We start from the raw sequence: 54,372 nt of genomic DNA, 5'->3' as shown, positions 1-54,372 counted from the left end.
CGGCCCCAGGGAGGTTCGGCGGGCAGGGTCTTCCAGAGGCTTTGGAAAAGAAAAAGGCTTCGCCCGAGGGGAGAGCGAAGCCTTAGGAGGGTCGGGCCGAAGCCCGTAGGAGGGAACGCAGCGCGATGCAAGGGAGGAGGAGAAACATTCGCGCTGTGATGTGCTCGATATATGGGCGCGCTGCTTATTCGCCAACCAGGTATCTGACATGTCAGATATGCGGTTCGCGCATGTCATGTGAAAACATGTAATGATTTCAATGCCAAGCGAAGAAGGTGCGGCTGGCTGACGCAGCCCATTTTATGGGCTATGGGCCGAAGGCAGATGCCAAAGAACTGCGCATGGTCATTCCGGTGGCGAAGATGACATCGTCGATTTGCCAAAGATTCTGGTCCTCGACGCTGGGCATCAGCACCAGTTGATCGGTGTAATTGGCATCTGGGGATTCTGAGAAGCTGTAGTTGATGTCCACGAAGACCCGGTCGGCTGTCCGATAGGCCGTGCCGATGATGCAGCCATCAGCAAAATCGGGCCAACTGCGCCAGGGCAGTCCATCGCCGAGCGGCGGTTTTTCATCGGGAGCCTTGGCCTGGATCTGGGCATTCTTCGCTTCGGCCTCGGCAATGGCGAGGGTCAGGAAGGGTGTGAGGTTGCTTTCGACCAGTCCCATATCGTCCGACAGGCTGGCCTTGCAGAAGAGTTCCCCGAGCTGTTTGGGGCTCGGCTGGCCGGCGGCGAGGGCCGGTGTCGCTGCTAGGCAGAGAAAAAGGGTGAGCGGCAGTGTCCGCATGGCTGTCCTCCTGGCTATGGCAGGAAGCTACACCGTGGCTTCGAATCTCGCGATGGCCGATTCGAGTTCGCCGAGATGGGAGATTCGCGCATAGCGCGGGTGGTTTTCCGGCTCGTCGGCGCGCTCGTAGGACCAGGTGAGGTCATGCGGGACGTAAACGGCGTAGGCGCCAGCTTCGAGCGGCGGCAGAATGTCCGAGCGGAGGGAATTGCCGGCCATGAGCGTGTGTTCGGGGCCTTCGGTGTGGCGAGCGAAGATGCGGCGGTAGGTTTGCGCGTTCTTGTCGCCGACGATTTCAATTGCGGCGAAATAGTCGGCAAGGCCGGAGGCGGCGAGTTTGCGTTCCTGATCGAACATGTCGCCCTTGGTGACGAGAATCAGGCGGTAGCGGTCTTGCAGGGATTCGAGGGCCTGATCGACATAGGGCAGGGTTTCGATGGGGTAGGTGAGGAGTTCGCGGCCGGCGGCGAGCAGTTCGGCGATGACGGTGCCGGGGACGCGGTGATCGCTGACTTCTAACGCTGTTTCGACCATGGAGAGGGCGAAGCCCTTCATGCCGAAGCCGTAGAATTGCAGATTCTTGGTCACCGAGGCGATGAGGCGGTCGGTGAGGTCGGGCGCGTCGGTGTAGTCCTTGAGGAGTTCGGTGAAGCGCTGCTCGGTCAGGCGGAAGAACTGCTCGTTTTGCCAGAGCGTGTCATCGGCATCGAGGGCGATGGTGGTGATGCGCATTAATTTGCTCTACATAATCGTAGGTCGTCCGGGGACTTCAAAATGACAGCCCTATGGGAAGAAATACATGGTTTTCGAAGCCCGGGAGAATTCTTCCGCTTTGAGTCGTGGATTGAGTCGCAGGTCGAAGAGGGCGGCGCTGTCAAAATAGCGGCAAGCTCTCAATACCTTGGCGCCCCCGTTTCAGCAGAGAGCTGGTATCAACATCGCGAAAGCGGTGAAGTATGGCGGCTGGTTAGACCGGATTTCCCTTTTACAGGTCTATTCGAGCCTGTCCAAAGCCCATCCGGTATCGAGATGCCAGGAATGCTGTCGACTTAGAAGCTCCACTCTCTCGCCTTCGAGACTAGGAAATCGCGGAAGACGCCGACGCGCTTGGAGTTTTTGAGGGCGGGTGGATAGACGAAATAGGCTTCGTAGGCCGGGAGCTCGACTTCGGCGAGGACTTGGGTGAGGCCGTCTTCCTTTTCGGTCACATAGGCGGGGAGCATGGCGATGCCGATGCCGGCGCGGCAGGCCTGCATCATGCCGTAGATGGCATTGACTTTGAGGACGGCGCGGCGGGGGCTCGATTCCGAGCGGCCCATGCGTTCGAGGAAGTTGATGTCGCCGAGATAAGAGGGGACGGGTTCGCCGAAGCTGATGATGCGGTGATTGTCGAGATCCTCGAGCGTCCGCGGCATGCCGTGTTCGTCGATATAGCCGTTGCTGGCATAGAAGTGGTTGTGGACGGTGAAGAGCTTGCGCTGGATCATTTCCGACTGGTTCGGACGATGCAGGCGAATGGCCACGTCGGCTTCGCGCATGGCGAGGTCGAGTTCGGAATCGTTGAGGCGGATTTCGAGCTGGATCAGCGGATAGAGTTTCAGGAACTCGTCGAGCCGCGAGGAAAGCCAGGTCGAGCCGATGCCGACGGTGGTGGTGACGATGAGCGGGCCGGTTGGTTCGTCCTGGCTCTCGGACATCTGCGTTTCGACCTGCTGCAACTCCCAATGCATGCGGTGCGCAGTGCGGAAGAGCTGTTCGCCCACTTCGGTGAGGACGAGGCCGCGGGCGTGGCGGATGAAAAGTTTGAGGCCCAGATCGTCTTCAAGCGCCGAAATCTGTCGGCTGACGGCCGATTGGCTCATGCCCAGCTTTTCGGCTGCATGCGTGAAACTGCCCGACTCGGCGGCCGTGTGGAAAATCCGGAGCTTGTCCCAATCGAGCATTTTCGTGACGCTTTCTCGTTGATGGTCAGCCAGTCAGCCGAACGCTGCCCGACTTAGCGAAAAGTCGGGCAGGCATTATGACGATGTTCCACTTTTCACAGAACATAAAGTCGCAGCCTATTCTGCCGCTTCGGCAAGTTCGTGTTCGGCAAGGTAGCGCTCGGCATCGAGAGCGGCCATGCAGCCCATGCCTGCCGCGGTGACGGCCTGGCGATAGACATCGTCGGTGACGTCGCCGGCGGCGAAAACGCCGGAAATATTGGTTTCGGTGCTGCCCGGCTTCACCTGCAGATAGCCGCCAGCCTTCATGTCGAGCTTGCCGGCAAAGATCGAGGTGGCCGGAGCATGGCCGATGGCGACGAAAACGCCGTCGATCTTCTGCTCATAGACGCGACCGGTCGAATTGTCCTTGAGGGTCACCGTATTGACCGAGGGCGGCATGGCCGCGCCGCCTACTTCCACGACTTCGTGGTGCCAGCGCACTTCGATCTTGGGATTTTTGAACAGGCGCTGCTGCAGGATGCGCTCGGCGCGGAATTCGCCGCGACGGTGCACCATGATCACCTTGGAGGCGAAATTGGTGAGGAAGAGGGCTTCTTCGACGGCCGTATTGCCGCCCCCGACCACGAGCACTTCCTTGCCGCGATAGAAGAAGCCATCGCAGGTGGCGCAGGCGGAGACGCCAAAGCCCTGGAATTTCTGCTCGGACGGCAGACCAAGCCACTTCGCCTGGGCGCCGGTGGCGATGATCAGGGAATCCGCGGTGTAGGTGTCGCCGCTGTCGCCGGTGAGCACGAAGGGACGGCGGTCGAAATCGACATGGGTGATGATGTCGTTGACCATCTTGGTGCCGACATGTTCGGCCTGGGCCTTCATCTGGTCCATGAGCCAGGGGCCCTGGATGACATCGGCAAAGCCGGGGTAGTTCTCGACATCGGTGGTGATGGTGAGCTGGCCACCGGGCTGAAGGCCTTGAATCATCACGGGTTCGAGCATGGCGCGTGCGGCATAGATGGCAGCCGTGTAGCCAGCCGGACCGGAACCAATGATGATGACTTTCGCGTGCATCGCGACGCCTCTTCGACAATAAGGAAAATTCCCTCGGACCCTAATTAAGGGCCGAAGCGGATCGGTTTCAAGGCACTCATGAGAACGGGCCCCTGTCGGGGCCCGCGAATGTGCCGGAAAGACACAGGATATTGTGCCTGTGCCCAAATTTTAGGCGTCAGATATACTTGATCTTGATGATCTCGTAGCTGCGCGCGCCGCCGGGGGCGGCAACTTCGAACGAATCGCCCTCGGTCTTGCCGATCATGGCGCGGGCGATCGGCGAGGAAATGGAGATGCGGCCGGCCGAGGCATCGGCTTCCGGATCGCCCACGACCTGGTAGGTCTTTTCTTCCTCGGTGTCCTCGTCGAGATAGGTGACGGTGGCGCCAAACTTCACGGACGAGCCGGAGAGCTTGCTGACATCGATGATGTCGGCGAGGGCCAGAATGGTCTCAAGTTCCTTGATGCGGCCTTCGTTGAGGCTCTGCTGTTCCTTGGCGGCCGAATATTCAGCGTTTTCAGACAGATCACCATGGGCACGGGCTTCGGCAATGGCGTCGATGATGCGACGGCGTTCATTGGCGGTGCGGTGCTCGAATTCGGCAGTCAGGGTCTTGTGGCCCTGTACGGTCATCGGGATCTTGTCCATGTCGTCTTGCCTCCAATGGGCTTCAGGCAAATGAATCCGGCGCGCCTTGGTCTTTCCCCCCGGAAAGGCCGCCGCGCGCCATGATCAGGTTGTGTTCAGGGGCATCCAGGCGGATGCCATCCAGCAAAGTGTTTCCCCGCCAAACGCCGTTCGGCACACGCTTCACGATAAGTTTTGGGGGAGACGGGAGCCAACTTGCCCGCCCGGCGCGTTCCGGTCAAGCGGGTGTGTTGGGAATGAGATATTCGCTTCTCCCGCCTGTTCAAGTGTGTGGTCGGCAAAACCAGGGAAAGGTAGATTTTCGTGCGGCAATCTCTTCCAGTTCTTCCGCTTTTCGTTTCGGGTCTCGTTTTGGCGATGGCGGCGCCGGCTATTGCGCAGACTGTGGAAAGCAGTGTCGGGCCGCTGCGGGCGACGGTCCTCGCCGAAGGGCTCGATCATCCCTGGGCATTGGCTTTTCTGCCGGATGGGCGTTTTCTCGTTACCGAGCGCAGCGGGCGGCTGGTGCTCATCGAAAGTGGCGTCGTCAGTGGGGTGGTCGAGGGCGTGCCCAATGTCGTGGCGCGGGGGCAGGGCGGGTTGCTCGACCTGGCGCTGGCGCCGGATTTCGAGACGAGCGGGCAGATTTACCTGACCTATGCCGAGCCGGCGGAAGATGCCGGGTTGCAGCGGGGCACGGGCACTGCCGTGATGGCAGCGAAACTGGTGCTGACCAATGGCGGCGGTGGGCAGTTGGAGGATCAGAGGGTGATCTTCCGCATGAACAATTTCACCAATTCGACGCGGCATTTCGGCTCGCGGATCGCCATTGCGCCGGACGGAAACCTGTTCGTGACGCTGGGCGAGCGCGGGGACATGGACCGGGCGCAGGATCCGGAGGATCTGGCAGGCGGGATCGTGCGGATTGCGCCGGATGGTAGCGTGCCGGAGGACAATCCCAAGCCCGAAGGCTGGGCGCCGGAATTCTGGAGCATTGGGCACCGTAACCCGCAGGGGGCAACCATTCGGCCGGGGGATGGCGTGCTGTTCACCGTGGAGCATGGGGCCCGCGGTGGCGACGAGGTCAATATGCCGACGGCGGGCGACAATTTTGGCTGGCCGGTCATTACCTATGGCGTCGATTATTCCGGCGTTGCCATCGGAGAAGGGACAGAGAAGGAGGGGCTGGAGCAGCCTATCCATTATTGGGACCCGTCCATTTCGCCCTCGGGGCTCGATTTTTATGAGGGGAGCCTGATGCCGGACTGGGAGGGAGATCTGCTGCTCGGGGGATTGAGCGGGGCGGTGCTGGTGCGGCTCGATATGGAGGGCGACGCTGTGGTCGCCGAGGAGCGTTTGTTCGAGGGGCAATTGGGCCGCATTCGCGATGTGCGCGTCGGTGCCGATGGCGCCGTCTATCTGTTGACCGATGCGGACAATGGCCAGTTGATCCGGGTGGCGCCTGAGGGCAAGTAGGTCAGGCTTTTACGGACTGCCAGGCGGCATCGGCGAAGATGGCGGCGATGCGCCGGGCCGTATCCGGCGGCGTGGGCGCGGCGCCGCGCAGGTAGCTGTAGGCGGGGCCGAGCATGAGCGCGTGGGCGATGGGGAAGGGCAGCTTTTGCACGTCGCCGCTTAATTGCATGTTGGTATAGGCGGCGGCCGCAGCGTCGTGGCCTGTCGAGAGGAAGGTTCGGAGGCCTTCGAGCTCGTCATTCAGTGGCGCGAGATTCCGCAATTCATCGAGCAGGCGGGACTGGTCGGGATGGGCGAGGCCCCAGATGACGAGGCCGCCGACGGAGGCCTTGATTTGGGTTTCGGCGGAGGCGGAAGGATCGGGGGCGAAGGCGGCCCAGCCGGCGATGGCCTGGCGGAAAAGAGCCTCGGCGATGGCGCCCTTGCCGGAAAAGAAATGATAGATGCTGCCGGTGCTGGCGCCGCTCTTCTCGCGGATCTGGGCGATGGAGGTGGCGCGATAGCCATGCTCCAGGAAGCAGGCGAGAGCGGCGTCGAGAATGGCGCGGCGGCGGTCGGGAATCTCGTTCATGGGAAGAGACTAGACGAAGTTAGAATGACGTTCTAGGGTGAGACTAGAACGATGTTCTAAGTAAGGTCGCTGCTTCTCTGTCGTCGTCATTGCCGGGCTTGTCCCGGCAATCCATCTCGCCGAAGCATGGACCACCGGGACAGGCCCGGTGGTGACGACAGGGCGAGGGTTGTGTGGAAGTGGCTTGGCTGGAGGTGAATTGATGTCCGAGAATGCAGAGCTAGTGAAGCGCTACGTGGCGGCGGTTGAGCGGTTTGATCTCGAAGAGGTGGAGACGCTGATCGACGGGGGAATGACGTTTGAGGAATTGCCCAATCGTATCCGCCCGGCGGGAGGCACCGATGATCATGCGGCGATCCTGGCCGGATTGGCGCGGGCAGGGGAGCGCAAGGTGCTTGCCTCGCAGCGCTACGTCTTTGGCGGCATTGTCGAGGCCGGTGATCGCGTGATCGTGGAGGGGCGCTGGGAGGGTACGATGGCGGTGCCGGTCGGTCGGCTGCGGGTGGGCGACAAGATGATTGCGCATCTCTGCATGATCTTCGGCATCAAGGATGGGAAGATCGCCTGGCAGCGGAATTATGATTGCTACGAGGACTTTTCGGCAAAGTAAAAGGCGCGCCCGACTTGCGGACGCGCCCGACAAAAATGTCCTGGCTTGTGGCTCAGCTAGCCGTCAGGTTGTCAGCCGCCGACTTGCCAGTCCGCTTGTCCTTGACGATCTCGTAGGAGACCTTCTGACCTTCATCCAGGCCGTTCAGGCCCGAACGCTGGACGGCAGAAATGTGGACGAAAACGTCGGCCCCACCTTCATCCGGCTGAATAAAACCATAACCTTTTTGGCCATTGAACCACTTAACGGTGCCCGTTGCCATGATGCGCGTTCCCTCGTGCAGTCGCTGCAATAAGATCCCGATCGATGCACCCGATCCAGATCTCAACTATATCGAATTGTCGGAAAGTGACGTCTGCATAGGCGAATGGCAATTCGCGTTAAATGATCAGTCTGCCGCAATATTCGATCCGATCACCGTAGCGTGAAACGCTGTCCACATCAATATGCGCTTTTTCCAACACAAAGTGCCCGGCAGAATTCCATTTCTGCCAGGTGTCGAACAAGGTCACGACCGCAACGTTTCGGTGCCCGAGTAAGGCCGAAACAAGGACGCAAGGCGGGCCGGTGATTCCACCGGGGCGACTCCTGCGCCATGGAGCATATTGCTCCAGATTTATGTCCAAGAGTGTAACGCAGCATGACAGGGAGAAAAACCCTTCATGGTGATGTGACTGGGATGTTCAGCGTTTTTTCTTGCCAATGAGCCGCTTTTCCGGCAAATCCCGCCCGCCGCGCAATGGGCCGGTTCCTCGAAAGTCATGCCGTCTTGACCAAGACGTTTTACTCATCCGGCGATGTGATCGCCGACCGGCGCGCGGATTATGCCCGCATGCTGGCCGAAGGTGGTGACTACTCTGCCGCCGCCGAACTGATGGACCAGGCGCTCGAAATCGCGCCGGAATGGGCCGCCGGCTGGGATCTGCTCGGCAGTTTTCACGAAAAGGCTGAGAATGTCGCGGGGGCCATATCGGCCTGGCGGCGGCTTGAGGCGCTGGATGATGACGGCGTTTTTGGCGCGCGGCTGAAGCTGGCGGCGCACAATGCCGGGGCGGCTGGCGAGGGCACGGCCGTGAGCTATGTCGAAGCGTTGTTCGACCAATATGCGCCGCAATTTGAGCATTCGCTGGTCGACAAGCTTGGCTATCGCGTGCCGGAAATGCTCGATGCGCTGGTGGTTGAAGAGATGGCGGCGCTGGGAATCGAGCGCTTTTCCAAGGCGATCGATCTGGGTTGCGGCACGGGGCTGATGGGCGAGAAGCTGCGCGAGAAGGTGGATTTTCTCGAAGGCGTCGATATTTCGGCAGCGATGATTGCCGAGACGGCTCGCAAGGGAATCTACGACAATCTGCAGAAGGCGGAGTTGGTGGCAGCGCTCAATGCGCGCCGGGCCGAGGCTGATCTGATGACGGCGGCGGATGTCTTTATTTACTGCGGCGATCTGCAGCCGGTGCTGGCCGCGCTGGTGCCCGCGCTGAAGCCGGGTGGTCTCGTGGCCTTTTCGCTCGAGGCGCATGACGGGGAAGAGGCGCTCTTCCTGCGACCGAGCCTGCGCTATGCTCATGGCGTGGCGGCGACGCGGGATGCGCTGGTGGTGGCCGGGCTGGAAGTGCTGCGATTTGAGACGGCGACGCTGCGGCAAGATCGTGGGGCGCCGATCACTGGCATTCTCGTGCTGGCGCGCAAGCCGGCCGTGGAACTGACGGCAGCTAATGATGGGGCATCGGGCGGTAACGTCGCGGCCTAGTCAAAGTCCTCGCGGCAGGGCAAAAAGGGTCTCCTATTGGAGACCTCTTTCATGAATACGATCCGCCACGATTTTCGTTCCGATACGGTGACGCGGCCGAGCGCCGGCATGCGCGCGGCCATGGCTGCGGCCGAGGTGGGCGACGATGTGTTTGGCGATGATCCCACGGTCAATCTGCTGGAGCAGAGGATGGCCGGGCTTCTCAAGAAAGAAGCGGCGATCTTTGTGCCGTCGGGGACGCAGTCTAATCTTCTCGCATTGATGAGCCATTGCGGGCGCGGGGATGAGTTCATCGCCGGGCAGAATGCGCATTGCTACAAGTATGAGGGCGGTGGCGCCGCCGTGCTGGGCTCTATCCAGCCGCAACCGATTGCGCATCGGGCCGATGGGACGATGGATCCCAAGGAGATCGAAGGCGCGATCAAGAAGGGCGACAGCCACTTTGCGACGACGCGGGTGATCGCGCTCGAGAACACCTTTGGCGGACGGGTGCTGCCGGTTGAGTATATGCTTGAGGTGGCAGGGATTGCCCGGAAGCATGGGCTGGGCCTGCACCTCGATGGGGCGCGGGCGTTCAATGCCACGGTGCAACTGGGCATGGATATTGCCGAGTTCGTTGCGCCGTTCGATAGCGTTTCGATCTGTCTTTCCAAGGGGTTGGGGGCGCCCGTTGGATCGGTGCTGGTCGGGCGTGCGGACCTGATCGAGACGGCGCGGCGCAATCGCAAGATGCTGGGCGGCGGTATGCGGCAGGCGGGAATTCTTGCGGCTGCAGGGCTTTATGCGATCGAGAATAATGTAGCGCGGCTGGCAGAGGACCATCAGCGGGCCAAGCGGCTTGCCGAGGGGCTGGCGCAGCACAAGGCGCTGAAGGTGGTGATGCCCGATACCAATATTCTCTGGATCGAGGCGGAGGCAGAGCTTGGGGATCGGCTGAGCCTTTATCTCGGCGAGCATGGGGTCGGGATCACCGGGCGCTATGGGCAGCAGCGGTGGGTGACGCATCTCGATGTCACGGACGAGGATGTCGATGGCGCGCTGGGGCTGGTCGACAAGTTCTTCGCGAATTGAGGTGAAGCGCCCGGGGAGACCCGGGCGCTTCGTTTTTCAGCCTTTTTGCCAGAAGGCGTGGAGGCCTTTTATGTCGGCGGAGGTGAGGAGGGGCATGGCGGTTGAGAGCCGGTCCACGGGCCAATCCCACCACTGCATTTCTAGGAGTAGGGCGATGTCCTCATCGGCAAAGCGCTTGCGGATGGGCTTTGCCGGGTTGCCGCCGACGATGGTGTAGGGCTCGACATCCTTGGTCACCAAGGCGCGGGTACCAAGGACGGCGCCGTGGCCGACATTGATCCCGGGCATGATGATGGCTTCCGAGCCGATCCAGACGTCGTTGCCGATGACGGTGTCGCCGGCTGGCTGGAAGGCATTGCCGGCACCAGCAAATTCCGGCGCTTCGGGGACGAAGGCGAAGGGGAATGTGCTGACCCAGTCGTTCCGGTGACCCTGATTGCCGGCCATGATGAAGGCGGCGCCGGAGCCGATGGAGCAGAAAGCGCCGATGACGAGGCGATCGACGCCCGGTTCGGTCATCAGGTAGCGGGCGCAGTCATCAAAGCTGTGGCCATGATAGTAGCCGGAATAATAGCTGTAGCGGCCGACGACGATGTTGGGATTGGTGACCTGACGGTCGAGCGGAATGCCCAGGAACGGGCTTTCGAAATAGTTGGACATGATTGATCCATGAAGGTGCGGCCTCCTAGGAGGGCGCGGAGTGTTGCAGACTGATTGGGGAACCAGCGGGCGCGCAGCATCAGGCGCCGGCGTGGGGCCGGTTTGAAAGGCGTTCCCTCGGCGCGTGTCAGGCGCGCAGGAACGCTATGGAGCTGCTTCGGTCTGCCAACTTCATGGTGATGCTTCTATAGGCGGGTGTGGCTGCAGGCACAACTGGATTGACAAGCGCGGCGGCGCGGCGGAAGCTGCTGCTGTGACAAGGGTTTTTCTCTGAGCAAGAGCTGATCGCTGACCGACCTGTGGGCGGGGCGATGTTTTGCATCCAAAAATTCAGAGAAATCGAAATGACCAAAATTGCAGTTTCTGGTGCCAGCGGAAAGCTGGGCCAGCTTGTCGTCGCAACGCTGCTGGAGCGGGGCGTGCGCGATGTCGTGGCGCTGAGCCGGAGTCCGGAGCGGATTGTCGGGGATAGGCGCTTGGAGAAGCGCTTCGCGGATTTTGATGAGCCGCAATCGCTGGAGGTGGCACTGGCAGATGTATCGCGACTGGTGTTGATCAGTACCGATGCGCTGGGGGCGGACGGGCGGCGGGTGCGGCAGCATCGGGCAGCCATCGAGGCGGCGGAGCGGGCTGGGGTGGAGCATGTCGTCTATACGTCGATGCTCCATGCCGGTGTTTCGCCGCTCAAGATGATGGTGGCGGATCATTGGGCGACGGAGCTGGTGCTGGCCGAAAGTGGTCTGGGTCACACGGTGTTGCGGCATGCGTTTTATGATGATCTTGCCAAGGGCATTCTGGCGCGGGCTGCGTCCGGCGTGTTTCCGCATGCGGCGGGCGCGGGCAGGGTGGCCTATGTGTCGCGACGGCAGTGTGCCCTGGCGGCGGCGATTGCCGTGTCGGATGGATTTGTCGGGCGCAGGCGCTTCGACATTACCGGGCCGGAGGCGCTAGGCATGGATGAGCTGGCCGAACTGGCCGGCCGGCAGCGGGGAAGTGACTATCGTGCCGAGGCGATGTCGAGAGAGGAACTCGTCGCGCGGCTGGTTTCGGGCGGCATGCCGGAGATGCAGGCGCAGGTGATGGCGATGATCGATGTGGGGATCGCTGCGGGAGCCATGGAGCCGGCTTCGGGGGATCTCTCGACGTTGACCGGAATACAGGCCTTGCCTCTGGAGCTCTAGGGCAAAAGAAAAAGGCCGCGGGAAACCGCGGCCTTTTGTTTGTGCGGGCGTAGGGATTACGCCGCGAAATATTCCTGCAGGGCGCGGACCTGGAGGCCGCCCTGACGGAGAGCCACGATGCCTTCAACGGCGGCGAGGGCGCCGTCGATGGTCGTGTAGTAAGGGATCTTGGCGAGCAGCGCGGTGCGGCGGATGTCGCGGCTGTCGGAAATCGACTTGAGGCCGTCCGTGGTGTTGATCACGAGCTGCACGCCGCCGTTCTTCATCGAGTCAACGATATGCGGACGGCCTTCGAGCACCTTGTTGATCTTGGTCGCGGGGACGTTGTTATCAACGAGGTAGCGCTGGGTGCCGCCGGTGGCGAGGATTTCGAAGCCGGCTTCGACGAGATGGCGGGCCATGTCGACGATGTACTGCTTGTCGTCGTCGCGGACCGAGATGAAGGCCTTGCCCGAGGTTGGGACCTTCTGGCCGGCGCCCATCTGGGACTTGGCGAAGGCGATGGCGAAATCGAGGTCGAGGCCGATGACTTCGCCGGTCGACTTCATTTCAGGGCCGAGAACCGTGTCGACGCCGGGGAAGCGGTTGAACGGGAAGACGGCTTCCTTGACGGCGATGTGCTTGAGCTTCTTTTCGACGAGATTGAAGCTGGCAAGGCTTTCGCCGGCCATGACGCGCGAGGCGATCTTGGCGATGGGTTCGCCGATGACCTTGGCCACGAAGGGCACCGTGCGCGAGGCGCGCGGATTGACTTCGATGAGGTAGATCGTGTCGTCCTTATAGGCGAACTGTACATTCATCAGGCCGCCGACCTTGAGGGCGAAAGCGAGTTCGGTGGTCTGGCGCTTGAGTTCGGCGATGACCTCGGGCGAGAGGCTGCGCGGGGGCAGGGAGCAGGCGCTATCGCCGGAGTGAATGCCGGCTTCTTCGATGTGTTCCATGATGCCGGCGACGAAGACGGTTTCGCCATCGCAGAGGGCGTCGACGTCGATTTCGATGGCGCCGGAGAGATAGGCGTCGAAGAGTAGCGGGTTGTCGGAGAGGACCGAGTTGATCTGGCCGGTCTTGTCGTTGGGGTAGCGCTGGAGAATGTCGGGCGGGACGAGGCCCGTAAGAGTGTCCTGAACGTAGCGCTCGAATTCGGCCGCCGAATGGACGATGGCCATGGCGCGGCCGCCGAGCACGTAGGACGGGCGGATGACCAGCGGATAGCCCAGGCGCTCGGCAACAAGACGAGCCTGTTCAAGGCTGTAGGCGATTCCGTTCTTGGGTTGAGTCAGCTCCAGCTTGTTGAGGAGCTTCATGAACAGGTCGCGGTCTTCAGCCAGGTCAATGGCGTCGGGCTGGGTGCCGAGGATCGGCACGCCGGCCTTCTGCACGGCTTCGGCGAGGTTGAGCGGGGTCTGGCCGCCGAACTGCACGATGACGCCGTGAAGGGTGCCGTTCTGCTTTTCGCGGAGCAGGATTTCGATAACGTCTTCCTCGGTCAGCGGCTCGAAATAGAGACGATCGGAGGTGTCGTAGTCGGTCGACACGGTTTCGGGGTTGCAATTGACCATGATGGTTTCGTAGCCGGCATCGGCCAGCGCGAAGGCTGCATGGCAGCAGCAATAGTCGAACTCGATGCCCTGGCCGATACGGTTGGGGCCGCCGCCGAGGATCACGACCTTCTTGCGGTCGGACGGGCGGGATTCGTCAGCGACCGCGCCGGCGAACGGCGTTTCGTAGGTCGAGTACATGTAGGCGGTCGGCGACGCGAATTCGGCAGCCGAGGTGTCGATGCGCTTATAGGCAGGGCGCACTTCGAGGCTGTGGCGGAGCTTGCGGACGTCCGAGGTCTTAACGCCAGCGAGCTGGGCGAGACGGGCGTCGGAGAAGCCCATGCCCTTGAGCTGGCGCAGCGAGGCAGCTTCCTGTGGGAGGCCGAACTGCTTGACCTTGGCTTCCATGTCGACGATGCCGCGCATCTGCTCGAGGAACCACGGGTCGATCTTGCAGGCTTCAAAAATGTCTTCGTTGGAGAGGCCGAGGCGCATGGCTTCGGCGACGTGCAGAAGACGGTTGGGCGTCGGCGTGCCGAGAGCTGCCTTGATGGCGTTCTTGTCTTCGCCTTCGCCGAGGCCGGGAATGCCGATCTCGTTGAGGCCGGTCAGGCCGGTTTCGAGCGAGCGCAGGGCTTTTTGCAGCGATTCCTGGAAGGTGCGGCCGATGGCCATGGCTTCGCCGACCGACTTCATGGAAGTGGTCAGGCGGTTGTCGGCGCCCGGGAACTTTTCGAAGGCAAAGCGCGGAATCTTGGTGACCACGTAGTCGATGGTCGGCTCGAACGAAGCCGGGGTGGCGCCGCCGGTGATGTCGTTTTCGAGTTCATCGAGCGTGTAGCCGACGGCGAGGCGGGCAGCGACCTTGGCGATCGGGAAGCCGGTGGCCTTGGAGGCCAGAGCTGAGGAGCGCGACACGCGCGGGTTCATTTCGATGACGACCATGCGGCCGTCCTTGGGATTGATGCCGAACTGGACGTTGGAGCCGCCGGTTTCGACGCCGATCTCGCGCAGGACCGCCAGCGAGGCATCGCGCATGATCTGGTATTCCTTGTCGGTCAGGGTCAGGGCCGGGGCAACGGTGATGGAGTCGCCGGTGTGCACGCCCATGGGATCGATGTTTTCGATCGAGCAGATGATGATGCAGTTGTCCTTCTTATCGCGGACAACCTCCATCTCGTATTCCTTCCAGCCGAGGACGGATTCTTCGACGAGGACTTCGTTAGTGGGGGAGGCGTCCACACCGCTCTCGACGATAGCGAGGTATTCTTCGCGGTTGTAGGCAATGCCGCCGCCGGTGCCGCCGAGGGTGAAGCTGGGGCGGATGATGCAGGGGAGGCCGATGACCTCGAGCGCCTGCAGGGCTTCGATTGTGTTGTGCGCGAGCATGGAGCGTGGGGTGTCGAGCCCGATCTTCTTCATGGCGTCGCGGAAGAGTTCGCGGTCTTCGGCCTTGTCGATGGCTTCCGCGGTCGCGCCGATCATTTCGACGTTGTACTTGTCGAGGATACCCATCTTGCGCAGGGACAGGGCGCAGTTGAGCGCGGTCTGGCCGCCCATGGTGGGGAGGAGCGCGTCCGGGCGTTCCTTCTCGATGATCTTTGCGACGACTTCTGGAGTGATCGGCTCCATGTAGGTGGCGTCAGCCAGGTCCGGGTCGGTCATGATCGTCGCCGGATTGGAGTTCACCAGAATGATCCGGTAGCCCTCTTCCTTCAGCGCCTTGCAGGCCTGGGTGCCGGAATAGTCGAACTCGCAAGCCTGCCCGATGATGATGGGGCCCGCGCCGATGATCAGGATCGATTTGATGTCGGTACGTTTTGGCATTCGGGGCTCGCTCTAGCTGACTAACCGTAGGAAGCGGGCGAGGAGAATCGCCCGGACGCACCTGTCCGCGCGAAACCCGCGCTGCAACTGAGCGCTGCGGCACGGGGGAAAAGACCGAACATGGTGGTTAGGTGGGCTGTCTAACCGAAGAGTCGCGCGAAGGGAAGGGGGGCGAGGCGCATAACAGTGGCCATCCCCGTGCCTACTCAGCCGGGCAGCGAAATGGAAGGAAGGTGCTGGCAGCGCCTTCGTTCATCATCACCAGGGTAATCAGGTCGGCGATGTCCCGCTCCTGATTGGATCGCGGGCAGATGGCAATCTGTTCGGTGCAACCCGATGCGATGAAATTTTCGTTTGTCGCGAGGAAGTTGTAGTTGATGTCGTCCGAGCCAATGCTGTCGAGCGCGCGGGCCCAGGCATCGATGTAGAGCGCACATTTTTGCTGTTGCCACGCGGATGGTTCTTCCGCTGCGACTGGAGAGACCAGGAATAGCGTCGCGGTGAGGGCAAGGCCACGCATCACCATTCTCCGGCGGGTGCGGCGCATTCTGCGGAGCTGGTTGCGTCCGATCGCTCGAGGCAAGCGCATTGGCTTTCGAAACGCGCAGCTTCCTCCTTGGTCAATTTTCTCCCTGAGACCAGAAGCTCCAGTTGGGATCGGCAGAGTTTTGCCTCGACTGACGAGGCGGGTGCTGGCTGTGCCTGAACAGTCGTGGACGCGACAAGCAAAGCGGAAAGGATGAGGAAGGCGACGCGCATGGGAGTTCCGTGAAGAGGTGAACCCGGTTCTGCGCAAGGAATGCGAAATTTGAATGGCAGGCACTGGGGTGCCGATATGCCGAAGCCGTTGACAGGATTGGCCGACAGGCGCATGGAGCGAGGCGTGACGTGTGTTTTCACCGTTCAAAGAGAAAGATCATGAACCCCGACAGTCGAAGTCGAATTCGACCCTGTTTGACGGCCTGACGATCTGACTGAGGTCAGCTCCGGTGGGCCGATAGCCTACATATAGGAGCTGCCATGCTGCGCATTTACACGCGTACTGAAGACAAGCTTGTGCCGTTCGATGCTGAAAAGAGCACCGGACTGCCAATTTGGCTCGACCTTATTTCGCCCAATGATGAGGACGTTTCGCGGGTCGAAGGCCTGCTTGGCGTCGATGTGCCAAGCCGAGCCGAAATGGAAGAGATCGAGCTGTCTGCCCGGCTTTACGCCGAGGCGGGCGCCACTTTCATGACGCTGACCGGGCTTGCCAATCTCGATACTGAAGCACCGATCAAGACGCCCATCACCTTCATCCTCAAGGGCAATACGCTCGTTACCGTGCGGTATTCCGAGCCCAAGCCATTCCTTGCCTATACGAACCGCGCGCAGAAGCCGAATGGCTCGCCGCACTGCTCGGGCGAGGAAATCATGTTGGGGTTGATCGAGGCGATGATCGACCGGACGGCCGATGCGCTGGAACGGCTCGGCAATGAGACGGACGTGCTTTCGCGCAGCGTCTTCATGACGGCGCAGGCCAAGACCAAGGCCAGCACCAAGACGCACGATCTTGAAAACGTCATTTCCCTCATCGGGTTAAAGGCCGAATTGCTGACGATGATTCAGGAAAGCCTGGTCAGCGTCTCGCGGCTGGTTGCCTATTATGCGGCGACGGAAGACACGAGCGACGACAAGGAAAGCAAGCATCTGGTGCGGCTGATCCAGCGCGATGCGAACTCGCTGGGCGAGCATGCGCGGGCGCTGTCGGCGCGTCTTGGATTCTTGCTCGATGCGACGCTGGGGGCGATCAATCTGGAGCAGAACCAGATCATCAAGATCTTTTCGGTGGCTGCAGTAGTGTTCCTGCCGCCGACGCTGGTCGCCTCGATCTATGGGATGAACTACGACTTCATGCCGGAATTGCAGTGGAGCTTTGGCTATCCCTTTGCGCTGGGGCTGATGGTGCTCTCGGCGGCCGTGCCTTTCCTCTATTTCAAGCGCAAGGGCTGGCTCTAGGCCACAGAGCTAGACGCCGAGGCGATTGCCTCGGCGTGCGAGGCCAATGAGTTTGTCGAGCGCCAGGCCTATGACGATGGCGAAGACGACCGCCAGGATCATGCCGAGCAGGGGATTGCCGGCGAACCAGCGACCGGCGAGATAGCCCATGGCCACATTGTAGGTGGCCCAGAGTGCGCTCGCGAGCATGCAGAGCGGGGCGAAGCGGCGATAGGGATAGGAGACTGTCCCTGCCGTGAGATTAACCGCAAGGCGGGCCCAGGGAATGAAGCGGGCGACAAGCACCAGCATGGCGGGGCGAGTTTGCAGGCTCTTTTCCGCCCAGCCAAGCAGGTGCGTCAGCGGGGCCACGCGCAGGTTTTCGACGCGCTGACGACCGAGAAGGCTGCCGATCAGGTAGGTGGCGTTGTCGGCGATGATGGCGCCGAGGGTGGCAATCAGCAGCAATGGCAGCAGATGCGGAGCTTCACTTGAAGCGGCGAGGGCCGCCAGGGCGACGATGACGGCTTCGCTGGGAAAGAGCGGGAAGAAGCCGTCGAGGATCACCAATGCCAGGGCGATCAGGTAAATCCAGGGCGACGCGGCAAGCGGCAGGATGATGTCGTGCAGGAAGTCCATGCGGGCTTCTAGCGTGGCTGGGGCACGGCTGTGTGACGGCGGGAAATCGCCATCGCCGCCAAATGGCCTCAGAACAGCCCACAGGAGGCCTTGTTGCTCGCCTCACATCGGCGTGATCGCTCAAGCGATCGGCTTAAAGCAAAGAGGTTGAAATGAAGAATTTGCGCCTTGCCGCCCTTGCGGCCTTTACGGCCCTGGCCCTTGCAGCCTGTGGCGGCGATGCTCCTCCACCGGCTGATGCTCCGGCGGATACCAACACCACGACGCCGGCCGCTCCACCGCCGTCTTCCTAAGCGGATCGGCCCAAATTTGCCCCGGCTTCGGCCGGGGCTTTTGTTTGCCGGTCAGGCTGCCTGGGCATGGGAGGGACGATGCAGAACGCTGACTAGCGTTTCGACGCGATAGGGCTTTGGAAAGAAGAGGGCGCCGGCCGGAAGGTCGGCTGCGGTGGGGCGGACACCGCCGGAGACGACGATAATAGGCAGGTGCGGCAGGGTGCTGGCTGCAAGGCGTGCCAAGGCCAGGCCGTCGGGACCGGCGCCGAGTTCGATATCGGTGATGAGAGCATCGATGCTCGCGTCGAGGAGATGCGCTCCGGCGCCGGCATTGGTGGCTGGCAGGGGCGAATAGCCAAGGTCAGTCAGTAGATCACAGAGATCGAGCAGCAGGAGCGGGTTGTCTTCGACGACCAGTATCTTGGAAATGTGTGACATCGGCTTCCCCATTGGCGCAGGCACAAGGGGAAGAGATTTTCGGGCCGAATGTTGCATGCTCCCAGCGCATGGCTGGTTGCATGGTTAGCATTTTCCTAAAATTGCAGGCATTCAACGCTGGTCGGGCACTCAGAGTTGCGCGCGATAAAGCGCGACTCGAATGCCGCCGTGGAGAACGGGTAGCAAGGCGGGTTGGAATTTGAGGCCGGTCGCACCAGCCAGGTTCTTGTCGGCGGTGATGATGCCGACGCGCCAGCCCTTGAAGCGGGTCTTCAGCACCGTGCCGAGAGTGCGGTGCAGGGTGACGAGCGGGGCCTTGTCGCCGATACGGGTGCCGTAGGGCGGATTGAGGATGACGAGGCCTGGGGGGCCCGGGGGCGGTTCGAGATCTTCTATGGACTTCTGGTCGAACTGGGTGAGGGCGGAGACGCCAGAGCGGGCGGCGTTTTCGCCGGCCATGCGGATGGCGCCGGGGTCCTTGTCCGAGCCGCAGAATTTGAGGTCGGTGGTCTTGGGCGTGATAGCGCTGCGTAGGGATTGCCAGGCCCTGGCGTCGAAGGAGGGGAGGCTTTCGAAGCTAAAACTGCGTTCGCGGCCCGGGGGCAGGCCGAGGGCGATTTCGGCGGCTTCAATGACAAAAGTGCCGGAGCCGCACATGGGGTCGAGGACGGGTTCGGTGCCGGTATAGCCGCACTGGCGGAGGAACATGGCGGCCATGGTTTCGCGCATGGGCGCCTTGTTGACCGCTTCCTTGAAGCCGCGCTTGTGGAGCGACTCGCCCGTGGTGTCGATGCTGAGGGTGACGAGATCGTCCTCGATGCGGACCATGATGCGGAGAGCGGCGTCTTCGGCGATGGGGGCGCCGAATTCTTCGGCGATGGCCTTGGCAACACGCTGAGCGGCGGCACCATCGTGGTAGATGCGCGAGCGCTTGCAACTGGCTTCGACGCGGACCGGGACGGACTTGTCGAGGTAATCGCCCCAGGGGATTTTGCGCGAACGTTTATCGAGCTGCGCCAAATGCATGGCACGGAATTCGCCGATGCGGGCGAGGATGCGGGTGGCGCCGCGGAGGACGAGATTGGCGCGCCAGATGTCGGCCCAGGTGCCGGTGAAGGCGACGCCGCCATCGACGACGGTGGCGCCTGCAAAACCCTGTTCCAGGGCTTCGGCGCAAAGTGGGGCTTCGAGGCCCGGGGTCGAGACGAGAAAGATAGGAAAGCTGGCGGTCATGGGCCAGCACTAGCTGGGTCGGGAGGCGGGGGCAATGGTGTCGAGAGAAACCGCCTCCGGTGGTCGTCACCACCGGGCCGGTCCCGGTCGTCCCGGGCGCAGGCTAGATGGATTGCCGGGACGAGCCCGGCAATGACGACGGAGAGGAGAGATCGGGCAGCTAACCCTCAGTTATTGATCGACAGAATGCCCCATTTGGTTTCGCTGCAGCCGTCGTCGAGGCAGATATTGGTGATCCACATGGCGCCGTTGGCGAGGCCGACGCCTTCGCTCGTGACGATCAGGTCGTCGACGTCCTGCGAGCCGATGGCTTCGAGGGTTTCGGGCAGGATCAGGCTGTCGAAATTGTCGATGAAATCCTGTTCTTCGAGGATGTCGTAGGTCTCGCCATTGGCGTTGATGGTGAGGGGGTAGAAGGCGTAGCCGGTGATATCGGTCGGATTGAACATCGTGGCGTCCTGAACGCCCGAAAAGACTTCGAAGAATCCTTCGGCATCGCCGTGAATGGCTTCGATATTGGCGTAGACCTCTTCTTCGCTGGCCATTGCGGGGGTGATAACGGCCAGTGCGAGCAGGGCGGGCGCGGCGTAGCGCAACATGGGGGGTGGTTCTCCGGAGGGGCCGTCCGGGCGGCCTGCGTCGATTTTGAGCCAAATCGACGCAAGTACAAGACATCAGGCAAAATATACCCGCCGTTAAGTCTGGACCCGGCATTATGAGACCGCTGGAGAAGACAGGTTGGGTCTGCTCCCCCGCTTTTGTTTTCAGTATTGCGTCAGGTCGGGTTCGATGCGTCTCATTATCGGTATTGTCTTCGTGTTTGCCTGTGTGCTCGGCGGCTATGCAGCCATGGGCGGGCACGTCGAAGTTCTCTGGCAGCCGTTCGAATTCGTCATCATTCTGGGCGCGGCGATCGGCGCCTACATCATCGGCAATAGTGGCCGGGTGCTGAAATCGACCGTCGGCATCTTCGGCACGCTGTTCAAGGGCCCGCGCTACAACAAGGCGGCCTATGTGGAATTGCTGGGCCTGCAGTTCAGTCTCTACAAGCTGATCCAGGCCAAGGGCGTGCTGGCCATCGAAGCTCATATCGAAAACCCGCACGAATCCGAACTCTTCAACCGCTTCCCGACCTTCGCCAAGAACCACCATGCGGTGGAATTCCTCTGTGACTATCTGCGTATGGTCACCATGGGCACCAACAATGCCCATGAGATGGAAGCGTTGATGGACGAGGAGCTGGAAACCCATCACCAGGAGCAGGAACAGCTCGTGGGTGCCGTGCAAGCTCTCGCCGATGGTACGCCGGCTCTGGGCATCGTGGCCGCCGTGCTTGGGGTTATCAAGACCATGGGCGCTATCACCGAGCCGCCGGAAGTTCTCGGCCACCTCATCGGTGGTGCACTCGTGGGTACCTTCTTCGGCGTGTTCGTCGCCTACGGCTTCTTTGGCCCGATGGCTCAGTCGCTGCGCGGCATTTTTGAAGCCGAATCCAAGTATTTCCTCTCGATGAAGGTTGGCCTTCTCGCCCATATCAGCGGCCAGCCGCCGGTGATGGCCGTCGAGTTCGCCCGCAAGGCGCTGATGAGCGATGTGCGTCCGACCTTCAACGAAGTCGAAGAAGCCACCGCAGCTCTGCCGTCTGCCACCTAAGTTTCTACTTCTAGCGGGCCGCGCGATCTCCCCACGGATCGGGCGGCCCAAACGCTGCCAGGGGGCACGTCATGGCGAATTTCGAACAGCCGATCATCATCAAGAAGGTCAAGAAGGGTGGGCATGCCCATCATGGCGGCGCGTGGAAGATCGCTTATGCCGACTTCGTGACGGCCATGATGGCGTTCTTCCTGCTGATGTGGCTGATCAACATGACGACGGCCGAACAGAAGCAGGGGCTTGCCGACTATTTCTCGCCACCCTCGGTCAGTCTTTCGGACAGTGGCGCCGGTGGCGTCATGGGCGGGCAGGCCATGGACAATGCCGGCTCGAGCATGTCGGGTTCCGCTGCCGATATCACGGCGCAGGAGCCGGCGGCGGCGGCCGAGGCGGTAACAGGCGAAGCCGATCTTTCCGTTGGTGGCGATGCCCGCGACAATGGCAGCGAACAGGAAGCTTCGAGCGATTCCGAATTCAATCTCAAGGCGGTCGATGCGCAGGAGTTCCACTCCGCCGCGGCGAGCATCCGTCAGGCTTGGCAGTCGATGCCGGAGCTGACGCCCTTCATGGACAATCTGATTGTCGAGGAAACCGAAGAGGGCCTCGATATCCAGATCGTCGACCAGCAGGGCAAGCGCATGTTCCCCGAGGGTTCGAAATATCCGCTGGAGCCGACGCGCGCGGCGATTGCCGCCATGGCGCCCTATCTGCAGCAGCTCAATTCGCAGATGACGATTTCGGGCCATACGGCTGCCGGCGGCCGTTACGAGAATCCGCGCTATGGCGCTTGGGAGCTGTCGGCCGACCGCGCCAACGTGGTGCGCTCGACGCTGGGCGAATTCGGGGTTACCGACGACCGTATCAAGTCGGTGGCCGGGCGCGCCTCGGATGAACCCTTCTTCCCGAACGATCCCTATATGGCGGCCAATGAGCGCGTGAAGATCACCGTGCTGCGGACGGCGCCGCCGGTGCCGGTGGGCCTCAAGCCCTAAATACTGGCCGGAACCCCTCGCAAAGCCTGACGTTCTTCTCGCATCGTAACTTTGCGAGAAGCGTCATGTTCCAGCTATTGCTCATTCTCATCGTCATTGCCCTCGTGGCCGGCGCCATGGGCTTTACCGGTATCGCCGCCGGCGCGGCGGGCCTCGCCAAGATCATCTTCGTGCTGATGCTGATCGGGATCGGCATCATGGTGCTGCTGGCGCTGATGGGACTGGTAATCCTGTTCTAGAGAAGCAGCTTGAAGCCCTCATGGGACTGTTCGAAGCCGAGCTTGCGGTAGAAGCGGTGGGCATCGAGGCGGATCTTGTTGGAGGTTAGCTGAACGATGCCGCAGCCGGCCTCGCGGCACCGCTTTATTGCCCATTGTACCATTTGCGACCCGAGGCCATTGCCGCGCTGATCGGCACGGATGTGGACGTTTTCGAGGATGGCTCTGCGCATGCCGAAGCGGGGAAGGCCCGGCAGGAAGCTGATCTGGAGCGTGCCGACGACCTCGTTGTCTCGCTCGACGACGATAAGCCGATGGTTCGGATCGGCCGAAATCTCGTCGAAGGCGGCACGATAGCGAGGGTCCGTCAGCGTCTCCGGATCGAGCGGCGGCGTATCGGCACCGCGGGCGTCGCCGGCGTGGCAGAGGATCAGGATGGTGGGAATGTCGTCGGGGCGGGCGTCGCGGTAGATGAGGTCGGACATGTCAGCTTCGGTGCGGCGAGAGGGAACGGGCGATCCCTAACACGACCAGAGCGGTGATGGCAGTGATGCCGGCGACCCAGGAGCCGACGGAGAGCAGGGCGCCCGTGCCGGCCCAGGTGATCGAGGCGAAGGCTTCGGAAATGGTGGCGGCGCGAGAGGCGACCTGGCGGCGGCGGAACATGGCGCGGCGCATGGGAATGCGGAACCAGACCTGGATTGCTGTGGCGGAGGCCGCGGAGAGAACGGCGCAGAGCCCGGTGGCCAGCGCCATGGTCCAGCTATTGAGCGCGAGAAGGGCCAGGAGCGGGGCGAGGATTGCGGCAACGACGACAAGCACGGCTTCGACCTTGGCGCGGAGAATGCTTCGGGCCGGGATGGGAGCTGTCGCTACGAGATCGTAGGCGTCTTCGCCAGAGAGGGCCAGCCAGGCAAGGCCCCCGGCCAATTGGCCGGATGCCATCACCAGAACGGGCACGATGACAATGAAGGCGCCGGCGCCTTCGCCGTAATTGACCCACAGCAGCAGGGCGGGTGGCAGCAGATAGAGCATCTGCATCAGGGTTTGCGAGAGGAGCCAGGGATCGCGCTGGAGCAGGCGCCATTCCTTGTGGCGCAAGACCTGGGTCTGGCTGCGGCCGGTGAAGTGGGTTCCCGTTCTGGTGCGATGGCGGGTCGACTGACCGATGCTGGCGGCCGCAACGGCGAGACGGCCATAGCTGGGCGAAAAGAGCAGCATGGCGAGGGCCAGGGCGGCGAGGAAACTCGCGATGACGGGCACGGCCGAAACGGCATCGCCCATGACGGCGCGGGCGGGTAACCAGAGCCAGTGGTCGGGACTCGGAAGGGCTGCCAGAAGATCGGGCGAGCTGAAGAGCGCGAAGCGGGAATAGGTGTTGAACGAGAGGATGGCTATCGCCTGAATGCCGATGACGAAACCGGCACCGACAATGGCGGCGAGGATCTGGGCAATGAGACGAGTGCGCTTGGGGCCGACGAGGCGGAAAAGGCCCATGGTGAGGGCCATGGCGATGGCGACGGCCAGTGCGGAGCAGGCGGGCAGGACGAGATAGGCCCAGAGCCAGTGCGTGCCGGCAAAGAGGGCCAGCATGTTGATGATGGGACTGGCGAGGAGGGCGCTCAGAATGGCCGTGGACAGGGCCACAGCGCCGGTGCGGACGGCGAAGAGTGTGCGCGTCGACGCGGGCGAGGAAAGGATCAGGTCGAGATCGGAGCGGGAATAATAGACGCGGGTGATGGATTCGAGCGCCTGGGACAGCATGACCGAAAAGAACAGCAGGCCAATGCCGGTGACCATGGCGAGCGTGGACTTGTCTGGAGCGATGCCGTCGGCCGCTGCCGGGGCGATGATGGCGGCGGCGATGAAATGCAGCAGCGCGTAGACGGCAAGACCCCCGAAGAGGAAGCCGAAAAGCCGGACGCGATGGCCGCCGGTCATCATGGCGAGCCAATCGCGCCAGGCGAGGCGCAATTCGTGGCGCGCGAACCAGAGGAGGGAGCCGGACTGGGCCATCATGCAGTGGCGGAGCTGGTTTCGACGAGTTCGAGGAAGATTTCCTCGAGGGTCGATTCGCGGCCGGTGCGGGCGCGCAGTTCCGTGAGCGTTCCTTCGGCGACGAGACGGCCGCCGGCAATGACGCCGATGCGCTGGGCCATGCGTTCGGCGACTTCCAGGATGTGGGTGGTCATGATGATGGTGACGCCCTGGCGCACCTTTTCGAGGAGGACGTCCTTAACCTGACGGGCCGAGCCGGCATCGAGGCCGGTGAGGGGTTCGTCGAGGATGATGAGGCGCGGATCGTGGATCATGGCGCCGGCCAGGGCGACCTTTTGCAGCATGCCCTTGGAGAAGCCGCCGCAGAGTTCGTTGGCGTGGGGTTTGAGGCCCAGGATGTCGAGGAGGTCGTTGGCAGCGTTGCGGGCTCGGGCGGGGTCGACCTGCCAGAGGCCGGCGACGAAATCGAGATATTCGAGCGGGGTCAGGCGATCGTAGACCATGGGTTCGTCGGATACCCAGGCGAGGAGGCGCTTGGCGGCGACGGGATCTTTTCGGACGTCGGTGCCAAAAATTTCGATGGTGCCGGCGTCGGGGGCGAGGAGGCCGGCAACCATGCGCAGGATAGTGGTCTTGCCCGCGCCATTGGGGCCGAGGAGGGCGTAGAACTCGCCGGCGGGAACGGTGAGATCGAGCCCCTGGACGACTGGGCGATCGAAACTCTTGGCGATGTTGGTGATGGCAAGGGCGGGGACGGGCATGGAGGCTCCGGGCGGATTGAGCACACTCTAGGTTGCCCGCCTTGCTGGCGAGTGAATCGAAATCCTCAAGATTTCGCGTGGGGCAGGGTTGCAAGAAATGCAGGTTGTCGCGAACCGGAGGGTACGGCTAGCTTGTCCATAGGCGGGCCTCCCTCCCAGCCATTGAAAAATAAGTGTTTTTGACTGGCCTGCTGCATTTGCATCAGGCCCATATAGTGTTGGAGCTTTGCCATGACGACGGGCGTTGCCCCCATTCAGGGCCTGACCGGCCTTGCAACGAAACTGGCGATTTTCGCCATGGCGATCGGCTCCTTCGGTATCGGGACGGGCGAATTTGCCATTATGGGGCTCTTGCCCAATCTGGCGGGTGATCTTGGCGTGACCGAGCCCGAGGCTGGGCATGTAATTTCGGCCTATGCCTTTGGCGTGGTGGTTGGCGCGCCGCTGATTGCCGTGCTGTTCGCGCGTGTGCCGCGCAAGCCGCTGCTGCTGGCTTTGATGGCGCTGTTTGCATTGGGTAATTTTGGCAGTGCCGTGGCGCCGGACTATTGGTCGCTGGTGTTGCTGCGCTTCGTTTCGGGGCTGCCGCATGGCGCTTATTTCGGCATTGCGGCGCTGATCGCGGCCTCGATGGTGGACGTTGGGTTCCGCGCTCGGGCCGTGGGTCGGGTGATGCTGGGGCTGACGCTGGCAACGCTGATCGGCATGCCGCTGGCGACATGGCTGGGGCAGGGGCTTGGCTGGCGGCCGACCTTTTTCGCCGTGGGCGGCATCGGGGCGCTGGCCGTGTTGATGGTCATGCGCTTTGTGCCGGCCATTCAGGTGGCGGAGGGCGCGAGCCCGCTGCGAGAGCTGGGGGCGCTGAAGCGGCCGCAGGTGTGGCTGACACTGGGCATTGCGGCGACGGGCTGCGGCGGCATGTTTTCCGTTTTCACTTATATTGTACCGCTTCTCACCGAGGTGACGGGTATTCCGACGATCTGGGTGCCGGTGGTTCTGGCGCTGTTTGGTGTCGGCATGACGCTGGGCAACGTGCTTGGCGCCTATATGGCTGACCGGGCGCTGATGAAGACCATTGGCGGCATGCTGGCGTTCAACATTGTCAGCCTTGCGGCGGTGCCCTGGCTGGCGCTGAGCTGGCCGACGGCGTCGCTGAGTGTGCTAGGTGTTGGATTTACCGTGGCCATCGGTACGGCGCTGCAGACGCGGTTGATGGACGTGGCTGCAGATGGGCAGACGCTGGCGGCGACGCTTAATCATGCGGCGTTCAATATCGCCAATGCGCTGGGTGCATTGTTTGGCGGGATGGCGATTGCGGCGGGTTTGGGCTGGGCCTCGACGGGGCCGGTCGGCGCGGTGATGGCCGTGGTCGGTCTGGCGCTGCTTGGGGTGTCCGTCTGGCTTGAGCGGCGAGACAACCGCTGGACGCCGGACGCCGTGCCGGCAGAATGAGAAAAGGGCGCCTTAAGAGGCGCCCTTCTTGTTTCAGGCGTCGGCCAGGTCTTGGGCGACGGTCAGGGTAACGTCGACATTGCCGCGGGTCGCGTTGGAATAGGGGCAGATCTGGTGGGCCTTGTGGACCAGGTCTTCCGCCTGGGCATGGTCGAGGCCGGGGATCGATACCTTCAGCTCAACGGCGATGGCGAAGCCGGGGCCATTGGCGTTTTCGCCGAAGGAGACGGCAGCGTCGATGCTGGTTTCGTCTGGAATCTTCACCTTTTCGCCGCGGGCGACGGCCTTCAGCGCGCCGAGGAAGCAGGCAGAATAGCCGACGGCGAAGAGCTGTTCGGGGTTGGTGCCCGGGCCGTCATTGCCGCCCATGGCCTTTGGCGTATCGAGGGTTACGGCAAGACGACCATCGTCGGTCTTGCTGGTGCCGGTGCGGCCGCCAGTGGTGTGGGCATTGGCGGTGTAAACTGCAGCTTTGATGGACATTGCGACGATTTCCTTTGGAGGGATGAAATTTCGTGACGGCTATTCACTAGTGCAAAATTCAATTGTGCGCAATAGAAATTTGTGTGATAGATTTTTGACATTGAAAGGAGCGGTGATGAGCGAAAAGCGGATGCCGACAATCGACCAGATGCTGTGCTTTGCCGTCTATTCGGCCGGGCACGCCTTTACACGCTTCTACAAACCGCGGCTGGACGCGCTGGATCTGACCTATCCGCAATATCTCGCTTTCCTCGTGCTCTGGGAAAAGGACGACATCACGGTAAAGGCGCTGGGCGAGCGATTGTTCCTCGACTCGGGGACAATTACGCCGCTCATCAAGCGCTTAGAGGCGCGGGGGCTCGTCGGTCGGCATCGCGATGAAGAGGACGAGCGGCAGGTGCGCATTCGCCTGACTGCCGAAGGACGGGCGCTGAAGGACAAGGCGTTGTCCATTCCGCTGGCCGTTATCGATGGTGTCGGGCAGTCCTTTGAGACCACGGAGGCGATGCGGCGCGAACTTGTGGCGCTGCGGGAGCGGCTGGATAAGGCGGCGGGTTAAGCCGGCGCCTCGGTCGGCTTCGAAATATCCGAAAACTCGATAATCACCCCGGGCCTATCCTGAAATCTCAAGATGGGTTCCGGCCTTCGCCGGGATGACAGCCGGTGGGGGATCGTTTCAGCGTAGCCCTACGGCGTCGACTTGACCGGAGCGGCAGCCGCCGTCCGTGGGGGAGGCGGCGGCGATGAGGCGGGGCAGGGAGTCGGGGCCGTTGACCCCACCGGTCAGGCCAATGGTCAGTTCGGTGATGATGGTGCGATTGCCGTCTTGTTCGCAGGTCATACGGACGCGCTCACCGGCACCGGGACCGAAAGCGTTGTCGAAGGCGGCGCGGACTTGCGTGAGGGTGATGCGCTTGCCAATGTTCGATGCAAAGAGTTCGGCGACTTCGGACGTGTTGAGGGCCATCATGAGGTCGAGGGCGTCGGCATAGTATTGGCGCGCGTCGGTGCCGTAGCAGGTACCGTGCTTGGTCCATTCGTGGCGGTCTAGGCCGGATTGGCTGCCGGGCATGACTTCGTCGAGGTCGCGGCGGATGGCGAGGGGCAGGTCGAGGATGGGGAGATCGCGCCAGCGGCCGTCTTCGCTGGCGTAGCGGTCTCCGGTCGAGACGTTGCAATATTCATTGCTGCGTGGCTGCGGCCAGAGGCCGTGCAGGGTGAAATTGGTGGCTTCAAAACTCGTGGCGCGCTGGTTGCGGCACTCGGTCTTGCGGGGGCTGAGTTCGCAGAAGGCGGGCTGCCAGTTTACGGCGAGGATGTATTGGGTGCCGCGATAGGTCAGTGGCGGGGCGGGAGGCGTGGGTTCGTCGACGCGGCCTTCGGCATCGGTCGAGCGGGTGCCGCAGGTGACGGAAACCCAGCGGCGGTCGGGTTCGGCGCCGGGGACGACGATCCAGAGATGGGTGGGCTGGGCTTTGTTGCCGGCGACGAGATCGTAGGCCGTGCCGGGACGGGTGGTGATATCGCCGGGATTGGTTTCGCGGCTGATGGATTGGAAAGCCGGGCAGGTTTGGGTGGCGGTGAAATAGCCGGTGAGGGGGACTTCAGCGCGGGCGGGGATGGCGAGGAGGACGAGAAGCAGGGTGATAAGAATCCGCAGCATTTCGCTCTCCCATAATGGCCAAGGGAGCCTTAGCGGCTCCCTTGGTATTTTGCCAGCCGGTACCCCCACCCTCATTCCCTCCCCACAAGGGGGAGGGAGGCGAAGGAGCCGTGGTTTCGCTGCTTACAGCGTGATGCGATAGAGGCCAAAGCCGTCGGCATTGGTTTCGCCTGTGGCTTCGATCTTGACCGCGGTGACGTCGGCCACGTGCTCAGCGGCTTTGGGGCCGGTGGCGAAGAGCACAGTGGTGTCGGCGATGGGGGCCAGCGACCAGTTGCTGTCGGCCTTGGGGTTGATCGTGCCGTTTTCGATGATGAAACGCACGATGAGGTCGCGGTTGGTATCGGGACCCTTGAAGACGATCACGTCCGAATTGATGTTCGGGAAGGTGCCGCCGCCGCCGGCGCGGTAGTTGTTGGTGGCGACCACAAATTTTTGGGCCGGATCGATCGGCTTGCCGTCATAGGACAGGTCGACAATGCGGTTGGCGTCGGGGTTCGGCTCTTCCTTGCCGTCCGAGGAATATTTGGAGGGCTGGGTGAGGTCGATCTTGTAGGTAACGCCATCGATGACGTCGAAATTGTAGGACGGGAAATCGAGGTTGATGAGGTCGGCGTCTTTGGCGCCGGCTTCGATCTGGTTGAAGATGCCGGCCGAGCGTTCGAGCCAGTTCTTCACGTCGGCGCCAGTGATGACCACAGCCTGGATGGTGTTGGGATAGAGGTAGAGGTCGGCGACGTTCTTGATGGCGACGGGGCCAACGGGAACGTCGGTATAATAATCCGGGCCGCCGCGGCCGCCGGACTTGAAGGGGGCGGCAGCCGAGAGGATCGGCAGGCTTTCCCATTCGGTACCCTTCATCATCTGCGCGATGTACCAGGTTTGGGCCTGGCTCACGATCTGCACGGACGGATCATCGGCGACGAGAGCGAAATAGGAGTGGAGCGGGGCCGCGGTCTCGCCGACGGCGCGGCGGATATAGTCGAGGGTTTCCTCGTGTTCGTCGGTGACTTCCGTGATGATGTCGGCTTCGTCTTCGACGAGGGCATTCACCTTGCCTTCGACGCGCTCGAAGATCGGGCGGGCTTCGGAGGTGTGCGAGGCAATGGTCCACTTGCCGTCGGCGTCCTGCTCGAGCAGCAGGTCGATGAGGCCCATATGGCTGCCCCAGAAGCCAGGCATGACGGCCGGCTTGCCGGCAAGCGTGCCGGTAGTGATGTCGGCGCCTTCGATGCCTTCATAATCCGGGCCAGGGAAGACGAGGTGCTGGTGGCCGGTGAGGACGACGTCGATGCCTTCAACGGCAGCGAGCTGCAGCGAGGCGTTTTCTGCGCCAGTCGTCTGGTCGGCGGCGATGCCGGAATGGGAGAGGGCGATGATGATATCGGCGCCTTCTTCCTTCATCTTCGGCACATAGGCCTGGGCGGTTTCGACGATGTCGCGCGTGTTGACCTTGCCGGTGAGGTGCGTTGCGTCCCAGGTCATGATCTGGGGCGGCAGGAAGCCGATGAGACCAACCCTAATGGTCTTGGTGGCGCCAGCGCCGTCGGTCAGTTCCTTTTCGACGATGCGATAGGGCTGGAGATAGGTTTCGTCGCTGAGCGCGTCAGCGGCGAGGTCGCCGCGCACGAGATTGGCGGAGACGAAGGGGAAGGTGGCGCCTGCGAGGGCCTTGTCGAGGAATTCGAGGCCGTAGTTGAATTCGTGATTGCCGAGGGTCGCGGCTTCGTAGCCTAGGGTGTTCATGGCGGCGATGATCGGGTGGATATTGCCGTCGAGCCCCTTTTCATAGGCGATGTAGTCGCCCATCGGGTTGCCCTGGATGATGTCGCCATTGTCGAGCAGCATGGAATTGCCGGCTTCGGCGCGGATGCCTTCGATGAGGCTCGCGGTACGTGCCAGGCCCATCGTGTCGTTGGGGGCGTCGGCATAATAGTCATAGGCAAAGACCGCGACATGCAGGTCGGTGGTCTCGATGATGCGCAGATGCGCCTGGTTCGCTTGCGCCTGAACGGCGAAGGGGTGCATTGCTGCCATTGCTCCTAGACTAGCAGAGCCGGCGAGAAAGCTACGGCGTGAAATCTTTGGAAGAAAATTCATCTGATGATCTCCAAGTGAAATGCCATGTGAGCCTGGGGCCGAAATTTCCGCTTGGCCGGTCTGGTCCGGCTTCTCAGGCGCTTCCTCTCCCGGGAAGCGGCTTCGACATGCCCGCGTTCGGTGACGCTGGCATGACGGAGCAGGGGAGACGCTATGTAGTTTTTACCGAGTGGTCAATTTATGACAGTTTGATGACGGCGGCCTTTTTGTCGGCGCGTGCAACCCGTTCCAATTGTTGCGGCTTGTTGCTACCAAAGACGTGAATATGGAGGGCCGTCATGAAGTGGCGTGGTCGGGAACGCAGCAGCAATATCGAGGATCGTCGCGGACAGGCGGGCGGTTTCGGCGGGCCTTCGCTTGGGCGTAGTGGCGGCATTCGCATCCCCATGGGCGGTGGATCGCGCGGCGGGATCGGTGGGGTCATCGGCATCATCGTTGTGCTGGGCATTATCTGGATGGTGACGGGACAGAATCCGTTGGATTCGCTGTCCGGCGGTTCGGACACCGCGACATCGAGCGCTTCGTCCCAGCAGTTGCCGACGGAGGGCCAGGATGAACTGGTCGATTTCGTCGGCGTGGTGGTCAAGGAAACCGAAGATCTTTGGACCGAGGTTTTTGCGGCGAGCGGCGAGGATTATCCGGAGCCGCCCGTGGTGCTGTTCAGCGGGCAGACCAATTCGGGCTGTGGCGTGGCCGATGCGCGGACGGGGCCGTTTTACTGCCCGGTGGATTCCAAGGTCTATATCGACTTGAGTTTTTATGACGAGCTGCATCGTAAGTTCGGTGCGCCGGGCGACTTTGCGCAGGCCTATGTGCTGGCGCATGAGGTGGGGCACCATGTGCAGAACCTCACCGGCGTGTTGCCGGAGTTCAATCGACGCCGGCAGAGCATGAGCCAGGAACAGGCCAATGCCTATTCGGTGCGAGTGGAACTGCAGGCGGATTGCTATGCGGGCGTCTGGGCCAATTATGCGGGGCAGCAGAATCTGCTCGATTCCGGGGATATCGAGGAAGCGCTGAATGCGGCTGAGCAGATCGGCGACGATACGCTGCAGAAGCGCATGCAGGGCCATGCCGTGCCCAAGACGTTCAATCACGGTACGTCGGCGCAGCGGCAGAACTGGTTTGAGCGCGGCTATGAATCCGGCAATCCCAATGATTGCGATACGTTCTCGGGGAATATCTGAGGCGAGATGGGGTAGCTTCGGGGCATAGGGTTGGCTAAACCGGGCCGGTCTTTTTGAGTTGGCCGGCCCATGATCCCGAAAATCCTTCATTTCACCTGGAAATCCGAACAGCTTCCGCGCCAGATGCAGGCCTATTACGACGCCTGGCGCCGACTGCATCCGGACTGGGATATTCGTCTCTGGACTGACGAGACGATGCGGGCCTTCGTGGCTGAAACCTATCCGGCCGTTGTCGCGACATATGACGCCTATCCCAAGATGATCCAGAGGGCGGATTCGTTCCGCTATCTGGTGCTGGGCGCCATGGGTGGCGTCTATGCCGATCTCGATGTCGAGCCTTTTCAGTCCATCGATGGGTTGCTGAATTATGAGTGCTTCCTGGGCATCGAGCCGCTGGAGCACATATTTCCGGATCGCCATCACCAGGGCGTGCCGTTTCTCCTGACCAATGCCTTCATGGGGTCGGTGCCGGGGCATCGCCTATGGCAGGACATCGTCGCCAGGATGCCTGATCTTGTGGATCAGGAAACCTTCTATTCCACCGGGCCGTCCATGGTTACGGCGTCGGTGCTCAGGCTGCAGAAGGAAGATCGCCCGACATTGTTGTCGCCGATGGTCTGGTCGCCGCTGCTGGCGGATGGCCGCAAGACGCGCTCTGACGCCGAAGCCATCGCATTGCTGGAGCCGATCGGTACTGTTGTGCCCGCGACGAGTGGTTCGCTTGTGTCCCATGTCTGGATGACCACCTGGGTGCCCTGGCACAAGCGTGGCAACAGATTTGCTCCCATTCTGCAGGTGCCCACGGCCATCAAGTGGGCGTGGCGGCAGATAGCCAATCCGGCAGTGGCCAAGGTGGTTATCTCCGATCCGCTGCAGCTTTATACCAATCAAGTCATCGTACCGGCAGAGGAGCGGCCACAGGTTCAGGTTGCGGTGCGGCTCGGGAAGCGAGATTTGTCGCCGGCTCTCTCGGAGGCGCTGGCCGCCCTCGACTATCCTCGGGATCGGCTGACCTTTGCAGTCCATATTTCTGCCGAGGCCAACCGAGGGGACGTGGCCGCAATGCTTGAGCGGAGCGGATTGCAGGCGGAGATCGTGAGCGGCGATTTCGCGTCTTCGGCGGCGCGGGACAATGCCATTCTGGATGGGTTCGCGGCTGATAAGGACTATTTGCTGCTGGTCGATGGCGATGTGACTGCCATTCCGGCTGACGCGATCCAACGCATGCTTGGCGCTGGTCTTCCTGTGACGGCGGCCAACGTGGTCGATGAAACGGGCGCGCCGGGGGATGACCAGCTTTTCCGCTACGAGAAAGCTGCGCCTTTCAAAGTGCTCTACAAGGATGGCGGGCGGGATGGCGTGGTGCGCCGGAACAAAGGGTTCCGGACCTATTTGGGCCATCAGAAGGTTTTCTCGCTGTTGCCGCTCGATGGGGTGGGGGAGAGTTTCGTGCTCATTGCACGGGCCGTTATCGACGCCAGTGTGCGCTTTGCCGAGACGCCTTACAAACTACACTTGGGCGCCGAAGCCTTCGGCATCATGGCGCGGGACAAGGGATTTGAAGCTGGTGGCCTGACCAATCTCAAAGTGGTTCGGCAGAGGTCGAGCTAGGGATCAGAGCCCAAAAGCGTGGCGGCAGAGCATGGCGGTGGCCCAGCCGGCTGCCAGCATGATCAGGCCGGGATATTTGAGGCTGACGACCAGCGCCACAAACATGGCGAGCTTGATGTCGAGGCCGCCGTTGAAGAAGGCGGGGGCGCAGAGGGTCGTCAGGACGGCGGCAGGGACGGCGTTGAGCGCGGCTTCGAGGCGTGGGGGAATGCTGCTCATGCGGGTGATGAGCACATAGCCGCCGATGCGCGTCAGATAGGTGGCTGCGGCTGCGGCGATGATCAGCCAAGCGGTCGTCGGATCGAGCGCGAAATTCATGAATGGCCGGCCTTTGCGGTCTTGGCGCCGGGTGGGGGCGACAAGGGCATGAGCGCGGCGACGAGCACGCCGAAGGCGGCGCCGATGCTGACATGCCAGGGTGAGCCCACGAACTGATAGCCCAGGACCGAGCCGATGAAGCTGGCGGCGACTACCGGATAAAAGTTGGGCTTGCGGCGGAAGCCGACGACGATGCCGAGGAAGTAGAGCGGCAGCAGCACGTCGATAGCCCAGACGCGCGGATCGCCGATCATGGCGCCAAAGGCGGCGCCGACAATGCTGAAGGTCAGCCAGGGTACGTAAATGGTCGCGGCGAAGGCGAGATACCATTCGAGCATGATGGTCTTGCCGCTTTCGGCGCGGCGGACGGTTTCTGCGAACTGGGGGTCGATGAGCACGAAGAAGGCAAGGAGCTTCTGGGCCAGCGTGAAATGGGTGAGATAGCGGGTCAACGCTGCCGAATAGAGAACGTGGCGGAAATTGACCGCGAAGATCGAGAGCACGATCAGCCAGGCGGCGACATGCTGGCCGAAAAGCTCGATGCCGACGAGCTGGCTGGCGCCGGCATAGACAGTGGCCGACATCAGCGCCACTTCGGGAAGGCTGAGGCCGTTGTCCACGGCGACTGCGCCGAACAGCACCGCGAAAGGGGAAGAGGACAGCGCCACGACGGCGCCGCCCTTCAGGCCCTCAACGATCTCCTGGCGGTTCATTTAGGCCGCGGGTGCCTTGTGCTCGGGCCATTCGGCAATGCCCTTCTCCTTGCGCACCAGATTGAGGAAGCGCGTGAAGAGATAGTGGCTGTCCTGCGGGCCGGGGCTGGCTTCAGGGTGGTACTGCACCGAGAAGATCGGCTTGCCATCGACAGCGAGGCCGGCATTGGAGCCGTCAAAGAGCGAGATGTGGGTTTGGGTAACGCCGGCGGGCAGGTTTTCGGCGTCCACGGCAAAGCCGTGATTCATCGAGGTGATTTCCACCTTGCCGGTGGTTAGGTCCTTGACCGGGTGGTTAGCCCCGTGGTGGCCCTGGTGCATCTTGCTGGTCGTGCCGCCGAGGGCAAGGCCCAGGAGCTGGTGGCCGAGGCAGATGCCGAACATCGGCTTGCCTGACTCCATCAGCTTCTGGATGGTCGGGACGGCATATTTGCCGGTCGCGGCCGGATCGCCAGGGCCGTTAGAGAGGAAGATGGCGTCTGGATTGTGCGCCAGGACGTCGGAAGCAGAGGCGGTGGCGGGCACGACGGTGACCTTGGCGCCCTGATCGGCAAGGCAGCGCAGGATATTGCGCTTCGCGCCGTAGTCGATGGCAACGACGTGGAAGTCGGGGTTTTCGACCTTGCCGTAGCCCCTGTTCCACTGCCAGCTCGTCTGGTCCCAGTGATAGGTCTGGGCGGTGGTGACTTCCTTGGCGAGATCGAGACCTTCAAGGCCCGGGAAGGCCGTCAGTTCGGCCTTGATGGAGCCTTCGTCGAACTGGCCAGTCGGCTCGTGGGCGATGACGCCGTTGGGCATGCCGTTTTCGCGGATGAGGGCGGTCAGGGCGCGCGTGTCGATGCCGGCGATGCCGATGATATTGCGCTTCTTGAGCCAGGCATCGAGCTTTTCGGCGGCGCGATAGTTCGAGGGGTTGGTGATGTCGGCCTTGAGCACGACGCCACGCACGCCCGAAAGAGCGGCCATGTTCACCGTTTCAATATCTTCGTCGTTGGTGCCGACATTGCCGATATGGGGAAAGGTGAAGGTGATGATCTGGCCGGCATAGGAGGGGTCTGTGAGGACTTCCTGGTAGCCGGTCATGGCGGTGTTGAAGCAGACTTCGCCGGCGGCGTGGCCGATTGCACCAATGCCATGGCCCTCAAGGCGCGTGCCGTCAGCCAGAATAAGAACTGCGGTCGCGGGGGATTGCTGCCAGCCGGTCACGGTCGGTCTCCATGCTTGGTTCGTCGGGTCGCGCGCCAAGGGAGCGGCGAGAAGCCGCTACAAGGGGTGCGAGGTATGTCGGTTGAGGCCTCCTCTTAGAAGGCCAAGCGGCAGAGCGCAAGTGGCGCGTCCCGCGTTTCATGCCTATATGGGGACAACAAATTGCATGCCAAGGAGCACATCAAGATGCGCGAAACGATCAGCGAAGGCCTGAAAACCGCCCTCAAGGCCCGCGACCAGCGGAGAACCGCGACCTTGCGCGCCATCAATGCGGCGATCACCGACCGCGATATTTCCAACCGCGGCGACGGGAAGGCTCCGGCAACCAATGACGAAGTGCTGGCCATCATCCAGAAGATGGTGAAGCAGCGCGAAGAGAGCTTCGCGATCTATGCGCAGGCCGGCCGCGCTGATCTCGCGACGGTGGAAAAGGAAGAGATCGATATTCTCAACGAGTTCCTTCCCAAGCCGCTGAGTGAGGACGAAGTGGCGGCCGCTATCGAGGCCGCGATCGTATCGAGCGGCGCAGAAGGCCCGAAGGACATGGGCAAGGTGATCGCGGCGCTGAAGGTCAACTATCCCGGTCGAATCGATTTTGGGAAGGTGAGCGGGCAGGTGCGGAACGCATTGGCTGCGAAGGGCTGACGATCTAGCGGGAGGCGTGAGGCCTCCCGCCGATTTGCTCAGGCGATGCCTTCGAACGGATCGCTCCAGGCGTCGATCTGATTGAGACGGTCGTGCCAAGCGCGAATATTCGCATAGGCTCCGAGAGGGATTTTCCCGCGCTCGGCATAGGGCAGGGACGAAGCGACACGGAAATCGGCATAGCTGAGTTTGTTGCCGACCAGCCAGTCGCGTCCCGCCAGAGTTAAATCAAGAATCGCTGCGAAACGATTGAAATCGTTTGCGGCGTCTTCAACTACCCCGGGTTCCGGATCGCCCATGAATGATCGCGCGGTAACATTGTGCCAGACCAGCGCCGCGCCGGCATTGGTGAAATGATGGGCGCTCCAACTGACCCACATCATCATCTCCACCGCGTGTTCATCTGGCCAGAAGTCGCCGCCGTCCAGGCGGGCGAGGCGCAGGGCGATGGCGTCGGCCTCCCAGAGCGGCTTGCCGTCTTCGACCAGCAAGGGCGCAAGCGAATTGGGATTGAGCGGCAGAAACGCCTCGCGATCGGCGCCCATAGGCTCATAGCGGACAAGTTCGACAGGCGATTTGAGATGGCGGGCGACGGCCACTGCGACACGCGGATTGATGTTGTGGGTGTAATAGAGCGTTCTGTCGGTCATGGCTTTCCTCCTGATGCGAACCAGAATTGGTCGCGCTTTGCGTGCCGGACAACGTGGCGACGCGCGCAACAAGAGCGGTTCGACTATCTTTGCCAGTTTTTTGGAAGGTAGAGGGCCGAGGATATCGGTCATACTATCGGCGGTGCTGGGAGAATAACTGCCCAAGGCGGGCTGATGCGGCTCCGCTACTGAAGGAGGGCGATTCTGGATGCCTGATCTGTGCGAAGAAGTTATCCGCGCTTCGGTGCGCTGCGAACCTCACCGCAAGCGGGTGCGCGCTTACAAGTCCTCATGACTTATCCCCGAGACCAGAAGTTGGCCGATTCTAGATAGCGTTGAGCCGGCGTTGTGCCGGCTCAACGCTATCAGGAAGGAATTTCATGTCTGATATTTGTTGTGGCGTGCCTGTGCCGCCGGTTCCCGAGCGTCCGATTGATCTTGCCCAGCCTGCCTACGTGCTGGTGGATGGGCGCTGGGTGCTTCTGTCCGAGATCATCTCCGAGTATTTGCCGCCGACCCCACCGCCGGGCGATGGTGTCGTTCTTCAGGTGAAGCATGTTTCATTTCCGCAATCTGTACTTGCGAGCTACAGCGGTTCGGCAACGAAGGTTGGTCCGACCGTAAGCCTTGTGCCGGCCTCCCCAACCTCGCGTCTCAAAGTGACCGTCAGCACATCGCTGCAAATCGTGGGTCAAGCCTCGCAATCGTTGCCGAATCTAACTTACCTCGGACTTCGTCGGGAGACATCCTCCGGTGTTCTAGAGAGCGGCACAGGTTGGATAAATCGGGCGAATTGTGAAATAGAGCTGATTACTGGGCAGCGCTGTCGAAACCATTTCATCGAGAGTGACTTCGGTTCGGAGCAGCGGAGATCAGACACGGCCGATTGGGGTGTTGTTCTCTACTACACCCAGAATCAGGCACAGCTGTCGGCCCTCGTCACGGATTTGCAGTACACGTTTGTTGAATATGAGCCGACTGCTTGACCTAGCTTGCTAGTCGAGGCGGACGTACGTCCGGTCTGCATGCAAGACGTTCTAGGTGCAGCCTTCTAAAAGCCGGCCGTACTAGGCCACCAGCCTGAGTGCGGCGAGCCTCACCTGATTTCTTCCGCCATTCTTGGCCTGGTAGAGGGCAGCGTCGGCGCGATTGAGGAGGGCGGAAAAGTCCTCCTCGGTCGTCGAGATGGCGAGGCCGATGCTTACGGTGGCGATGAGGCCGTTATCGTCGATTGCGAGTTCGAGATCGGCAAAGGCCTGGCGGATACGCTCGGCGATGACTTTTGCGGTTTCCTGGTCGGCATCCCTGAGAACGACACAGAATTCTTCGCCGCCAATGCGGGAGGCTATGTCCGCCTGCCGCAGTTCCTGGTCCAGAACGCCGGCAAAGCGCTGCAAAACGCGGTCGCCTTCGGCATGGCCAAGGCGGTCATTGACCTGCTTGAAATGGTCGAGATCGAACATCAGAACGGCCGCGTTGAGCGGTGGTTTTGAAGCGCCGAAGCGCTCGAAGAGGGCGCGACGGTTGAGGACGCCGGTCAGGGGGTCGGTATTGGCTTCGGTGTGATGATGCGCGGCGACGCGCGCATGGTGCAGGGTGAGCGTGAAGGCGCCGATGCCGGTCAGCCCTACCAGCGATATGATGGAATTGAAATCTTCGGCCCAATTGTCCGGCGGCGCGGTCAGGTCCCAACTGCCTTCGATGGCAATGAGGGCGGCACAGCAGACGAAGGAGACGGCTGTCGCGGTGTAAAGCGTGGCGATGGCTGTCAGTGCCAGGCGAAGCCGATCGTCGCTGCGCCAGTGCTCATAGGCGCAAAGGAGCATGAGCAGGGCCGACGAGAGATTGAGAACAAGGGTGCCCAAACCCGAAAGGCCCAGAACCAGTGGAGTAGCCGTTGCGGCAATCGTGACAATGGCTGCGAGAGCCGCGGGCCACAGGGCTGCATGCTTGTTGCGGAACCGTCGGGCGCCGGCATAGACGAGGCTGAAGCCGGCCAGGAGGAGGCTGAAGGGGATAAGCTGGTTGAAGAGCCCATAGGCACCATTGCGCAGCCCCATGCTCATCAGAGCCAGGACCACCAGCGCCATGCCGCCTGCGCCGAAGACCAGATAGGTTTCGTTGCGCGAATTGAGCCATCCGACCAGCAGGGCGAGCAGTAGCGAGGCGCTCGAAAACGCGATGCCAATCAGCAATGTGGCATTGTCGATGACCATCCGAGCACCCGACCGCTATGGCTCCTCTTAGCGGCCAAAGATACAACGCCCACTTACGCAGATGCTGCAATTGTATCTATCGGCGATCACTTTTTAGGGTGAGCTATTCTGCCGCGACGGCCACGGGGGATGGAGGCAGGGCGCCGGTGCTGTGGTCCCAGAGGCCGGAGCCGATGGCGATTGCCGCGGCGAGGGCCGAGGAAATGCCGCCGATAAGCGGCAGGAAGCCGTAGCCGAGTCCCGAATCAATGATGCTGGCGCCAAGGACGGCGCCGATGGCGATGCCGATATTGAAACCGGTCGGGATCAGGGCGGAGGCCAGGTTCGGCGCATCGGCGGCCCAGGCGAGGACGCGCGACTGCACCGGCGAGCCGAAGGCGAAGTTGACGCCGCCCCAGAGGATGGTCGCGATGGCCATGACGATCGGGTAGGGGCTGACGAAGTAGATGGTGACGAACATCACGGCCTGCAGCGCCAGGATAGCCACCAGGGAGGGCATGAGCTTCCAATCGGCGAGGCGGCCGCCGATGAAGACGCCGATCGTGGAGCCGACGCCATAGAGCAGCAGGACCCAAGGCACGACGCCGGTTTCGATGCCGGTGACGTGGGTGAGGAGCGGGGTGATGTAGGTGAAAAGGCTGTATTGGCCGATCATCACCAGAATGACGATGAAGAGCGAGGCCACGATCTGCTGGCGGCCGAGCACCTTGAACTCGCGCATGAAGCTGCCGGAGGTGGTTTCCGATGCGGCATTGCGCGGCAGGAAGAAGGCTACGGCGAGGGTGGCCACGAGGCCGATGATACCCACGGCCCAGAAAGTCGCGCGCCAGCCCAGCGCATTGCCAATGGCGGTGCCGCCGGGCACGCCGAGGATATTGGAAACCGTGAGGCCCGACAGAATCAGCGCTACGGCAAAGCCGCGCTTGTCGGGCGAGACGATGCTGACGGCGACGATGGCGGCGATGCCGAAATAGGTGCCGTGCACGACGGAGACCAGCACGCGGGCCAGCATCAGCATTTCGAAATTGGGGGCGAGGGCGCAGAAGGCCTGGCCGAGAATGAAGATGCCACCCAGAAGCAGAATCAGTGCCTTGCGAGTCATTTTCTTCGTCGCGACGGCGAGAAGCGGGCCGCCGATGGCGATGCCGATGGCGTAGCCAGAAATCAGATAGCCGGCGACGGGAATGGAAACGTCGAGCCCCGCGGCAACATCGGGCAGAATGCCGGCAATGACGAATTCAGCCGTGCCGAATGCGAAAGCGGCGAGGAAGAGGGCGATGAGGGGCAGGGACATGTCAGTAACCGCGCAAGCGGCCTCGATTGGAGCTCGCTCATTTCACAGTGAGCAAATCCGCACAATCCATATTTTGCCCGAGGCAGTATAGAAAAACTATAGCGGTACATGACTGGCGCCAATGGATTGCTGGCGCTAGACTTCTTGTGCTGGAAGGGCCTCTTCGGCCCGATGGAGGGCACTAGAATGACGGTTTCATCTCAGACGAAGCGGCGCTTTGCGGCGGCGACGGCCTTGCGCGGACTGTTGATGCTGCTGGCGGGACTTTATGCAATCATTTTCCCGGGCGACGCGCTCACGGTGCTGGTGTTGTTCGGCGGCATCTTGTTGATCGTCGACGGCGCGCTGGGGCTTTGGAGCCTGACCTTTGGCGGCGGCAAGAGCGGCAATTACTGGTTCGATATCATCGCCAATGCAGCGTCGCTGATCCTCGGTATCCTGTTTTTCGTCCAGCCGTTCGTGGCGACGATTTTCACGGCGACCTTCTTTGGGACCATCGTGGGTCTGGCGGCCCTGTTCGTGGGCGTGATGCAGATCGTTGTGGTGGTGCGGGAGCGGGAGAGCTATGCGCGCATCTGGCCGGTGGTGCTTTCCGGCGTGTCCTACGTGCTGCTCGGGCTGGTCTTTTTGTTCTTCCCGGTGCTGACGGCGGCAGTCGGCATGGTCATCGGCGGCATTCTGCTGGTGTTCTTTGCCATCGGCCTCTTTGGCTGGGCCTGGCGGCTCTATCAGGCCAGCAAGGCCTGATATCTATTTGTAGGTGACGGTGACGCCGGCGACGCTGGCGTCATCGCGAAACACAGTGGCGCCGATGGGGCGGGTGATCGCTATTGAGTCCGCAGCCAGCCATTGTGCAGCCAGGTCGGCGTCCGCGCCGGCCGAAAAGAAACTTGCGGCATCGAACGGGATTTCTTCGCCGGGCGGAACCAGGGCGGCCTGGGTGTTGGGTTCGGTATCGCCGCAGTCACGAGAGAAGACCACCAGGTCGAATTGTTGATCAGGCGAAGTCAGGCGCGAGTGCTCCTCGATGGTGCAGGCCGGCACCAGATCGCCAACGATCCAGAGCGTGGCGCCGATGGCGATTGCGGGCAGCAGGGTGAAAGCGAGAAGCACCGGGATTGGCATTTTGGTGCGCGGCATGGCTGTGGAAAAGCTCCTGGCTGATGACTTCGGCCCAAGGAGTGCTTAGGTAGCACCCATGCGCTTTTCCGATCAGTTCCTGGAAGAAATCCGTCAGCGCCTGCCTATCACGCAGGTTGTGGGCGAACATGTGCTTTGGGACAAGCGGAAATCGCAGCCGGGCAAGGGCGACATGTGGGCCTGCTGCCCTTTCCATGCCGAGAAAAGCCCGAGCTTTCACGCTGATGATCGGCGCGGCATCTATCATTGCTTCGGCTGCGGAGCGAGCGGCGACCACTTTCGGTTCTTGACCGAAAAGGCCGGGATGAGTTTTCCCGAGGCCGTGGAAAAACTGGCCGGCATGGCCGGCGTGCCCATGCCGGCGCGGGATGAACGGACCGAGCAGCGCGAGGCGGCGCAAAAGGGCCTGGTCGAGGTCATGGAACTGGCCGCGAAGTATTACGAGGCGGCGCTGTCTCATAATATCGGGGCGCGGGCGCGGGGATATCTCTTTGATCGTGGTGTGTCGCCAGCGAGCCAGACGCGGTTCCGGATCGGGTTTTCGCCCGATAGCCGCAATGGTCTGAAGGAGCACCTGGCGGCGAATGGAGTTTCGGCGCAGGCCATGCTCGATGCTGGCCTCGTAACAAGCCGCGATGACGATCCGCTGACTTATGACCGGTTCCGTAATCGCGTGATGTTCCCGATCACGGATTTTCGCGGGCGGATCATTGCCTTTGGTGGTCGGGCGCTGAGCGCCGATGTGCCAGCGAAGTATCTCAATTCGCCCGAGACCAGCCTCTTTTCCAAGCGGCAGACGCTTTATAACGGGCAGTCAGCTCGCGCGGCGGCGCGGGATGGGGCCACGGTTATTGTGGTGGAAGGCTATCTCGATGTGATCGCGGCAGTGGCTGCGGGCTTTGAGGGCACGGTGGCGCCGCTTGGTACGGCGCTGACCGAGGAGCATCTGCAATTGCTTTGGCGCATGGCTGAGGTGCCGGTGCTGTGCTTTGACGGCGACAAGGCGGGTCTCAAGGCGGCGGAACGTGCCATGGATTTGGTGCTGCCGCATCTGAAGCCGGGCCAGACGGTGAAGATTGCGACGCTGCCGGAAGGGCAGGATCCCGATGACCTGATCAAGGCTCAGGGGCGGCAGGCTTTTGCGGATGTCATCGACAAGGCGCGGAGCCTGTCGGATATGCTGTGGAGTCTTGAGACCGGCGGGCTTGTGCCCGAGGCGCCGGAAGAACGGGCGGCCTTGCAGGCGCGGCTGCGCGAAAGAGCCAATTCCATTCAGGACCAGACGGTCCGCTTCCACTATCAGCAGGCGTTCGACGAAAAGCTGAAAGCCTTTTTTGCGCCGATCCGGCAGGGCAGGGACAATCAGCGCGGCGGGCGATCGGGCTATGGGCAAAGCGGCGCCTATGGCTTTCCCTCGCGCGGAACGCCGCGTTCGGTCGTTTCCGACACGCTGCGCAACTCCCGCCTTGTCCGTGGTGGCCCGGGCATAGAGGCGACGCCGCGCGAGGCGACGATCATCCAGACGCTGGTCAATCACCCGGCATTGGTTGAGGATAAATTCGAAGTGCTGGCGGCGCTCGATTGCGAAACACCGACGGCGCAGAAGGTCCTGAGTGATATCCTGGCGCTCGTCGTTCGGCACCACGATATTTCCGCGCCTGACCTTCTGGCGGCGCTGGGGGCGAGGGGCCATGGGCCGGTTCTTGACCGCATGGCGGAAACTTTGGTGCGCCAGGGCGTTTGGCAAGTGGGGTCCGATACAGCGCTGGCCGATGCCGAAACCGGATTAAGTCATGCGCTGGCCTTGCATAACAAGAAAGTTCAGCTAAATAGGGAATTGAAGGCAGCCGAAGCGGCGCTGGGCGAAGACCCGAGCGATGAAACCTTTGAAAGGCTGCGAGACATCAAGAACCAGATTACCACTGTCGATGGCACTGAGGCATTGATCGAAGGATTTGGTTCGCTATCGGGACGCGCGACTCGCAGTTTTTAGAGGGTTTCTCTAAAGACCGGCGAAGACGCGCGATTTTGCATATGGCGATTTCGCCATGGCGTCCCGATGCGAGCCATTGTGAACGCGGCGTGTTAACGCCTTGGTTACCAAACCTTTACCTTGTCTTGAGCCGACACCACCTATGACAAGATCCGGCGCCCGATGCCCACGGGTCCCGAGGAGTAGCATATGGCCACCAAGGCAGCGAACAAAGCCAGCAAGGAAACCGAGAAGCCCGAATCCGGGGCTCCGGAGGCCTCCAATGACAGCCCCCTGATCGATCAGAACGATGCTGCGGTCAAGAAGCTGATCAAGGTCGCCAAGAAGCGCGGCTATGTTACCTATGAAGAGCTGAACGCTGTTCTGCCCGCGGACGAAACAAGTTCCGAGCAGATCGAAGATTTCATGTCCATGTTCTCGGAAATGGGCATCAATGTCGTCGACGAAGACGAGGTCGAAGAGACCGAAGTCGAGAAGGACGAAGACGATACAGGCTCGGAAGTTGCCCCCTCGAGCGGCACTGCTCTTGCCAATACTTCGAATACCAAGTCCGGCTCTGACCGTACCGACGATCCCGTGCGCATGTATCTGCGCGAAATGGGCTCGGTGGAACTGCTGAGCCGCGAAGGCGAAATCGCCATCGCCAAGCGCATCGAGGCCGGTCGCGAGACCATGATCGAAGGCCTCTGCGAATCGCCGCTGACCTTCCAGGCCATCATCATCTGGCGCGATCAGCTCGCCGAAGGCGAAATTCTGCTGCGCGACATCATTGATCTCGAAGCGACCTATGCCGGCCCCGATGCCAAGCAGGCTGCGCCGGAAATTCCGGTGGCGCCCGCGCGTCATGAGCCTGAAGTAGTCAAGGAAAAGGCCAAGCCGGCGCCCCGTCGCGCTTCTTCGTCGGACGACGAAGATGATTACGTTCCCGAAGAGCCGGAAGCGCCGCAGGACCCGGTCGAGGACGATGACGACGAGTTTGATAACGCCTTGTCGCTCTCGGCGATGGAAGCCGAACTCAAGCCGCAGGTCGTCGAGACCTTCAACCGCATCGCCGAGGCCTATGGCCAGATGCGCGTGATGCAGGATCGTCACGCCGTGGATCGCACGGCCACGGTTTCGGATGCGGAATCCAAGAAGCTCGGTTCGCTGCGCGCCGACGTGATCACCGACGTGAAGTCGCTGTCGCTGAACACCAGCCGTATCGAAAGCCTCGTCGAACAGCTTTACGACATCAACAAGCGCCTCGTGCGTCTTGAAGGTCGCCTGCTGCGCCTGGCCGAGAGCTATGGCGTGAAGCGCGAAGTGTTCCTGCAGAACTATTATGGCCGCGAGCTGGACCCGACCTGGGAAACCGGTCTTGAAGGTTTTGACGGCAAGGGCTGGGCGGAATTCGCCCGCCGCGAAGCTGATACCGTGCACGACATCCGTCACGAGATCGCTACGCTTGCCACCGAAACCGGCCTCGATATCGCCGAATACCGCCGCATCGTTCACAAGGTGCAGAAGGGCGAGCGCGAAGCTGCAATCGCCAAGAAGGAAATGGTTGAGGCCAACCTTCGTCTCGTGATCTCTATCGCGAAGAAGTACACGAACCGCGGCCTGCAATTCCTTGATCTTATTCAGGAAGGCAATATCGGCCTGATGAAGGCCGTGGACAAATTCGAGTATCGTCGCGGTTACAAGTTCTCGACCTATGCGACGTGGTGGATCCGTCAAGCGATCACCCGCTCGATCGCTGACCAGGCTCGCACCATCCGTATTCCGGTGCACATGATCGAGACTATCAACAAGATCGTCCGTACCTCACGCCAGATGCTGCATGAAATCGGTCGCGAACCGACGCCGGAAGAGCTGTCCGAAAAGCTGCAAATGCCTTTGGACAAGGTGCGAAAAGTCCTCAAGATCGCCAAGGAGCCGATTTCTCTGGAAACGCCGATCGGCGACGAAGAAGATTCGAACCTCGGCGATTTCATCCAGGACGTGAATGCGATCCAGCCGATCGATGCGGCGATCCAGTCGAACCTGCGTGAGACGACGACCCGTGTTCTCGCGTCGCTGACGCCGCGTGAAGAGCGCGTGCTGCGCATGCGTTTTGGTATCGGCATGAACACCGACCATACGCTGGAAGAAGTCGGCCAGCAGTTCTCGGTGACCCGCGAACGTATTCGCCAGATCGAAGCCAAGGCGCTCCGCAAACTCAAGCATCCGAGCCGTAGCCGGAAGCTCCGGAGCTTCCTCGACAACTAGGAGCAGCCCAATGGCTGCTCCACGCCTCAAAGTCACCGCCATCCGCGCCAGCATCCCGTTCAAGCTGTCGGTGACGTTTTCCGATGGCACGCATGGCGCCTTCAATGCTGCGCCCATGCTGGCCGAGCGCGGCGAAGGCACCGAACCGCTGCGGGATCGGGCCTTCTTCGCTAAGGTGGGCCTTGCCAACGGTACGCCGACCTGGCCGAACCATTTTGACATCTCCCCGCAATGGCTGCAGGAGGAGATGGACCGGCGGGGCGAGTTGGTGCGCCCCAAGCCGTTAAGACGTATCTGAGGGAGTTGCCTATGTCGTTCTGGAAGAAGCTCTTTGGTGGTGGCAGCGCCGAGGATAGCGCGCCGGCAGGCGACAGGTCGCTCGGCGAAGAGAGCTATAAGGGTTTTCTGATCAAGGCGATCGAGATGCGCGCCGGCAGCGAATACCAACTGGCCGGAACGATCGAGAAAGACATCGGCGGCGAACTGAAGAATTACAAGTTCATCCGGGCGGACCGGATGAGCTCGAAGGAAGACCTCGTCGCGCTGGCCCTCAGCAAGGGCCGCCAGATCATCGACGAGCAGGGCGAAGGCATCTATCGCTAACGCCAGACTGGAAATTTTGTCGACCGCGGGCCCTACGGCTCGCGGTCCTGTTTTTGAAGGATTGCCATCATGGCCAAGAAACCGACAGCCCGTAGTGAATTCGTGATGTTCGATATCGTCTATGAAGACGGCTCGCAGCGCTCCAACCGCAAGGTGGACGCCAACCTGCTTGGCGGTCTCGATGGCGACGAACCGGCCCGCGCTGCCATCGAAGAGCAGGATCGCGCGATTTCGGAAAAGTCCGGCGTCCCGCCGCTGGCGATCAAGACCATCAAGCGCTCGGGCAAGTAGGCATCAGGCGGGGTCCGCCCGGCCTGAGCCGACCGGGCCCCGAACCAGAATATAGGCGAGCAGAATCGCCATGACGACGACGCCAGCCAGCATGGATTGCTGCCAGGCGTCCACAAACGCTTCCCGCGAAGACTGAACGAGACGGGCGCCATCGGGGCCCTGCCGACCGGCGATGTCGAGGGCGGTTGCGATGCCGCGCGCTGCGGCCTCCGATATATCCGAGGGCAGCTCGGCAAGGCGCGTGGCGACGGCATTGGCATAGCCTGCCGCAAAGACAGTGCCGAGCAAGGCCACGCCCAGGGCCGTGCCGAATTCGCGGGTCACGTCATTGAGTGCAGAGGCCACGCCCTGCTGTTCGCGCGGCAATGACGAGGTGATTGCCTCGGTAGACGGGGTCATCGAAAGGCCCATGCCAAGGCCCATGGCGATCATGCCCGGCAAAATGGCGGGATAGCCACCCTCGACCGATACCAGCAAAGCCATAAGCACGAGGCCCAGGCCGCCGAGGGCGATGCCGCAGGCCATGGTCAGGCGCGGGCCAGCTATGGTGGCCAGTCTGGGGGCGAGGGCGGAGGAGACCATCATCAGCAGTGCCATGGGCATGAGGCCGAGTGTTGCCATGAGGCCCGACCATCCCAGCACGGCCTGGAAGAACGGGTAGAGCACGATGAAAACACCGGCTTGGACGCCGAACCAGGTCATGAGTGTGACCGAGCCGCTGGTGAGGTTGCGCCGGCCGAAGAAGCGGACATCGAGCAAAGGGGCGGGGTGGCGTAGTTCCCATGCGGCAAAAGCGATGCCTGCGAGGAGACCGACTGTAAGGGCAGCGAGCGTCGCGAGGGCGGTCCAGCCCTGGCTGGGGCCTTCGTGCAGGAAGAAGATGAGGCCGACGATCGAGAGCAAGGACAAGGCCGCGCCGACGAAATCAAAGCCGTAGCTCGAAGTATCGCGAGAATTGGGGACGGCGCGCAATGCCATCAGCGCTGCGACGATGACGAGGACGATGGGCAGGACGAAAAGCCAGCGCCAGTCGAGCAGATCGACCAGCAGGGCCGACAGGAACATGCCCAATATGCCGCCGCCGCCGGCAATGGCCGTCCAGATGCCGATGCCCTTGGAGCGTTCTTCGGCGGGAAAAGCCGAGGTGATGACCGAGAGCGTGACGGGCATGATCATGGCCGCACCGACGCCGCTCAGCAGGCGTGCGCCGAGCATGACCTGCGCATTTGGAGCGAGGCCGGCAAGCGCATTGGCGAGGCCAAAGACGGCGAGGCCTGCCAGCAAGACCGGTTTGCGCCCCCAGCGGTCACCGACCGCGCCGAGCGGTAGCAGTAGCGCCGCAAGGGTAATGGCATAGATATTAATGATCCAGAGCACCTCGGTCTGGCTCGCGTCCAGATCGCGCGCGAGTGGCGGCTGGGCGACATTGAGGCCGGAGACGGCGGCAATGACAGCCATGAGCGCGATGCACACGGCCACGAGGATGTCGCGGCGACGGCGCGGGTCGTCAATGATCGGGTCGAGGGCGGCGGCGTGTCCTCTGCTATCGCCCTTATTGTCGAGGGTAGACATAGTAACTCCATTTCACGTATCTTTTGTTGATACGAGAAATGATATGGGCCGTCAATCAGGACGCAATTGACAATCGACGGAGGGCGTTTCAGGACCGAGCGATGAACAAGGACACGAGACTTTCTGGCGTTTTGCACGTGCTGATTCATCTCGGCCAGGTCAGCGAGCCGCTGACCTCCGAGGTGCTGGCTGGCACCATGGGCACCAATCCCGCTATTTTCCGGCGCACCATGGCGGGCATTCGGGAGGCGGGCTATGTGCGTTCGGACAAGGGGCACGGCGGCGGCTGGGCTCTAGCCAGGCCGCTCTCTGAGATCACGCTATTGGATATTTACCTGGCGCTAGACCGCCCGGCGCTGTTTGCCTTTGGCAATCGCAGCGTAGAGCCGGAGTGCAAGGTCGAGCGAGCCGTCAATACGGCGCTGACCGATACGATGGCGGAGGCCGAAGCGCTGTTTGTGCGGCGCTTCGGCGAGATCACCCTGGACATGCTGGTACCGGCTCAAGCCGCGCCGCTGGCCGTGCATGCTCATAGGCAGAGCGATGGGGACTAGCTAGCCAGAGCCCTGTCGATGGCCGGCTTTACGACCGTGCCGTAGAGCTCAATGGCTTTCATGACCTTGTCATGGGGCAGGGTGCCGACGCTGAGTTGCAGGCCGAAGCGGTCGTGCTTGAACCATTCGTGCTGCATGAGGATCTTGTCGATCACTTCCTGGGGCGAGCCCATGTAGTAGGCGCCTTCCGAGGTGGTGCCGGCGTCGAACTGGGCGCGGGTGGTCGGAGGCCAGCCGCGTTCGGCGCCGATGCGGCTCATGGTGGCGCTGTGGGCCGGGAAGGCGACGTCGCGGGCGTTCTGGCTGTCCTCGGCGATAAAGCCGTGGCCGGAGATGCCAACCTTCATCAGCGAGGCATCGTGGCCGACTTTTTCGCCGGTCTGGCGGTAAAGGTCCACCAGCGGCATGAACTGGCGCGGGCGGCCGCCGATGATGGCGATCATGAGCGGCAGGCCATAATAGGCCGCGCGTGCGACGGAGTTGGGCGTGCCGCCGACGGCGATCCAGAGGGGCAGGGGTTTTTGGACCGGTTCAGGATAGACGGCGATGCCCGGGATGGGATTGGTGTGCTTGCTGCCGGCCCAGTTGACCTTGCCGCCCTTGCGCAGCTCGAGCAGCATTTCGAGCTTTTCTTCGAAGAGATCGTCGTAGTCGTCGAGATCGAGGCCGAAAAGCGGGAAGCTTTCGACGAAGGAGCCACGGCCGGCCATGATTTCCGCGCGGCCATCGCTGATGAGATCGAGGGTAGAGAACTGCTGGTAGACGCGGACCGGGTCTTCGGAAGAGAGGACGGTCACGGCGGTCGAGAGGCGGATCGACTTGGTGCGCGCGGCAGCGGCGGCGAGGATGGTTACCGGCGACGAGGCGACATAATCCGGGCGGTGGTGTTCGCCGAGGCCGTAGAAGGCGAGGCCGAGCTGGTCGGCCAGTTCGATCTCTTCGATCAGGTCGCGCAGGCGTTCGGCCGGCGATTGCAGGTGGCCGCCGTTGAGCGGGTCGGGGGTATTTTCAGCGAAGGAATAAAGTCCGAGTTCCATGGCGTTCTCCTTGCGCGAAGAGATGGCGGCCCAAGCGGCGGGTCGCAAGAACGCACATGGGTGTTACCGCGCGCTGTTGCGCGCGGTAACATATCAACAATCAGACATTGCTGCCTGATGGCGTATAGGCCCAAGGCTGTGGTGGGGTCGGAGCAGGCTGGGGAGCCTTTTCGCCGGCGGCCTTGTGGATTTCGGTGACAAGGGCCGGAGCGAGGCGGAGCTTGGCGGCAAGCGCTTCGAGATAGGCCTGTTCGGCTGGGGTGTCGGCCGTGATGGCGACGAGGGAGGCCGCGTAAATTTCAGCGGCGTGCTCGGGCGTATCAGCGCGGGAGACCACGGCGTTGATGTCGAGCGGCGTGGACAGCTCGTCAAAAACCCAGGCCTTTTCCTCTGCGGAAAGCGGCATGGTTTTGAGGCGCTCGAAAATGGCGTCCTTTTCCTCGGCATCGATGCGGCCATCGGCCTTGGCGGCGGCGATCATGGCGCGGACAAGGGATTTGCCCAGGTCTTCGTGCGCCGCTTCATTGCCGGGGGCAGGAATGAAAGCGTCCTCGCGCGGAGCTGGGGTCTGCGCCGTATTGGCTTGTTTTTCCTGATAGGATTGCCAGGCCTTGTAGGCGAGGCCACCGACGGCAGCGACGGCGCCGAGCTTGGCGGCATTGCCCAATAGCTTGGTCGGCTTGCCGCCCGAAAGCAGCAGGCCGGCGGCGAGGCCAGCAGCACCGGTCATTGCCGTCCGCTGCGTATTCGGATCGGTCTGAATGGCCTTGATGATCTGGTCGATATTGAACATGAGCGCTCCCTTTCTTTATTCTTGTTGAGATGGGAATTCGGCCCGCCATCTGCAAGCCGTCGGAGCGGCTGGGATGTGCGGCAAAAAGGCAAAAAAAGAAGCCCCGGTTACTGGAACCGGGGCCCGGGAAGCCTCGAAGGGAGGGGTCGAGGCTCTAGGGATTGGAAATATTAGGCGCCGGGAGTGGCGGCCGGTTCAGCGGCGGGAGCCGGGGTGGCTTCCGGAGTAGCTGCCGGGGCTTCAGCCGGGGCCGGAGCGGCTTCCGGGGTGGCAGCAGGAGCTGCGTCAGTTGCCGGAGCCGGGGCTTCGGTCATGGGAGCCACTTCAGGGGTGGCGGCCGGAGCTTCGGTCATCGGGGCCGGAGCGGTTGCCGGGGATTCCACGGCCGGGGCGCCGTTGACGTCAACCGTGGTGGACGGGCCCGAATTGGCCGAGAACACCAGGTAGCCGATAGCCAGCAGAGCGAGGGCGACGATGATGCCCACGAACCAGCCGGTTCCGTTGCTTTCACGGGTATAAACCGTGCGGTTGCCGTCGTTGGTATAGATAGTATCACGTTCTGGGGTAGCCATTGTGTGCTCCTTAGCAAGTGAATTCTGGCTAAAGAACGCACCCTCTCCGAAGTCGGTTCCCTATTTCGTGATCACAAGACCCAACTCAATTGTGGCGTGAAAAAGATCCATTTATATCAATTGGATATACTGGCTTTTCAGAGGTCCGGACCTTTGCCTTTATCGCCTTTTTTCGAAATTTTGTCGATCAGGGCGAGGAAAAGCGCCGACAAAATGAAGGTCACATGCAGCACCGTGTACCAGAAAATCTGCTCGTTGGTGTACTGCGGTACGTTCAGGAATATCTGCAGCAGGTGGATCGAGGAGATGGCGACGATCGTGGAAGCCACCTTGATCTTGAGCGAGCCGGCATCGATCTGGCCGAGCCAATGGACATCGCCTTCATTGTCGAAGCGCGAGACGAAGTTTTCGTAGCCCGAGATGATGACCATCACGACGAGGCTGGCGATCAGCGCGGCGTCGATGAGGCCGAGAATTTTGAGGATGGTCTCGGTTTCGTCCATGCCGATGAGATGGCTAGCGAAGTCCCAGAGCTTGTAGCCGAAAGAGACGGCGTAGAGAGCTAGCGCCAGCCCGAGGCCAATGTAGAAGACGACCAGCAGCCAGCGCGAGGCGAGGATGATGCTTTCGACGAAGACTTCGAGACGTTTCATGGCGGACTCCAGCGGCACCGCGCACGGATAGCAAGTCTATATGGGCTGGCAAGAGGCGCGCTGACGCAGGCAAAGAAAAAGGGCCGGACTTTCGTCCGGCCCTTCGCTATTTCGGGGATTAGCCGTTGTTGGCCACGGTGATCAGAGGCGTGATGCGGCGGATGGTGACGCGGCGGTTTTCTCGCTCTGCCAGATCCGTGCGGATTTTCAGGTAGCGCTCGCCATAACCCTGGGTGGCCAGGTTTTCCGGCGGCACGCCGTAGAAGTCCGTGAGGATACGGGCAACGGTAGCGGCACGCAGGTCCGAGAGGCGCAGGTTGGCGATATCCGAGCCAACGGCGTCGGTGTGACCTTCGATGAGGAAGGTTTCGGCCGGGTTGGTCCGGAGCAGTTGCAACATGGCATTGGCGACGCCGGAGAGGGCGCTTACCTGGTCGCGATTGATGGTCGCGGCGCCGGTGTCGAAGGTCAGGTTGCCGACTTCGAGGCGGCGGACCGAGTCACGGACACGAGCCGAACGCTTCACTTCGTCGATCGAGTAGACGCGGGCGACCTGTTCGACCGGCGGCTGAGCGAAGAAGTTCCCAACTTCGTTTTCGTCGGCGAAGGAGGCGTCGAGGACGTAGTCCCGCACCGGGATGTTAAGACGCAGCGGCGGCAGGTCCTGGCCCGGGTCACGCCAAACGAGGAGATCGTCGTCATAGCGATCGTCGAAGTAGGCGAGGACGATTTCGCGACCATCGGGCGTGATGCGCGAGCGACGCAGAATGTCGCCATTGCGATTGCGCACGGTGATGACCTGGCTGCCGTCGGGACGTTCGACAACTTCACGCACGCGGCCGCCCGGCAGGTTTTCGTAATAAACCTCGTCCTGCTGCGGATTGTAGAAGCGATCCGTATCCTGGCCGATGGAATTGACCACGAGCTGGGTGCCAACCTGCAGGATCACCTGGGTGATGATGTCGCCGGCCGTCGCTTCACGCACCGGCACCTGCTCGACAACGGTGACGTTGTTCTGCTGGCCGATATTGTTCTGCGTGTTGTTCGTCACGTTATTGGTGACGTTGGTGATGTTCGTGATGTTATTGATGTAGTTGTTGACGACGGTCTGGTTGACGGTCGTGTTCTCGGTTGCCGTAACGGCGGTGCCGGCCTCGGCAGCGACCGGGGTGATCGGCGCGGCGGCGAAGGCACGCATTTCCTCCGATTGGGCTTCTGCGTCGGATTCCGGCGGTGGCGCGAGCGGGGCTTCGGCAACCGGCGGGGCGACTGGAGCCTGGCCATCGACCGCGGGCGCTTCGAGCTGAATGTCCTTGGCGCTGTCCAGAACCGGAGCGATCTGATCCTGCGTGATGCCGGCCGGCAGGTCTTCGACGATTTCGGCCGGCTGGCCGTCGACGGTGACGGGAGCGTCGGCAGGTGCTGCGTTGGGATCAACGGCTGCGGGCTGTTCGACCGGGGTTTCGGCAGGAGGCTGCTCAGCGGGGGCCGCAGGTTGCTCAACCGGGGCCGGTTCGATGGTCGGGATCGGCGCAAGCGTCAGGCCCAGCGGGGCAAGGCAGCTCTCAACGTCGGGCATGCCGGCATTCGAGCAAATGCTGTTGATCTCGGCCAGAGCCGCGTCGATGCGGGCCTGGGCGGAGGCGTCGCCTGCGGCGAGCTCAGCAACGGCGGCATTGTAGGCGTCAACCTGGGCGACGAGCGCCGAAGCGAGATCGGTCGGGGCCGGCTGCTGCTCTGCTGCGGGCGCGGGTTCCGGGGCAGGCTGCGGCGCTGCTTCCGGAGCAGGGGCCGGTTCAGGTGCGGGGGCAGGTTCTGGCGCAGGCGCCGCTTCTTGAGCGGGCTGTTCCTCGACTACCGGTGCGGGTTCTGCCTCGGGGGCGACCTGCACTTCGACAGGAGCCTCCGGCTGGGACTCGGGAGCCGCTTCGACCGGCGCTGGCGCCTCGACCGGAGCCGGCTCGGGGGCGGATTCAACGGCGGCAGGCGCTTCAGCGGGGGCCGCTTCCACGGGGGCGGGTTCTTCGACTGGGGCCGGCTCTGGTGCGGGCTCAGGAGCCGCCTCGGGCGCTGGCTCTGGTGCGGGCTCGGCGGGCGGCG

56 protein-coding genes are annotated in these 54,372 nt (G+C 62.0%); 23 read left to right on the top strand and 33 right to left on the bottom strand.

All coding sequences use genetic code 11. The annotated features are described in order from the left end of the window. Window positions 1-307 precede the first annotated feature (307 nt). The 5 genes from JP75_RS05575 to greA form a co-directional block, all read right to left on the bottom strand. Entirely contained in the window at window positions 308-790 is a 483-nt protein-coding gene (locus JP75_RS05575) for a hypothetical protein (protein ID WP_035080402.1), read from the bottom strand. Window positions 791-817: 27 nt separating this feature from the next. Then, a complete protein-coding gene (locus JP75_RS05570; protein WP_035080401.1) occupies window positions 818-1,522 on the bottom strand; it encodes an HAD family hydrolase in 705 nt (234 codons plus the stop codon). A gap of 317 nt (window positions 1,523-1,839) precedes the next feature. After that, a complete protein-coding gene (locus JP75_RS05565; RefSeq protein ID WP_035080400.1) occupies window positions 1,840-2,733 on the bottom strand; it encodes a LysR family transcriptional regulator in 894 nt (297 codons plus the stop codon). A gap of 117 nt (window positions 2,734-2,850) precedes the next feature. Then, window positions 2,851-3,801, bottom strand: coding sequence for a thioredoxin-disulfide reductase (trxB, locus tag JP75_RS05560; RefSeq protein WP_035080399.1), 951 nt, complete (start codon window positions 3,799-3,801; stop codon window positions 2,851-2,853). 157 nt (window positions 3,802-3,958) lie between these two features. Further along, the gene (greA, locus tag JP75_RS05555) at window positions 3,959-4,432 is read right to left on the bottom strand and encodes a transcription elongation factor GreA (protein WP_035080398.1); all 474 of its coding nucleotides are present in this window, start codon (window positions 4,430-4,432) and stop codon (window positions 3,959-3,961) included. Window positions 4,433-4,789: 357 nt separating this feature from the next. Here greA and JP75_RS05550 point away from each other — a divergent pair, with 357 nt between their 5' ends. Further along, on the top strand, window positions 4,790-5,887 hold the full coding sequence (locus JP75_RS05550; RefSeq protein WP_035080631.1) for a PQQ-dependent sugar dehydrogenase: 1,098 nt from the start codon (window positions 4,790-4,792) through the stop codon (window positions 5,885-5,887). Between the two features lies 1 nt (window position 5,888). Here the strand turns inward: JP75_RS05550 and JP75_RS05545 are convergent, their stop codons facing one another. Next, the gene (locus JP75_RS05545; RefSeq protein WP_051960395.1) at window positions 5,889-6,458 is read right to left on the bottom strand and encodes a TetR/AcrR family transcriptional regulator; all 570 of its coding nucleotides are present in this window, start codon (window positions 6,456-6,458) and stop codon (window positions 5,889-5,891) included. 202 nt (window positions 6,459-6,660) lie between these two features. Here JP75_RS05545 and JP75_RS05540 point away from each other — a divergent pair, with 202 nt between their 5' ends. Further along, complete coding sequence (locus JP75_RS05540) at window positions 6,661-7,068, top strand: nuclear transport factor 2 family protein (protein WP_051960394.1); 408 nt, start codon at window positions 6,661-6,663, stop codon at window positions 7,066-7,068. Window positions 7,069-7,120: 52 nt separating this feature from the next. Here the strand turns inward: JP75_RS05540 and JP75_RS05535 are convergent, their stop codons facing one another. Beyond that, complete coding sequence (locus tag JP75_RS05535; protein ID WP_035080396.1) at window positions 7,121-7,330, bottom strand: cold-shock protein; 210 nt, start codon at window positions 7,328-7,330, stop codon at window positions 7,121-7,123. Between the two features lie 507 nt (window positions 7,331-7,837). Here JP75_RS05535 and JP75_RS05530 point away from each other — a divergent pair. Further along, window positions 7,838-8,815 carry a class I SAM-dependent methyltransferase gene (locus JP75_RS05530; protein ID WP_244446263.1) on the top strand — a complete coding sequence of 326 codons (978 nt, stop codon included), beginning with the start codon at window positions 7,838-7,840 and terminating at the stop codon, window positions 8,813-8,815. A gap of 51 nt (window positions 8,816-8,866) precedes the next feature. After that, window positions 8,867-9,886, top strand: a complete 1,020-nt coding sequence (ltaE, locus tag JP75_RS05525) for a low-specificity L-threonine aldolase (protein ID WP_035080393.1) — start codon at window positions 8,867-8,869, stop codon at window positions 9,884-9,886. A 36-nt stretch (window positions 9,887-9,922) separates the two neighbouring features. Here ltaE and catB read toward each other — a convergent pair whose 3' ends face one another. Next, window positions 9,923-10,546, bottom strand: a complete 624-nt coding sequence (gene catB, locus JP75_RS05520) for a type B chloramphenicol O-acetyltransferase (protein ID WP_035080390.1) — start codon at window positions 10,544-10,546, stop codon at window positions 9,923-9,925. A 344-nt stretch (window positions 10,547-10,890) separates the two neighbouring features. Between catB and JP75_RS05515 the strand changes: the two genes are divergently transcribed. Then, complete coding sequence (locus tag JP75_RS05515; protein WP_160194641.1) at window positions 10,891-11,727, top strand: NAD(P)H-binding protein; 837 nt, start codon at window positions 10,891-10,893, stop codon at window positions 11,725-11,727. Window positions 11,728-11,783: 56 nt separating this feature from the next. Here JP75_RS05515 and carB read toward each other — a convergent pair whose 3' ends face one another. Both carB and JP75_RS05505 read right to left on the bottom strand, forming a co-directional pair. Beyond that, window positions 11,784-15,095 (bottom strand): carbamoyl-phosphate synthase large subunit, encoded by a 3,312-nt coding sequence (carB, locus tag JP75_RS05510; RefSeq protein ID WP_035080388.1) that lies wholly within the window; start codon window positions 15,093-15,095, stop codon window positions 11,784-11,786. A gap of 202 nt (window positions 15,096-15,297) precedes the next feature. After that, window positions 15,298-15,615 (bottom strand): hypothetical protein, encoded by a 318-nt coding sequence (locus JP75_RS05505; RefSeq protein ID WP_035080386.1) that lies wholly within the window; start codon window positions 15,613-15,615, stop codon window positions 15,298-15,300. A 500-nt stretch (window positions 15,616-16,115) separates the two neighbouring features. Here JP75_RS05505 and JP75_RS05500 point away from each other — a divergent pair, with 500 nt between their 5' ends. Next, entirely contained in the window at window positions 16,116-17,093 is a 978-nt protein-coding gene (locus tag JP75_RS05500; RefSeq protein ID WP_035080384.1) for a magnesium transporter CorA family protein, read from the top strand. 9 nt (window positions 17,094-17,102) lie between these two features. Here JP75_RS05500 and JP75_RS05495 read toward each other — a convergent pair whose 3' ends face one another. Then, the gene (locus JP75_RS05495; protein WP_035080382.1) at window positions 17,103-17,711 is read right to left on the bottom strand and encodes a DedA family protein; all 609 of its coding nucleotides are present in this window, start codon (window positions 17,709-17,711) and stop codon (window positions 17,103-17,105) included. A 152-nt stretch (window positions 17,712-17,863) separates the two neighbouring features. Here JP75_RS05495 and JP75_RS26435 point away from each other — a divergent pair, with 152 nt between their 5' ends. Beyond that, window positions 17,864-18,004 (top strand): hypothetical protein, encoded by a 141-nt coding sequence (locus JP75_RS26435; protein WP_160194640.1) that lies wholly within the window; start codon window positions 17,864-17,866, stop codon window positions 18,002-18,004. Window positions 18,005-18,055: 51 nt separating this feature from the next. Here JP75_RS26435 and JP75_RS05490 read toward each other — a convergent pair whose 3' ends face one another. The 3 genes from JP75_RS05490 to JP75_RS05480 all read right to left on the bottom strand — a co-directional run bounded on the left by JP75_RS05490 (window position 18,056) and on the right by JP75_RS05480 (window position 20,256). Further along, window positions 18,056-18,424, bottom strand: coding sequence for a response regulator (locus JP75_RS05490; protein WP_051960391.1), 369 nt, complete (start codon window positions 18,422-18,424; stop codon window positions 18,056-18,058). 129 nt (window positions 18,425-18,553) lie between these two features. Further along, a complete protein-coding gene (locus JP75_RS05485) occupies window positions 18,554-19,657 on the bottom strand; it encodes a THUMP domain-containing class I SAM-dependent RNA methyltransferase (RefSeq protein ID WP_035080378.1) in 1,104 nt (367 codons plus the stop codon). 167 nt (window positions 19,658-19,824) lie between these two features. Further along, window positions 19,825-20,256, bottom strand: a complete 432-nt coding sequence (locus JP75_RS05480) for a hypothetical protein (protein WP_035080377.1) — start codon at window positions 20,254-20,256, stop codon at window positions 19,825-19,827. A gap of 190 nt (window positions 20,257-20,446) precedes the next feature. On the opposite strand from JP75_RS05480, the gene motA reads away from it, so the two are divergent. The 3 genes from motA to JP75_RS25750 all read left to right on the top strand — a co-directional run bounded on the left by motA (window position 20,447) and on the right by JP75_RS25750 (window position 22,541). Next, a complete protein-coding gene (motA, locus tag JP75_RS05475; RefSeq protein WP_035080623.1) occupies window positions 20,447-21,310 on the top strand; it encodes a flagellar motor stator protein MotA in 864 nt (287 codons plus the stop codon). A gap of 71 nt (window positions 21,311-21,381) precedes the next feature. Then, window positions 21,382-22,302, top strand: a complete 921-nt coding sequence (locus JP75_RS05470; protein ID WP_035080375.1) for a flagellar motor protein MotB — start codon at window positions 21,382-21,384, stop codon at window positions 22,300-22,302. 65 nt (window positions 22,303-22,367) lie between these two features. Beyond that, window positions 22,368-22,541 (top strand): DUF1328 family protein, encoded by a 174-nt coding sequence (locus JP75_RS25750; RefSeq protein WP_035080373.1) that lies wholly within the window; start codon window positions 22,368-22,370, stop codon window positions 22,539-22,541. On the opposite strand, the gene JP75_RS05460 is transcribed toward JP75_RS25750, so the two are convergent. From JP75_RS05460 to JP75_RS05450, 3 genes are read right to left on the bottom strand one after another with little or no spacing between them, the layout of a single operon-like run. Next, complete coding sequence (locus tag JP75_RS05460; protein ID WP_035080371.1) at window positions 22,538-23,005, bottom strand: GNAT family N-acetyltransferase; 468 nt, start codon at window positions 23,003-23,005, stop codon at window positions 22,538-22,540. The genes JP75_RS25750 and JP75_RS05460 overlap by 4 nt on opposite strands. Window position 23,006: 1 nt before the next feature. Continuing rightward, window positions 23,007-24,539, bottom strand: coding sequence for a permease (locus JP75_RS05455; RefSeq protein ID WP_244446262.1), 1,533 nt, complete (start codon window positions 24,537-24,539; stop codon window positions 23,007-23,009). Beyond that, window positions 24,536-25,279 (bottom strand): ABC transporter ATP-binding protein, encoded by a 744-nt coding sequence (locus JP75_RS05450; protein ID WP_035080369.1) that lies wholly within the window; start codon window positions 25,277-25,279, stop codon window positions 24,536-24,538. Before JP75_RS05450 ends, JP75_RS05455 begins: the two co-directional genes overlap by 4 nt. Before the next feature lie 231 nt (window positions 25,280-25,510). Here JP75_RS05450 and JP75_RS05445 point away from each other — a divergent pair, with 231 nt between their 5' ends. Next, on the top strand, window positions 25,511-26,731 hold the full coding sequence (locus tag JP75_RS05445; protein WP_051960390.1) for an MFS transporter: 1,221 nt from the start codon (window positions 25,511-25,513) through the stop codon (window positions 26,729-26,731). Window positions 26,732-26,764: 33 nt separating this feature from the next. Here the strand turns inward: JP75_RS05445 and JP75_RS05440 are convergent, their stop codons facing one another. After that, window positions 26,765-27,214 carry an organic hydroperoxide resistance protein gene (locus JP75_RS05440; protein ID WP_035080367.1) on the bottom strand — a complete coding sequence of 150 codons (450 nt, stop codon included), beginning with the start codon at window positions 27,212-27,214 and terminating at the stop codon, window positions 26,765-26,767. Window positions 27,215-27,329: 115 nt separating this feature from the next. Here JP75_RS05440 and JP75_RS05435 point away from each other — a divergent pair, with 115 nt between their 5' ends. Continuing rightward, a complete protein-coding gene (locus JP75_RS05435) occupies window positions 27,330-27,773 on the top strand; it encodes a MarR family winged helix-turn-helix transcriptional regulator (RefSeq protein ID WP_035080364.1) in 444 nt (147 codons plus the stop codon). Between the two features lie 117 nt (window positions 27,774-27,890). Here the strand turns inward: JP75_RS05435 and JP75_RS05430 are convergent, their stop codons facing one another. Together JP75_RS05430 and JP75_RS05425 are read right to left on the bottom strand one after the other, a co-directional pair. Beyond that, a complete protein-coding gene (locus JP75_RS05430) occupies window positions 27,891-28,877 on the bottom strand; it encodes a ribonuclease T2 family protein (protein WP_051960389.1) in 987 nt (328 codons plus the stop codon). A gap of 123 nt (window positions 28,878-29,000) precedes the next feature. Further along, window positions 29,001-30,977, bottom strand: a complete 1,977-nt coding sequence (locus tag JP75_RS05425; protein WP_035080355.1) for a bifunctional 2',3'-cyclic-nucleotide 2'-phosphodiesterase/3'-nucleotidase — start codon at window positions 30,975-30,977, stop codon at window positions 29,001-29,003. 278 nt (window positions 30,978-31,255) lie between these two features. On the opposite strand from JP75_RS05425, the gene ypfJ reads away from it, so the two are divergent. Together ypfJ and JP75_RS25110 are read left to right on the top strand one after the other, a co-directional pair. Continuing rightward, window positions 31,256-32,164, top strand: a complete 909-nt coding sequence (gene ypfJ, locus JP75_RS05420; RefSeq protein WP_035080353.1) for a KPN_02809 family neutral zinc metallopeptidase — start codon at window positions 31,256-31,258, stop codon at window positions 32,162-32,164. Between the two features lie 69 nt (window positions 32,165-32,233). Continuing rightward, window positions 32,234-33,775, top strand: a complete 1,542-nt coding sequence (locus tag JP75_RS25110) for a glycosyltransferase family 32 protein (protein WP_051960388.1) — start codon at window positions 32,234-32,236, stop codon at window positions 33,773-33,775. Window positions 33,776-33,778: 3 nt separating this feature from the next. Here JP75_RS25110 and JP75_RS05410 read toward each other — a convergent pair whose 3' ends face one another. Genes JP75_RS05410 through carA form a run of 3 tightly spaced genes read right to left on the bottom strand, consistent with a single transcriptional unit; the run spans window position 33,779 to window position 36,012 of the window. Then, window positions 33,779-34,093, bottom strand: coding sequence for an AzlD family protein (locus JP75_RS05410; RefSeq protein WP_035080351.1), 315 nt, complete (start codon window positions 34,091-34,093; stop codon window positions 33,779-33,781). Continuing rightward, window positions 34,090-34,806, bottom strand: coding sequence for an AzlC family ABC transporter permease (locus JP75_RS05405; protein ID WP_035080350.1), 717 nt, complete (start codon window positions 34,804-34,806; stop codon window positions 34,090-34,092). Before JP75_RS05405 ends, JP75_RS05410 begins: the two co-directional genes overlap by 4 nt. After that, a complete protein-coding gene (gene carA / locus JP75_RS05400) occupies window positions 34,807-36,012 on the bottom strand; it encodes a glutamine-hydrolyzing carbamoyl-phosphate synthase small subunit (RefSeq protein WP_035080348.1) in 1,206 nt (401 codons plus the stop codon). Between the two features lie 186 nt (window positions 36,013-36,198). Here carA and JP75_RS05395 point away from each other — a divergent pair, with 186 nt between their 5' ends. Continuing rightward, window positions 36,199-36,657: a GatB/YqeY domain-containing protein gene (locus JP75_RS05395; protein ID WP_035080611.1), complete on the top strand. Its 459-nt coding sequence runs from the start codon at window positions 36,199-36,201 to the stop codon at window positions 36,655-36,657. A gap of 38 nt (window positions 36,658-36,695) precedes the next feature. Here the strand turns inward: JP75_RS05395 and JP75_RS05390 are convergent, their stop codons facing one another. Further along, window positions 36,696-37,307: a glutathione S-transferase family protein gene (locus JP75_RS05390; protein ID WP_035080346.1), complete on the bottom strand. Its 612-nt coding sequence runs from the start codon at window positions 37,305-37,307 to the stop codon at window positions 36,696-36,698. Window positions 37,308-37,687: 380 nt separating this feature from the next. On the opposite strand from JP75_RS05390, the gene JP75_RS05385 reads away from it, so the two are divergent. Next, complete coding sequence (locus tag JP75_RS05385) at window positions 37,688-38,293, top strand: hypothetical protein (protein ID WP_035080345.1); 606 nt, start codon at window positions 37,688-37,690, stop codon at window positions 38,291-38,293. Window positions 38,294-38,374: 81 nt separating this feature from the next. On the opposite strand, the gene JP75_RS05380 is transcribed toward JP75_RS05385, so the two are convergent. Further along, entirely contained in the window at window positions 38,375-39,523 is a 1,149-nt protein-coding gene (locus JP75_RS05380; RefSeq protein WP_035080344.1) for a GGDEF domain-containing protein, read from the bottom strand. 103 nt (window positions 39,524-39,626) lie between these two features. Further along, a complete protein-coding gene (locus JP75_RS05375) occupies window positions 39,627-40,817 on the bottom strand; it encodes an MFS transporter (RefSeq protein ID WP_035080342.1) in 1,191 nt (396 codons plus the stop codon). A 186-nt stretch (window positions 40,818-41,003) separates the two neighbouring features. Here JP75_RS05375 and JP75_RS05370 point away from each other — a divergent pair, with 186 nt between their 5' ends. Then, window positions 41,004-41,564: an HdeD family acid-resistance protein gene (locus JP75_RS05370; RefSeq protein WP_035080340.1), complete on the top strand. Its 561-nt coding sequence runs from the start codon at window positions 41,004-41,006 to the stop codon at window positions 41,562-41,564. A gap of 3 nt (window positions 41,565-41,567) precedes the next feature. Here the strand turns inward: JP75_RS05370 and JP75_RS05365 are convergent, their stop codons facing one another. Then, window positions 41,568-41,957, bottom strand: a complete 390-nt coding sequence (locus JP75_RS05365) for a hypothetical protein (RefSeq protein ID WP_035080339.1) — start codon at window positions 41,955-41,957, stop codon at window positions 41,568-41,570. 58 nt (window positions 41,958-42,015) lie between these two features. Between JP75_RS05365 and dnaG the strand changes: the two genes are divergently transcribed. The 5 genes from dnaG (at window position 42,016) to JP75_RS05340 (ending at window position 47,091) form a co-directional block, all read left to right on the top strand. Continuing rightward, window positions 42,016-43,950: a DNA primase gene (gene dnaG, locus JP75_RS05360; RefSeq protein WP_035080337.1), complete on the top strand. Its 1,935-nt coding sequence runs from the start codon at window positions 42,016-42,018 to the stop codon at window positions 43,948-43,950. Between the two features lie 189 nt (window positions 43,951-44,139). Next, complete coding sequence (gene rpoD, locus JP75_RS05355; RefSeq protein WP_035080335.1) at window positions 44,140-46,197, top strand: RNA polymerase sigma factor RpoD; 2,058 nt, start codon at window positions 44,140-44,142, stop codon at window positions 46,195-46,197. Between the two features lie 10 nt (window positions 46,198-46,207). Continuing rightward, a complete protein-coding gene (locus tag JP75_RS05350; protein WP_035080333.1) occupies window positions 46,208-46,495 on the top strand; it encodes a DUF2442 domain-containing protein in 288 nt (95 codons plus the stop codon). Window positions 46,496-46,506: 11 nt separating this feature from the next. Further along, a complete protein-coding gene (locus JP75_RS05345; RefSeq protein WP_035080324.1) occupies window positions 46,507-46,800 on the top strand; it encodes an HlyU family transcriptional regulator in 294 nt (97 codons plus the stop codon). Between the two features lie 69 nt (window positions 46,801-46,869). After that, complete coding sequence (locus JP75_RS05340; protein WP_035080322.1) at window positions 46,870-47,091, top strand: hypothetical protein; 222 nt, start codon at window positions 46,870-46,872, stop codon at window positions 47,089-47,091. A 3-nt stretch (window positions 47,092-47,094) separates the two neighbouring features. On the opposite strand, the gene JP75_RS05335 is transcribed toward JP75_RS05340, so the two are convergent. Further along, on the bottom strand, window positions 47,095-48,663 hold the full coding sequence (locus JP75_RS05335; RefSeq protein ID WP_051960387.1) for an MFS transporter: 1,569 nt from the start codon (window positions 48,661-48,663) through the stop codon (window positions 47,095-47,097). A 101-nt stretch (window positions 48,664-48,764) separates the two neighbouring features. On the opposite strand from JP75_RS05335, the gene JP75_RS05330 reads away from it, so the two are divergent. Continuing rightward, complete coding sequence (locus JP75_RS05330; protein ID WP_035080320.1) at window positions 48,765-49,217, top strand: Rrf2 family transcriptional regulator; 453 nt, start codon at window positions 48,765-48,767, stop codon at window positions 49,215-49,217. Here the strand turns inward: JP75_RS05330 and JP75_RS05325 are convergent. The 5 genes from JP75_RS05325 to JP75_RS05305 form a co-directional block, all read right to left on the bottom strand. Further along, complete coding sequence (locus JP75_RS05325) at window positions 49,214-50,254, bottom strand: Atu2307/SP_0267 family LLM class monooxygenase (protein WP_035080317.1); 1,041 nt, start codon at window positions 50,252-50,254, stop codon at window positions 49,214-49,216. The two genes, JP75_RS05330 and JP75_RS05325, sit on opposite strands and share 4 nt — an antisense overlap. A 100-nt stretch (window positions 50,255-50,354) precedes the next feature. Then, complete coding sequence (locus JP75_RS05320) at window positions 50,355-51,047, bottom strand: tellurite resistance TerB family protein (RefSeq protein ID WP_084587496.1); 693 nt, start codon at window positions 51,045-51,047, stop codon at window positions 50,355-50,357. A 170-nt stretch (window positions 51,048-51,217) separates the two neighbouring features. Continuing rightward, window positions 51,218-51,619 (bottom strand): hypothetical protein, encoded by a 402-nt coding sequence (locus JP75_RS25105; protein WP_051960386.1) that lies wholly within the window; start codon window positions 51,617-51,619, stop codon window positions 51,218-51,220. A gap of 137 nt (window positions 51,620-51,756) precedes the next feature. Further along, window positions 51,757-52,272 (bottom strand): TIGR00645 family protein, encoded by a 516-nt coding sequence (locus JP75_RS05310; protein ID WP_035080315.1) that lies wholly within the window; start codon window positions 52,270-52,272, stop codon window positions 51,757-51,759. A 118-nt stretch (window positions 52,273-52,390) separates the two neighbouring features. Then, on the bottom strand, window positions 52,391-54,372 hold a 1,982-nt coding region (locus tag JP75_RS05305), incomplete at its 5' end, for an OmpA family protein (protein ID WP_035080605.1).

The sequence above is a fragment of the Devosia riboflavina genome, assembly GCF_000743575.1.
GTDB classification, from domain to species: Bacteria; Pseudomonadota; Alphaproteobacteria; order Rhizobiales; family Devosiaceae; genus Devosia; species Devosia riboflavina.
This window is presented reverse-complemented; position numbering and strand designations above follow the sequence as displayed.

What these genes read in the sequence shown, in the direction of transcription:
- JP75_RS05575 (WP_035080402.1), bottom strand. Translation starts at nt 790, where the DNA reads ATGCGGACACTGCCGCTCACCCTTTTTCTCTGCCTAGCAGCGACACCG.
- JP75_RS05570 (WP_035080401.1), bottom strand. Translation starts at nt 1,522, where the DNA reads ATGCGCATCACCACCATCGCCCTCGATGCCGATGACACGCTCTGGCAA.
- JP75_RS05565 (WP_035080400.1), bottom strand. Translation starts at nt 2,733, where the DNA reads ATGCTCGATTGGGACAAGCTCCGGATTTTCCACACGGCCGCCGAGTCG.
- trxB (WP_035080399.1), bottom strand. Translation starts at nt 3,801, where the DNA reads ATGCACGCGAAAGTCATCATCATTGGTTCCGGTCCGGCTGGCTACACG.
- greA (WP_035080398.1), bottom strand. Translation starts at nt 4,432, where the DNA reads ATGGACAAGATCCCGATGACCGTACAGGGCCACAAGACCCTGACTGCC.
- JP75_RS05550 (WP_035080631.1), top strand. Translation starts at nt 4,790, where the DNA reads ATGGCGGCGCCGGCTATTGCGCAGACTGTGGAAAGCAGTGTCGGGCCG.
- JP75_RS05545 (WP_051960395.1), bottom strand. Translation starts at nt 6,458, where the DNA reads ATGAACGAGATTCCCGACCGCCGCCGCGCCATTCTCGACGCCGCTCTC.
- JP75_RS05540 (WP_051960394.1), top strand. Translation starts at nt 6,661, where the DNA reads ATGTCCGAGAATGCAGAGCTAGTGAAGCGCTACGTGGCGGCGGTTGAG.
- JP75_RS05535 (WP_035080396.1), bottom strand. Translation starts at nt 7,330, where the DNA reads ATGGCAACGGGCACCGTTAAGTGGTTCAATGGCCAAAAAGGTTATGGT.
- ltaE (WP_035080393.1), top strand. Translation starts at nt 8,867, where the DNA reads ATGAATACGATCCGCCACGATTTTCGTTCCGATACGGTGACGCGGCCG.
- catB (WP_035080390.1), bottom strand. Translation starts at nt 10,546, where the DNA reads ATGTCCAACTATTTCGAAAGCCCGTTCCTGGGCATTCCGCTCGACCGT.
- JP75_RS05515 (WP_160194641.1), top strand. Translation starts at nt 10,891, where the DNA reads ATGACCAAAATTGCAGTTTCTGGTGCCAGCGGAAAGCTGGGCCAGCTT.
- carB (WP_035080388.1), bottom strand. Translation starts at nt 15,095, where the DNA reads ATGCCAAAACGTACCGACATCAAATCGATCCTGATCATCGGCGCGGGC.
- JP75_RS05505 (WP_035080386.1), bottom strand. Translation starts at nt 15,615, where the DNA reads ATGCGTGGCCTTGCCCTCACCGCGACGCTATTCCTGGTCTCTCCAGTC.
- JP75_RS05500 (WP_035080384.1), top strand. Translation starts at nt 16,116, where the DNA reads ATGCTGCGCATTTACACGCGTACTGAAGACAAGCTTGTGCCGTTCGAT.
- JP75_RS05495 (WP_035080382.1), bottom strand. Translation starts at nt 17,711, where the DNA reads ATGGACTTCCTGCACGACATCATCCTGCCGCTTGCCGCGTCGCCCTGG.
- JP75_RS26435 (WP_160194640.1), top strand. Translation starts at nt 17,864, where the DNA reads ATGAAGAATTTGCGCCTTGCCGCCCTTGCGGCCTTTACGGCCCTGGCC.
- JP75_RS05490 (WP_051960391.1), bottom strand. Translation starts at nt 18,424, where the DNA reads ATGTCACACATTTCCAAGATACTGGTCGTCGAAGACAACCCGCTCCTG.
- JP75_RS05485 (WP_035080378.1), bottom strand. Translation starts at nt 19,657, where the DNA reads ATGACCGCCAGCTTTCCTATCTTTCTCGTCTCGACCCCGGGCCTCGAA.
- JP75_RS05480 (WP_035080377.1), bottom strand. Translation starts at nt 20,256, where the DNA reads ATGTTGCGCTACGCCGCGCCCGCCCTGCTCGCACTGGCCGTTATCACC.
- motA (WP_035080623.1), top strand. Translation starts at nt 20,447, where the DNA reads ATGCGTCTCATTATCGGTATTGTCTTCGTGTTTGCCTGTGTGCTCGGC.
- JP75_RS05470 (WP_035080375.1), top strand. Translation starts at nt 21,382, where the DNA reads ATGGCGAATTTCGAACAGCCGATCATCATCAAGAAGGTCAAGAAGGGT.
- JP75_RS25750 (WP_035080373.1), top strand. Translation starts at nt 22,368, where the DNA reads ATGTTCCAGCTATTGCTCATTCTCATCGTCATTGCCCTCGTGGCCGGC.
- JP75_RS05460 (WP_035080371.1), bottom strand. Translation starts at nt 23,005, where the DNA reads ATGTCCGACCTCATCTACCGCGACGCCCGCCCCGACGACATTCCCACC.
- JP75_RS05455 (WP_244446262.1), bottom strand. Translation starts at nt 24,539, where the DNA reads ATGATGGCCCAGTCCGGCTCCCTCCTCTGGTTCGCGCGCCACGAATTG.
- JP75_RS05450 (WP_035080369.1), bottom strand. Translation starts at nt 25,279, where the DNA reads ATGCCCGTCCCCGCCCTTGCCATCACCAACATCGCCAAGAGTTTCGAT.
- JP75_RS05445 (WP_051960390.1), top strand. Translation starts at nt 25,511, where the DNA reads ATGACGACGGGCGTTGCCCCCATTCAGGGCCTGACCGGCCTTGCAACG.
- JP75_RS05440 (WP_035080367.1), bottom strand. Translation starts at nt 27,214, where the DNA reads ATGTCCATCAAAGCTGCAGTTTACACCGCCAATGCCCACACCACTGGC.
- JP75_RS05435 (WP_035080364.1), top strand. Translation starts at nt 27,330, where the DNA reads ATGAGCGAAAAGCGGATGCCGACAATCGACCAGATGCTGTGCTTTGCC.
- JP75_RS05430 (WP_051960389.1), bottom strand. Translation starts at nt 28,877, where the DNA reads ATGCTGCGGATTCTTATCACCCTGCTTCTCGTCCTCCTCGCCATCCCC.
- JP75_RS05425 (WP_035080355.1), bottom strand. Translation starts at nt 30,977, where the DNA reads ATGAATTTTCTTCCAAAGATTTCACGCCGTAGCTTTCTCGCCGGCTCT.
- ypfJ (WP_035080353.1), top strand. Translation starts at nt 31,256, where the DNA reads ATGAAGTGGCGTGGTCGGGAACGCAGCAGCAATATCGAGGATCGTCGC.
- JP75_RS25110 (WP_051960388.1), top strand. Translation starts at nt 32,234, where the DNA reads ATGATCCCGAAAATCCTTCATTTCACCTGGAAATCCGAACAGCTTCCG.
- JP75_RS05410 (WP_035080351.1), bottom strand. Translation starts at nt 34,093, where the DNA reads ATGAATTTCGCGCTCGATCCGACGACCGCTTGGCTGATCATCGCCGCA.
- JP75_RS05405 (WP_035080350.1), bottom strand. Translation starts at nt 34,806, where the DNA reads ATGAACCGCCAGGAGATCGTTGAGGGCCTGAAGGGCGGCGCCGTCGTG.
- JP75_RS05395 (WP_035080611.1), top strand. Translation starts at nt 36,199, where the DNA reads ATGCGCGAAACGATCAGCGAAGGCCTGAAAACCGCCCTCAAGGCCCGC.
- JP75_RS05390 (WP_035080346.1), bottom strand. Translation starts at nt 37,307, where the DNA reads ATGACCGACAGAACGCTCTATTACACCCACAACATCAATCCGCGTGTC.
- JP75_RS05385 (WP_035080345.1), top strand. Translation starts at nt 37,688, where the DNA reads ATGTCTGATATTTGTTGTGGCGTGCCTGTGCCGCCGGTTCCCGAGCGT.
- JP75_RS05380 (WP_035080344.1), bottom strand. Translation starts at nt 39,523, where the DNA reads ATGGTCATCGACAATGCCACATTGCTGATTGGCATCGCGTTTTCGAGC.
- JP75_RS05375 (WP_035080342.1), bottom strand. Translation starts at nt 40,817, where the DNA reads ATGTCCCTGCCCCTCATCGCCCTCTTCCTCGCCGCTTTCGCATTCGGC.
- JP75_RS05370 (WP_035080340.1), top strand. Translation starts at nt 41,004, where the DNA reads ATGACGGTTTCATCTCAGACGAAGCGGCGCTTTGCGGCGGCGACGGCC.
- JP75_RS05365 (WP_035080339.1), bottom strand. Translation starts at nt 41,957, where the DNA reads ATGCCGCGCACCAAAATGCCAATCCCGGTGCTTCTCGCTTTCACCCTG.
- dnaG (WP_035080337.1), top strand. Translation starts at nt 42,016, where the DNA reads ATGCGCTTTTCCGATCAGTTCCTGGAAGAAATCCGTCAGCGCCTGCCT.
- rpoD (WP_035080335.1), top strand. Translation starts at nt 44,140, where the DNA reads ATGGCCACCAAGGCAGCGAACAAAGCCAGCAAGGAAACCGAGAAGCCC.
- JP75_RS05350 (WP_035080333.1), top strand. Translation starts at nt 46,208, where the DNA reads ATGGCTGCTCCACGCCTCAAAGTCACCGCCATCCGCGCCAGCATCCCG.
- JP75_RS05345 (WP_035080324.1), top strand. Translation starts at nt 46,507, where the DNA reads ATGTCGTTCTGGAAGAAGCTCTTTGGTGGTGGCAGCGCCGAGGATAGC.
- JP75_RS05340 (WP_035080322.1), top strand. Translation starts at nt 46,870, where the DNA reads ATGGCCAAGAAACCGACAGCCCGTAGTGAATTCGTGATGTTCGATATC.
- JP75_RS05335 (WP_051960387.1), bottom strand. Translation starts at nt 48,663, where the DNA reads ATGTCTACCCTCGACAATAAGGGCGATAGCAGAGGACACGCCGCCGCC.
- JP75_RS05330 (WP_035080320.1), top strand. Translation starts at nt 48,765, where the DNA reads ATGAACAAGGACACGAGACTTTCTGGCGTTTTGCACGTGCTGATTCAT.
- JP75_RS05325 (WP_035080317.1), bottom strand. Translation starts at nt 50,254, where the DNA reads ATGGAACTCGGACTTTATTCCTTCGCTGAAAATACCCCCGACCCGCTC.
- JP75_RS05320 (WP_084587496.1), bottom strand. Translation starts at nt 51,047, where the DNA reads ATGTTCAATATCGACCAGATCATCAAGGCCATTCAGACCGATCCGAAT.
- JP75_RS25105 (WP_051960386.1), bottom strand. Translation starts at nt 51,619, where the DNA reads ATGGCTACCCCAGAACGTGATACTATCTATACCAACGACGGCAACCGC.
- JP75_RS05310 (WP_035080315.1), bottom strand. Translation starts at nt 52,272, where the DNA reads ATGAAACGTCTCGAAGTCTTCGTCGAAAGCATCATCCTCGCCTCGCGC.